53 protein-coding genes, 1 tRNA gene and 1 pseudogene (2 of these 55 running past the window's edge) are annotated in these 56,535 nt (G+C 72.2%); 20 read left to right on the top strand and 35 right to left on the bottom strand.

The window, feature by feature from the left end; all coding sequences use genetic code 11:
* Together DB32_RS28625 and DB32_RS28620 are read right to left on the bottom strand one after the other, a co-directional pair.
* Window positions 1-2,343 carry the 5' portion of a 3-hydroxyacyl-CoA dehydrogenase/enoyl-CoA hydratase family protein gene (locus DB32_RS28625; RefSeq protein ID WP_053235816.1) on the bottom strand. It extends 99 nt beyond the left edge of the window, so the window shows 2,343 of its 2,442 coding nt (coding positions 1-2,343); the start codon lies at window positions 2,341-2,343; its stop codon lies beyond the left edge, outside the window.
* 230 nt (window positions 2,344-2,573) lie between these two features.
* Window positions 2,574-3,446: an NmrA family NAD(P)-binding protein gene (locus tag DB32_RS28620; protein ID WP_053235815.1), complete on the bottom strand. Its 873-nt coding sequence runs from the start codon at window positions 3,444-3,446 to the stop codon at window positions 2,574-2,576.
* A gap of 97 nt (window positions 3,447-3,543) precedes the next feature.
* On the opposite strand from DB32_RS28620, the gene DB32_RS44495 reads away from it, so the two are divergent.
* Complete coding sequence (locus DB32_RS44495; protein WP_169791591.1) at window positions 3,544-4,518, top strand: LysR family transcriptional regulator; 975 nt, start codon at window positions 3,544-3,546, stop codon at window positions 4,516-4,518.
* 1,174 nt (window positions 4,519-5,692) lie between these two features.
* Here the strand turns inward: DB32_RS44495 and DB32_RS49700 are convergent.
* The 4 genes and pseudogenes from DB32_RS49700 to DB32_RS28595 all read right to left on the bottom strand — a co-directional run.
* A pseudogene (locus DB32_RS49700) lies at window positions 5,693-6,880 on the bottom strand (sulfatase-like hydrolase/transferase); the annotation flags it as partial.
* 87 nt (window positions 6,881-6,967) lie between these two features.
* The gene (locus DB32_RS28605) at window positions 6,968-7,867 is read right to left on the bottom strand and encodes a formylglycine-generating enzyme family protein (protein WP_075097655.1); all 900 of its coding nucleotides are present in this window, start codon (window positions 7,865-7,867) and stop codon (window positions 6,968-6,970) included.
* Between the two features lie 21 nt (window positions 7,868-7,888).
* Window positions 7,889-9,523, bottom strand: a complete 1,635-nt coding sequence (locus DB32_RS28600; protein WP_053235811.1) for a serine/threonine-protein kinase — start codon at window positions 9,521-9,523, stop codon at window positions 7,889-7,891.
* Between the two features lie 17 nt (window positions 9,524-9,540).
* The gene (locus tag DB32_RS28595) at window positions 9,541-10,347 is read right to left on the bottom strand and encodes a hypothetical protein (protein ID WP_157069501.1); all 807 of its coding nucleotides are present in this window, start codon (window positions 10,345-10,347) and stop codon (window positions 9,541-9,543) included.
* 88 nt (window positions 10,348-10,435) lie between these two features.
* On the opposite strand from DB32_RS28595, the gene DB32_RS50050 reads away from it, so the two are divergent.
* Window positions 10,436-12,028 carry a hypothetical protein gene (locus tag DB32_RS50050; RefSeq protein WP_053235809.1) on the top strand — a complete coding sequence of 531 codons (1,593 nt, stop codon included), beginning with the start codon at window positions 10,436-10,438 and terminating at the stop codon, window positions 12,026-12,028.
* A gap of 4 nt (window positions 12,029-12,032) precedes the next feature.
* Here the strand turns inward: DB32_RS50050 and DB32_RS28585 are convergent, their stop codons facing one another.
* A complete protein-coding gene (locus tag DB32_RS28585; RefSeq protein WP_053235808.1) occupies window positions 12,033-12,953 on the bottom strand; it encodes an alpha/beta hydrolase family protein in 921 nt (306 codons plus the stop codon).
* A 112-nt stretch (window positions 12,954-13,065) separates the two neighbouring features.
* On the opposite strand from DB32_RS28585, the gene DB32_RS28580 reads away from it, so the two are divergent.
* On the top strand, window positions 13,066-13,725 hold the full coding sequence (locus DB32_RS28580) for a nitroreductase family protein (protein WP_075098051.1): 660 nt from the start codon (window positions 13,066-13,068) through the stop codon (window positions 13,723-13,725).
* On the opposite strand, the gene DB32_RS28575 is transcribed toward DB32_RS28580, so the two are convergent.
* Both DB32_RS28575 and DB32_RS28570 read right to left on the bottom strand, forming a co-directional pair.
* Window positions 13,726-14,511 carry a hypothetical protein gene (locus DB32_RS28575; protein ID WP_157069500.1) on the bottom strand — a complete coding sequence of 262 codons (786 nt, stop codon included), beginning with the start codon at window positions 14,509-14,511 and terminating at the stop codon, window positions 13,726-13,728.
* Between the two features lie 82 nt (window positions 14,512-14,593).
* On the bottom strand, window positions 14,594-19,810 hold the full coding sequence (locus DB32_RS28570) for a hypothetical protein (protein ID WP_053235805.1): 5,217 nt from the start codon (window positions 19,808-19,810) through the stop codon (window positions 14,594-14,596).
* Between the two features lie 159 nt (window positions 19,811-19,969).
* On the opposite strand from DB32_RS28570, the gene pdxH reads away from it, so the two are divergent.
* A complete protein-coding gene (gene pdxH / locus DB32_RS28565) occupies window positions 19,970-20,560 on the top strand; it encodes a pyridoxamine 5'-phosphate oxidase (protein WP_053235804.1) in 591 nt (196 codons plus the stop codon).
* A gap of 15 nt (window positions 20,561-20,575) precedes the next feature.
* Here the strand turns inward: pdxH and DB32_RS28560 are convergent, their stop codons facing one another.
* Entirely contained in the window at window positions 20,576-21,661 is a 1,086-nt protein-coding gene (locus DB32_RS28560; RefSeq protein ID WP_157069499.1) for a hypothetical protein, read from the bottom strand.
* Between the two features lie 11 nt (window positions 21,662-21,672).
* On the bottom strand, window positions 21,673-22,518 hold the full coding sequence (locus DB32_RS28555) for a 3'-5' exonuclease (protein ID WP_157069498.1): 846 nt from the start codon (window positions 22,516-22,518) through the stop codon (window positions 21,673-21,675).
* A 57-nt stretch (window positions 22,519-22,575) separates the two neighbouring features.
* Here DB32_RS28555 and DB32_RS28550 point away from each other — a divergent pair, with 57 nt between their 5' ends.
* Together DB32_RS28550 and DB32_RS28545 are read left to right on the top strand one after the other, a co-directional pair.
* A complete protein-coding gene (locus DB32_RS28550) occupies window positions 22,576-24,519 on the top strand; it encodes a hypothetical protein (protein ID WP_053235801.1) in 1,944 nt (647 codons plus the stop codon).
* A gap of 194 nt (window positions 24,520-24,713) precedes the next feature.
* A complete protein-coding gene (locus DB32_RS28545) occupies window positions 24,714-24,917 on the top strand; it encodes a cold-shock protein (RefSeq protein WP_053238992.1) in 204 nt (67 codons plus the stop codon).
* Between the two features lie 166 nt (window positions 24,918-25,083).
* Here DB32_RS28545 and DB32_RS28540 read toward each other — a convergent pair whose 3' ends face one another.
* Window positions 25,084-25,515 carry a hypothetical protein gene (locus tag DB32_RS28540; protein ID WP_053235800.1) on the bottom strand — a complete coding sequence of 144 codons (432 nt, stop codon included), beginning with the start codon at window positions 25,513-25,515 and terminating at the stop codon, window positions 25,084-25,086.
* A gap of 332 nt (window positions 25,516-25,847) precedes the next feature.
* Here DB32_RS28540 and DB32_RS28535 point away from each other — a divergent pair, with 332 nt between their 5' ends.
* Both DB32_RS28535 and DB32_RS28530 read left to right on the top strand, forming a co-directional pair.
* The gene (locus DB32_RS28535) at window positions 25,848-27,224 is read left to right on the top strand and encodes a patatin-like phospholipase family protein (protein WP_053235799.1); all 1,377 of its coding nucleotides are present in this window, start codon (window positions 25,848-25,850) and stop codon (window positions 27,222-27,224) included.
* A gap of 54 nt (window positions 27,225-27,278) precedes the next feature.
* Window positions 27,279-28,121: a helical backbone metal receptor gene (locus DB32_RS28530; protein ID WP_075098050.1), complete on the top strand. Its 843-nt coding sequence runs from the start codon at window positions 27,279-27,281 to the stop codon at window positions 28,119-28,121.
* 4 nt (window positions 28,122-28,125) lie between these two features.
* Here the strand turns inward: DB32_RS28530 and DB32_RS28525 are convergent, their stop codons facing one another.
* Together DB32_RS28525 and DB32_RS28520 are read right to left on the bottom strand one after the other, a co-directional pair.
* Window positions 28,126-31,809, bottom strand: coding sequence for an amidohydrolase family protein (locus DB32_RS28525; RefSeq protein ID WP_053235797.1), 3,684 nt, complete (start codon window positions 31,807-31,809; stop codon window positions 28,126-28,128).
* A gap of 151 nt (window positions 31,810-31,960) precedes the next feature.
* A complete protein-coding gene (locus DB32_RS28520) occupies window positions 31,961-32,206 on the bottom strand; it encodes a hypothetical protein (protein WP_053235796.1) in 246 nt (81 codons plus the stop codon).
* Between the two features lie 160 nt (window positions 32,207-32,366).
* Between DB32_RS28520 and panD the strand changes: the two genes are divergently transcribed.
* The 3 genes from panD to DB32_RS47225 all read left to right on the top strand — a co-directional run bounded on the left by panD (window position 32,367) and on the right by DB32_RS47225 (window position 33,444).
* Window positions 32,367-32,783, top strand: a complete 417-nt coding sequence (panD, locus tag DB32_RS28515; protein ID WP_053235795.1) for an aspartate 1-decarboxylase — start codon at window positions 32,367-32,369, stop codon at window positions 32,781-32,783.
* A gap of 91 nt (window positions 32,784-32,874) precedes the next feature.
* Window positions 32,875-32,959: transfer RNA gene (locus DB32_RS28510), tRNA-Leu, on the top strand.
* Between the two features lie 191 nt (window positions 32,960-33,150).
* The gene (locus DB32_RS47225) at window positions 33,151-33,444 is read left to right on the top strand and encodes a hypothetical protein (RefSeq protein ID WP_157069497.1); all 294 of its coding nucleotides are present in this window, start codon (window positions 33,151-33,153) and stop codon (window positions 33,442-33,444) included.
* Window positions 33,445-33,731: 287 nt separating this feature from the next.
* Here DB32_RS47225 and DB32_RS28500 read toward each other — a convergent pair whose 3' ends face one another.
* On the bottom strand, window positions 33,732-33,923 hold the full coding sequence (locus DB32_RS28500) for a hypothetical protein (protein WP_053235793.1): 192 nt from the start codon (window positions 33,921-33,923) through the stop codon (window positions 33,732-33,734).
* Between the two features lie 57 nt (window positions 33,924-33,980).
* Between DB32_RS28500 and DB32_RS28495 the strand changes: the two genes are divergently transcribed.
* Window positions 33,981-34,946, top strand: a complete 966-nt coding sequence (locus tag DB32_RS28495) for a DUF2971 domain-containing protein (RefSeq protein ID WP_053235792.1) — start codon at window positions 33,981-33,983, stop codon at window positions 34,944-34,946.
* Here DB32_RS28495 and DB32_RS28490 read toward each other — a convergent pair.
* From DB32_RS28490 to DB32_RS50045, 11 genes are all read right to left on the bottom strand, one after another.
* Window positions 34,943-35,155, bottom strand: coding sequence for a hypothetical protein (locus tag DB32_RS28490; protein ID WP_053235791.1), 213 nt, complete (start codon window positions 35,153-35,155; stop codon window positions 34,943-34,945). The genes DB32_RS28495 and DB32_RS28490 overlap by 4 nt on opposite strands.
* A complete protein-coding gene (locus tag DB32_RS28485; RefSeq protein ID WP_157069496.1) occupies window positions 35,152-35,901 on the bottom strand; it encodes a hypothetical protein in 750 nt (249 codons plus the stop codon). The genes DB32_RS28490 and DB32_RS28485 overlap by 4 nt, the downstream gene beginning before the upstream one ends.
* Window positions 35,902-35,908: 7 nt before the next feature.
* Entirely contained in the window at window positions 35,909-36,640 is a 732-nt protein-coding gene (locus DB32_RS28480; RefSeq protein WP_157069495.1) for a DUF2213 domain-containing protein, read from the bottom strand.
* Window positions 36,565-36,993, bottom strand: a complete 429-nt coding sequence (locus DB32_RS28475) for a hypothetical protein (protein WP_053235788.1) — start codon at window positions 36,991-36,993, stop codon at window positions 36,565-36,567. Before DB32_RS28475 ends, DB32_RS28480 begins: the two co-directional genes overlap by 76 nt.
* Window positions 36,990-37,337: a hypothetical protein gene (locus DB32_RS28470; RefSeq protein ID WP_053235787.1), complete on the bottom strand. Its 348-nt coding sequence runs from the start codon at window positions 37,335-37,337 to the stop codon at window positions 36,990-36,992. The genes DB32_RS28475 and DB32_RS28470 overlap by 4 nt, the downstream gene beginning before the upstream one ends.
* Window positions 37,338-37,345: 8 nt before the next feature.
* Window positions 37,346-37,642 (bottom strand): hypothetical protein, encoded by a 297-nt coding sequence (locus DB32_RS28465; RefSeq protein ID WP_053235786.1) that lies wholly within the window; start codon window positions 37,640-37,642, stop codon window positions 37,346-37,348.
* A gap of 308 nt (window positions 37,643-37,950) precedes the next feature.
* The gene (locus DB32_RS28460; RefSeq protein ID WP_053235785.1) at window positions 37,951-38,640 is read right to left on the bottom strand and encodes a hypothetical protein; all 690 of its coding nucleotides are present in this window, start codon (window positions 38,638-38,640) and stop codon (window positions 37,951-37,953) included.
* 47 nt (window positions 38,641-38,687) lie between these two features.
* Window positions 38,688-39,107, bottom strand: coding sequence for a hypothetical protein (locus tag DB32_RS28455; RefSeq protein ID WP_157069494.1), 420 nt, complete (start codon window positions 39,105-39,107; stop codon window positions 38,688-38,690).
* 466 nt (window positions 39,108-39,573) lie between these two features.
* Window positions 39,574-42,444, bottom strand: coding sequence for a hypothetical protein (locus DB32_RS28450; protein WP_157069493.1), 2,871 nt, complete (start codon window positions 42,442-42,444; stop codon window positions 39,574-39,576).
* Between the two features lie 240 nt (window positions 42,445-42,684).
* Window positions 42,685-43,038, bottom strand: a complete 354-nt coding sequence (locus DB32_RS28445) for a MerR family transcriptional regulator (RefSeq protein ID WP_053235782.1) — start codon at window positions 43,036-43,038, stop codon at window positions 42,685-42,687.
* 88 nt (window positions 43,039-43,126) lie between these two features.
* Entirely contained in the window at window positions 43,127-43,375 is a 249-nt protein-coding gene (locus DB32_RS50045; protein WP_083457881.1) for a helix-turn-helix domain-containing protein, read from the bottom strand.
* A gap of 233 nt (window positions 43,376-43,608) precedes the next feature.
* On the opposite strand from DB32_RS50045, the gene DB32_RS28435 reads away from it, so the two are divergent.
* Together DB32_RS28435 and DB32_RS28430 are read left to right on the top strand one after the other, a co-directional pair.
* Entirely contained in the window at window positions 43,609-44,754 is a 1,146-nt protein-coding gene (locus DB32_RS28435; RefSeq protein ID WP_053235781.1) for a tyrosine-type recombinase/integrase, read from the top strand.
* Between the two features lie 251 nt (window positions 44,755-45,005).
* Window positions 45,006-45,413: a hypothetical protein gene (locus tag DB32_RS28430; RefSeq protein WP_157069491.1), complete on the top strand. Its 408-nt coding sequence runs from the start codon at window positions 45,006-45,008 to the stop codon at window positions 45,411-45,413.
* On the opposite strand, the gene DB32_RS28425 is transcribed toward DB32_RS28430, so the two are convergent.
* Complete coding sequence (locus DB32_RS28425) at window positions 45,410-45,685, bottom strand: hypothetical protein (protein WP_053235779.1); 276 nt, start codon at window positions 45,683-45,685, stop codon at window positions 45,410-45,412. The genes DB32_RS28430 and DB32_RS28425 overlap by 4 nt on opposite strands.
* A gap of 121 nt (window positions 45,686-45,806) precedes the next feature.
* Between DB32_RS28425 and DB32_RS47220 the strand changes: the two genes are divergently transcribed.
* Window positions 45,807-46,094, top strand: a complete 288-nt coding sequence (locus DB32_RS47220) for a hypothetical protein (protein ID WP_157069490.1) — start codon at window positions 45,807-45,809, stop codon at window positions 46,092-46,094.
* Window positions 46,095-46,144: 50 nt separating this feature from the next.
* Here DB32_RS47220 and DB32_RS28420 read toward each other — a convergent pair whose 3' ends face one another.
* A complete protein-coding gene (locus DB32_RS28420) occupies window positions 46,145-46,546 on the bottom strand; it encodes a response regulator (protein ID WP_053235778.1) in 402 nt (133 codons plus the stop codon).
* A gap of 141 nt (window positions 46,547-46,687) precedes the next feature.
* Here DB32_RS28420 and DB32_RS28415 point away from each other — a divergent pair, with 141 nt between their 5' ends.
* Together DB32_RS28415 and DB32_RS47215 are read left to right on the top strand one after the other, a co-directional pair.
* Window positions 46,688-47,185 carry a response regulator gene (locus tag DB32_RS28415; RefSeq protein ID WP_169791590.1) on the top strand — a complete coding sequence of 166 codons (498 nt, stop codon included), beginning with the start codon at window positions 46,688-46,690 and terminating at the stop codon, window positions 47,183-47,185.
* 139 nt (window positions 47,186-47,324) lie between these two features.
* Window positions 47,325-47,597 (top strand): hypothetical protein, encoded by a 273-nt coding sequence (locus DB32_RS47215; protein ID WP_157069489.1) that lies wholly within the window; start codon window positions 47,325-47,327, stop codon window positions 47,595-47,597.
* Window positions 47,598-47,881: 284 nt separating this feature from the next.
* Here DB32_RS47215 and DB32_RS28405 read toward each other — a convergent pair whose 3' ends face one another.
* Window positions 47,882-48,118 carry a hypothetical protein gene (locus tag DB32_RS28405; RefSeq protein WP_157069488.1) on the bottom strand — a complete coding sequence of 79 codons (237 nt, stop codon included), beginning with the start codon at window positions 48,116-48,118 and terminating at the stop codon, window positions 47,882-47,884.
* 122 nt (window positions 48,119-48,240) lie between these two features.
* Here DB32_RS28405 and DB32_RS28400 point away from each other — a divergent pair, with 122 nt between their 5' ends.
* Window positions 48,241-48,753 (top strand): GNAT family N-acetyltransferase, encoded by a 513-nt coding sequence (locus DB32_RS28400; RefSeq protein ID WP_083457878.1) that lies wholly within the window; start codon window positions 48,241-48,243, stop codon window positions 48,751-48,753.
* A 25-nt stretch (window positions 48,754-48,778) separates the two neighbouring features.
* Here DB32_RS28400 and DB32_RS28395 read toward each other — a convergent pair whose 3' ends face one another.
* On the bottom strand, window positions 48,779-49,612 hold the full coding sequence (locus DB32_RS28395) for a bestrophin-like domain (protein WP_157069487.1): 834 nt from the start codon (window positions 49,610-49,612) through the stop codon (window positions 48,779-48,781).
* Window positions 49,613-49,821: 209 nt separating this feature from the next.
* Here DB32_RS28395 and DB32_RS28390 point away from each other — a divergent pair, with 209 nt between their 5' ends.
* Window positions 49,822-50,589, top strand: coding sequence for a hypothetical protein (locus DB32_RS28390; protein WP_053235772.1), 768 nt, complete (start codon window positions 49,822-49,824; stop codon window positions 50,587-50,589).
* Between the two features lie 22 nt (window positions 50,590-50,611).
* Here the strand turns inward: DB32_RS28390 and DB32_RS28385 are convergent, their stop codons facing one another.
* Entirely contained in the window at window positions 50,612-52,948 is a 2,337-nt protein-coding gene (locus DB32_RS28385) for an arylsulfatase (protein WP_053235771.1), read from the bottom strand.
* 411 nt (window positions 52,949-53,359) lie between these two features.
* On the opposite strand from DB32_RS28385, the gene DB32_RS28380 reads away from it, so the two are divergent.
* The gene (locus tag DB32_RS28380) at window positions 53,360-54,622 is read left to right on the top strand and encodes an anaerobic sulfatase maturase (protein ID WP_240481262.1); all 1,263 of its coding nucleotides are present in this window, start codon (window positions 53,360-53,362) and stop codon (window positions 54,620-54,622) included.
* 8 nt (window positions 54,623-54,630) lie between these two features.
* On the opposite strand, the gene mnhG is transcribed toward DB32_RS28380, so the two are convergent.
* The 4 genes in view from mnhG to DB32_RS28360 are tightly spaced (each overlapping or abutting the next) and all read right to left on the bottom strand, a layout consistent with a single transcriptional unit that may run on beyond the window.
* Complete coding sequence (mnhG, locus tag DB32_RS28375) at window positions 54,631-54,966, bottom strand: monovalent cation/H(+) antiporter subunit G (RefSeq protein ID WP_053235770.1); 336 nt, start codon at window positions 54,964-54,966, stop codon at window positions 54,631-54,633.
* Window positions 54,963-55,253, bottom strand: a complete 291-nt coding sequence (locus tag DB32_RS28370) for an MrpF/PhaF family protein (RefSeq protein WP_075097653.1) — start codon at window positions 55,251-55,253, stop codon at window positions 54,963-54,965. Before DB32_RS28370 ends, mnhG begins: the two co-directional genes overlap by 4 nt.
* Window positions 55,250-55,723 carry a Na+/H+ antiporter subunit E gene (locus DB32_RS28365; protein WP_053235769.1) on the bottom strand — a complete coding sequence of 158 codons (474 nt, stop codon included), beginning with the start codon at window positions 55,721-55,723 and terminating at the stop codon, window positions 55,250-55,252. Before DB32_RS28365 ends, DB32_RS28370 begins: the two co-directional genes overlap by 4 nt.
* Window positions 55,720-56,535: the 3' portion of a proton-conducting transporter transmembrane domain-containing protein gene (locus DB32_RS28360; protein ID WP_053235768.1), read on the bottom strand. Its footprint extends 693 nt past the window's final position; the window shows 816 of its 1,509 coding nt (coding positions 694-1,509); its start codon lies off the right edge, out of view; its stop codon occupies window positions 55,720-55,722. The genes DB32_RS28365 and DB32_RS28360 overlap by 4 nt, the downstream gene beginning before the upstream one ends.

Genomic DNA, 56,535 nt, shown 5'->3' with positions numbered 1-56,535 from the left:
CAGGATCTCCTGCTCCGTGACCTCGTGGGTGTGACCCGCCGCGCCGCCGCAGAGCACCTCCGCGACCTTCGTCGCGATCTTCGCGTCGTGCTCGCTCGCGTGGCCGCCCGCGACCAGCGTGTCGACCATCATGCGCAGCGTCGCGATGCCGTTCTCGCCGGGCAGCACGTACGCGCGCGGCGTCGGCGCGTGGTAGCCGCTCTCCGCGAGCCCGATCGCGCGCTGCTTCGCCTCGTGCACCTGGCGCGCACGATCGAACGACACGCCATCCGTCTTGCGGAAGTAGCCGAACTGCTGCGCCTCGACCGCGCTCGTCGCGACGCTCGCGAGCGCGATGTTCTTGAACACCTGCGTGACGATCGCGTAGGTGTCGACGTTCGCGCCCTGCACGACGCCGTCGAGCGCGCGCCACAGCATGTTCAGGTTGCCCGCGCCGCCCGGCAGCAGGCCCACGCCGACCTCGACGAGGCCCGCATAGGTCTCCGCCGCCGCCTGCACCGCGTCGCACCCGAAGCAGAGCTCGAGACCACCGCCGAGCGTCATGCCGTAGGGCGCCGCGACCACCGGCACCGCCGCGTACTTCATGCGCTGCGTCGCCTGCTGGTAGCCCTTCACCATCGTGCGCAGCTGGTCCCACGCGCCCTGCTGCGCGGCCATCACGACGCCGAAGAGGTTCGCGCCGACGCAGAAGTGCTCGCCCTGGTTGACGATCACCATCGCGCGGAAGCTCTCCTCCGCCTTCGCCGACGCCTCGTGCAGCATCGAGATCACGTCGGGATCGATGCTGTTCGCCTTCGTCTTGAACGTGACGCCGAGCACGCCGTCACCGAGGTCCCACGCCTCCGCGCCCGCGTTCTGCAGCACGGGCGAGGCCGCCTTCGGCTGCGGCTTCGCGGCGTCGCGGTAGCCGCCTCCGACGCTCGCCGCGCCGCCGCTCGCTGCGCGCCCGCGCAGCTCCGCGAGGGTGACCTCGCGCGGATCCTTCGCGCGCTCTACGTAGTGGCCCTTCGCGAGATCCCACACCGCGCCGTCCTCGCGGTAGAAGCCCTTCGCGCCCTTCGCCTTCATGTCGAGGATCGACTTCGGCAGCGCGACGCCGTCCTTCACCATGCGGTCGGTCGTCTCGACGAAGCCGAGCGCATCCCACGTCTCGAAGGGGCCGAGCTCCCAGTTGTATCCCCAGCGCATCGAGTCATCGATCGCGACCACGTCGTCCGTGATCTCGCCGATGCGGCGCGCCGAGTACGCGAGCGCGCGCGAGAGCACCTTCCACGCGAACTGACCCGCCTTGCCCTGGTCCGCGACGAGCGCGCGCACGCGCTCCTTCGGGTCCTCGATCTTCGAGATCTTCTTCGTCGCCTTCGCGATCTCCTCGTCGCCGCCCTTGAGGCGGTACTCGGTCGTCGCGGGGTCGATCGCCTCGCTCTCCGCCTTGCTCTTGCCGCGGCGGTAGAAGCCGGCCTTCGTCTTGTTGCCGAGGAGCTTCTTCTCGACCATCTGGCGGATGAAGCCGGGGACCTCGAAGACCTTGCGCTCTTCGTCCTCCGGCAGCGCCTTGAAGCAGTTGTCGGCGACGTGGACGAACGTGTCGAGGCCGACGAGATCCGCGGTGCCGAACGACGCGCTGCGCGGGTGGCCCATCGGGCTGCCCGTGATGTTGTCGACGTCCTCGGGCTTGAGGCCTTCCTCGAGCATGAGGTGGATCGTCGTCATCATGCTGTGCACGCCGATGCGGTTGCCCACGAAGTTCGGCGTGTCCTTGCCGACGACGATGCCCTTGCCGAGCACGTCGCGTCCGAAGCGCGCGATGCGCTCCATCGACGCGGGATCGGTCTCCGGGCCCGCCACGAGCTCGAGGAGCTTCATGTAGCGGACCGGGTTGAAGAAGTGCATGACCAGGAAGTTCTTCTTGAACTGCTGGCTGCGCCCTTCGACCATGTCGTGGATCCGCAGGCCCGACGTGTTCGACGCCACGATCGTGTGCGGCTGGACGACCTTCTCGAGGCGCTCGAAGAGCGCGCGCTTGATGTCGAGGCGCTCGATGATCGCCTCGACGATCAGGTCGCACTGACCGGCCTTCTCGAGGTCGTCCTCGAGGTTGCCGACGCTGACGAGCTTCGCGCTCGAGGGGTGGAAGAACGCGGCGGGCCGCGCCTTGAGGGTCGCGGCGAGGGCGCCCGCGGGGATCGCGTCGCGCTTCGCCTTGGGCGCGTCCTTGGGCGTGTCCTTCGGCACGATGTCGAGCAGCAGCACCTCGAGCCCCGCGTTCGCCATGTGCGCCGCGATGCCGCTCCCCATCACGCCGGAGCCGAGCACCGCAACCCGCCGGATCGCCTTCGCCATCGTCCGTGACCTCCTCGAAGAGCTTCGCGGCGATGAGCCCGCGAAGCAGCAAACAATCGGGGTCCCGGCTGCGCGAACGGCGCGGCCGGGGGCGAGAACATCCGCGCATTTCGAGGTGCTTGCAAGGCGGTTTCACGCAGTGCGTCAAAGACGCTTCGGTGCGCGAGGCGAGCGGCGGGGTTGGTACTCGGGGCTGTGGTTCATTGGCCGCGAGCGCGCGCGGCGTGCGCTCACCCGAGCAGCGCGCGCAGCACCTCGCGCGCTTCCACTCGGCCGCGCGCGAACCGCGCTCCGTTCCCCTCGTAGTCGACCGTCCCGTCGTCCACGCCCGCGCTCATCTCGGCGTAGAGGCCCGCGAGATCCGGCGTCATCCCCGCCTGCTGCAGCGCGCCCGCGACCGCCTCGCGCGGCACGCGCACCGTGTGGATCTCACGACCGAGCAGCGCGCTCAGCTCCTTCGCGACGTCGTCGAACGACACGTCGCGGGGCCCCGCGAGCTCGATGACCGCGCCGCGTCCTTCCGCCGGTCCCTCGAGCAGCGCCTTCGCGCCCGCCTCGCCGATGTCGCGGGTCGCGATCATCGGGATGCGCTTGCTCGGATCGAACGTGCTCGGCAGCACGCCCTGGCCCTTCACCGCGCCGATCAGGCTTCCGACGTTCTCGACGAAGTACGCCGGGCGCAGCCACGTGAAGCGCGTCGTCGCGATGCGGCCGAGCTCGCGCTCCGCGTGGTGCACGGTGCGGATCGGCCCCGTGCCCTTCGCGTGCTGCGCGCCGATCGACGAGAGGAACACGACGTGCGGTACCTTCGCGCGCTCGATCGCGCGGCCGAGCGCCGCGGTCATCTGCGCCTTCTCCGCGAGGTTGTCGTTCGACGCGTAGTCGGGCGGGAGCAGCAGGAACGCGCCCTCCGCGCCCTCGAGCGCCTTCGCGAGCGCGGCGTCGTCGCCGAGCGACGCGACCGCGACCTCCGCGCCCTTCGCGCGCCACGGCGCGCCCTTGTCCTCGCTGCGCACGACGACGCGCACCTTCCGCCCTGCCGCGAGCAGCGTCTCCGCGATGACCCCGCCCACGTGACCGGTGACTCCTGCGACGACGAACATGGCTGCTTCCTCCTCGGGCGCGCTCTCTCTCGCGCCGACGGAGCTCGTTGTGCGGCCCGCGCCGTCATTCGTCGCATCGATGCTATGGATGAACATCATGCACGAGACGAATCTCGCCGCGATCGACCTGAACCTCCTCGTCGCGCTCGACGCGCTGCTCGAGGAGCGCAGCGTCACGCGCGCCGCGCGACGCCTCGGGCTGAGCCAACCCGCGACCAGCCACGCGCTCGCGAGGCTGCGCGAGCTGGCGCGCGATCCCTTGCTCGTGCGCAGCGGCGCGGCGCTGGTGCCGACGCCGCGCGCCGAAGCGCTCGGGCCCGCGGTGCGCGCGATCCTCGGAGACATCCGCCGCACGCTCGAGGGCGAGCGCTTCGATCCCGCGACCGCTCGGCGCGCGTTCACGATCGGCACCGCGGACTACGGCGAGCTCGTGCTGCTGCCGTCGCTCCTGCGCCTGCTCGCGCGCGAGGCGCCGGGGATCGACATCGTGGTGCGCCCGGTGCCGGAGGACTCCGGCGAGGCGCTCGCGTCGGGGAAGCTCGACCTCGTGATCGTCGCGAGCTCGAGCGCCGGCGTGCCGTCGACGCTCGAGCAGCGGCGCCTCTTCGACGACGGGTTCTCGTGCCTCGTGCGCGCGGATCACCCGGTGCTCGACGAGCCGTGGACGGTCGAGCGCTTCGCCGCGATGGGCCACGTGTTTATCGCGCCGCACGGCACGCGCGGAGGTGTGGTCGACGACGCGCTCGCGCGCATCGGGCTCGCCCGGCGCGTGGTCGTGATGGTGCCGAGCTTCCTCGGCGCGCCCGCGATCGTCGCGGAGAGCGACCTCGTCGTGACGCTCCCCTCGCGGCTCGCCGCGCGCATCGCCGATGCGTTCGCGCTGCAGGTGATCGCGCCGCCGGTGCCGCTGCCTCGCTTCACGCTCGTCGCGCTGTGGCACGACCGCTCGCATCGCGATGTCGCGCACACGTGGATGCGCAACGCGGTCGCCGCCGCCGCGCGCGAGCTCTCGCCGCCGCGAGCGCCGCAAGCAGCACGAGGGCGGGCACGCCACCGCGCGACGAGCGACTGATCGCACAGCTCGCGACGCGTGGCGCGTCGTCCACCCCGCCGTCGAGCGCGCGCTGGGGCACGACCTCGCCGCGGATGCGCAGCACGAGCGGTGAGCGCCGCGCCGGCGTGCCGATGCGCGCGACGGTCGCGACGATCGTGACCCGCTGATCGTGAAGCGCGCCCACGTGATCGGGGCGCAGCGTCACCACGATCTCGCCGCGGCCCGCGCCGTTCACGAGGCCCGAGAAGCGCGGCGCGTGCACATCGAGGCGCGGATCGGCGACGCGCGTCGGCTCGACGTGGCCCTCCATCGCGCGCGACCGCTCGCTCGACGCGTCGACGATGCGCACGCGGCGCGTGATCGTCGGGCCGCCGACCACCACGCGCCCGAGATCGAGCACCGCCTCCGCGAGCTCGTCGCGCGCCGGCTCGCCCACGCCGCGCGAGATGCGCAGCTCGTCGAGCTCGCCCTCGAGCGCGCCGTCGAGCGCGCCGTGATCGCCGGGGTGCGCGCCGACGTGGAGCAGCCCTTCGCCGACGACGTGACGGCGCGCGGGGATCGCGACGTCCTCGTGGCGATCGTCGAGCTCGAAGCGCACGCGTCGCGCGGTGTGATCGACGCGCACCGCGACGCGATGGGTGCGCGCGTCGTCGATCACGAGCGTGCTGCGGACGCCCCACGCGCCGCGCCGGGGCGTGCGATCGCCGAACACGATCGCGATGCCGTGCTCGGCGCCGGCGTCGTCCATCCAGCGCACGCCGTCGAGCGATCCGGCGCGCGCGAGGACGCCGAAGTCGACGAAGCGATCGTCGCGCCCCGCGGGCTTCGCGACGACGAGCCAGCGCGCGCCCTCGGGCGCATCGTGGAGCCGCAGCGTGGCCTCGACGGTCAGGCTCGACGCGCCGAACGCGAGCGCGGCGTGCGGTCCCGCGACGAGGTGCGCGCCCCGCGAGAAGCGCCCGTCGCGCGCCGGGCCACGCAGCGGGATGCGGGGCGCGTCGAGCGATGCGGGCTGGCCGTCGAAGCGCGCCCAGAGGACCGGGCGGGCGCGTGACGCGGCGGCCGCGCCCTCGTCGCGCACGCCCTCGCCGACCACGCGCAGCACGGGATCGACACGCTGCGTGGCGCCGACGGTCTCGGCCTCGGCGACGTCGTGGAGCGCGCGCACCGTGGTGGGGCGCGCGTCCGCGAGATCCTCGCGCTCGCCGGGATCGCTCGCGAGGTCGTAGAGCTCGAGCGCTCCGTCGACGCGCTCGATCAGCTTCATCGAGCCGCGGCGCACCGCGACGCGCGACGCGATCTCACCGGGCCCGCCGCTCGCTTCGTCGCAGGTCCAGATCAGATCGCGTGGGTCGATCGCCGCGTCGTGTCCGACGAGCACGCGCGCGATCGACGCTCCGTCGACGACGGCGGGCGCGCCGACGCCCGCGAGCTCACCGAGCGTGGGGAGCAGATCCACGAGCCCGACCGGCACGTCGCGCACCGCGCCGGCCGGCACGACGCCGGGCCAGCGCGCGATCAAGGGCACGCGGATGCCGCCCTCGGTGAGGTCGCGCTTGCCGCCGCGGAACGGGCCGCTCGACGCGAAGAACGCCGCGTGGTGCCCGTCGGTCGTCGCGGGGCCGTTGTCGCTCGCGACGAGGATCAGCGTGCGCGACGCGAGGCCGAGCGCGTCGACGTGATCGACGATGCGCCCGACGTGGTCGTCGAAGCGCGTGACCAGCGCGGCGTACGCGCGGTCGACGTCGGGCCACGGCGCGTCGGCGTAGGGGCCGTCGTCGGGCGCGACGAGCTCGCGATGCGGGAGCGTGGTCGCGAGCACGACGAAGAAGGGCTGGCCCCGCCGTGCGGCGCGATCGATCTCGCGCGTCGTCTCCTCGACGAAGAGCTCGGGCGCCCAGCGCGCGCGTCCGTCCTCGACGTTGCCCTCGAGCGGGATTCGCTCGCCGTCGACCCAGATCCACTCGGGCCAGTGATCGGCCGCGAGGAACTGGTCGAGCACGACCATCGAGCGATCGAAGCCCATCGCCCACGGACCGACGAGCGCCTGGTGCGCGGTGCCGTCCGCGAGCTCGCCGCCGAGGCCCCACTTGCCGGCGATCGCGGTGTGATAGCCCGCGCCGCGCAGCAGATCGGCGATCGTCACCTCGTCGATCCGCAGCGTGCCGTTGGGGTACTGGTTCGCGCCGACCGGACAGTGCCCCGCGTGCAGGCCCGTCATCAGCACGCAGCGCGACGGCGCGCAGACCGGCGCGCCCGCGTACGCGGCGGTGAAGCGCATGCCTTCGCGCGCGAGCGCGTCGATGCGCGGCGTGTGGATGCGCGTCTGTCCGTGCACGCCGAGATCGCCCCAGCCGAGATCGTCGCCGAGGATCAGCACGACGTTCGGGCGCTCGACCGGCTGCGCGCGCGCGACCGGGACGACGAGGAGCGAGAGCACGAGCAGCGAGACGAGGCGCACCGTGCGTCACTCCTCGTCGCGCGCGCAGCGGAAGCCGACGTGCTCGAGCGCGCTCTCGGGCGTGGCGCCCATGCGCGCGGAGACGCGATGTCCGTGGCACGCGTCCTCGGCGCAGAGGAACGAGCCGCCGCGCATCACGCGCTGCGATCCCGGGCCGGGCACGAACGGCGCGTCGTCGTCGCGCAGCGGGTACGGGACGAGCCAGCTCGACGTCCACTCCCACACGTTGCCGAGCAGATCCGCGAGGCCGAGCGCGTCGCGCGTGAACGATCCCACCGGCGCGTGCAGCGCGAAGCCGTCCTCGACGTCGTTGCGCGCAGGGAAGGAGCCCTGCCACACGTTCGCGCGCCACGCGCCGTCACGCGCGCGCACGTCGAGCGATGCACGACGCGCGGCGTGCTCCCACTCGACCTCCGTCGGCAGCCGCGCGCCCGACCAGCGACAGAACGCGTCGGCGTCGGTCCACGACACCTGCGTGACCGGATGATCGGGCGACGCGCCGGGCGCGGACGGACCGAGCGGCGCGCGCCAGGTCGCGCCGGGCTCGAGGCGCCAGGTGCCGCGCGCGAGATCGAACACGCTGGCGTCGCCGTGGCGCTCCGCGTTGGTCACGTGGTGCGTCTCGTCGACGAAGCGCGTGAAACGCGCGACGCTCACCTCGTCGGCGTCGAGGTAGAAGGGCGCGACCTCCGCGACGAACGTCGGCGCTTCGAGCGCGAGCGCGTCGTCGCTCCCGACGCGGACGTGCCCGCCCGGGATCGCGACCATCCCGACCGGCACCGGGCCGCGCGGCATCGCGGGGCGCTCGCGATCGACGCTCGCGGCGGTGCGCGACGGACCGCAGGCCGCGAGCGACACGCACACGAGCACGAACCCGACGCGAACTGCAGCGCTCCCTCCGCTCACGGCGCGCGGATGGTATCGCGATCACTCGGACGAGAGCTCGACTCGAACGCGCGCGGTCTCGCCGGCACGGACGACGACCGGCACGCGACGGTTGCCGCTCCCGAGCGGCCTCAGCTCGAGCGTCTGTCGGCCCGCGGGCAGCGAGAACGTGCCCGGCGTCTGTCCGAGCCGCTCGCCGCGGAAGTACACGTCGGCCCACGCGCCGGTGGTGACGACCGCGACCCTGCCGGGGGCGCTCACGCTCGTCGCGATGCGCGCGAGGCGCGCTTGCGCGGCGCGCGGCACCACGGGCGCGGCGGCGACCGGCTCGGGCTCGGGCGGCGGCGGTGCGATGACCGGCTCGGGCGGAGGTGCCGCGGGCGGCGGCAGCGAGGGTGCCAATCGGGCCGCGGACGGACTGGCACGCTCTTCACGCGATGAGTCACGCAACGTCGTGACTGCGATGATCACGAGCCCGAGCACGATCGCGGCGAGCGCGCCCGCGGCGATCGGACGCGCCCTCGACTGCGCGCCTCGCGGCGCGAGATCGATCGCCGTCATCTCCGGCACCGAGAGCACGCGCAGTGACGCGCTCTCCTGATCGAGCTCGTCGTGCAGCGGCGCGGCGGGCACCGGCGCATCCGTCTGCGCGGCGAGCTGCACGAGCTGCGTCTTGCGCGTCATCGCCTTCGCGAAGAGCGCGTGCATCCACGACGATGCGTCGGCGATCGCGAACGGGCCCCCGTGCTTCGCGATGAAGTGCTCGAGATCCTGGGCCATCGCGCGCGCAGTCGGATAGCGCTCGTCGACCTCGCGCGAGAGCGCGCGCTGCACGATGCGATCGAGGGCGACGGGCGTCCCGGGCCGCACCTCGGTGAGGCGCGGCACCGGATCCTGCGCGACCGCGAAGACGGTCTCGGGATCCGAGCCGCGACGAAACAGCCGACGCAGCGCGATCGTCTCCCAGAGCAACACGCCGAGCGCCCAGACGTCGGCGCGGCGATCCACCGATTGCCCGCGCATCTGCTCCGGCGCCATGTAGGCGAATTTGCCCTTCACGGTGCCAGTCGCGGTGTGGTGGATTCGATTCTCCGCGCGCGCGATCCCGAAATCGACGACGCGCACCGCGCCGTCGTAGGTGACGAACACGTTCGAGGGCGACACGTCGCGGTGGATCACCCCGAGCGGTCTGCCGGTGACGTCGACCAGCTCGTGCGCGGCGTGGAGCCCCTCGGCCGCGTCCGCGACCAGCCGCGCCGCGAAGAGCGGCAGTGCCTCGATCGGCGCCTGCTCGTTGCGCTTGAGCGCGCGATGGACACGCGCGAGCGGCTCGCCCTGCAGGTACTCCATCGCCATGTAGTACGTGCCGTCCGCTTCGCCGAAGTCGATGACGCCGCAGACGTTCGGGTGGTTGATCGTCGCGGCGAGGCGCGCCTCGTCGAGGAACATCTCGACGAACTCCTGCTCGCGCGCGAGGTGCGGGTGGATGACCTTGATCGCGACGACCTTGCCGACGCCCATCGGCCCGCGCGTGTGCGCGAGATAGACGGTCGCCATTCCGCCCTGCGCGAGCTCGAACCGGAGTCGATATCGGCCCAGCGAGCGACGCGCCTCGCGCGGTGGATTCGTGATCTCCCCGGTCGGCTCTTCTCGGAAGAGCGGGACGACGACCGCCATCGATGTCTCCCCGTTCCTCAAGGTCGCAACGTCGGACCGGTGAACGCGGTCTGATCGGAGCCGGACTGCGATGCCGCGATCCCGATCCCGAGCGCGACGGCGAGCACCACCGCGCCGCCTGCGCCGAGGCCGATGCCCCAGTGCAGCCACGTGTCGTCGGAGTGCGAGGTCGGCTCGGCGCGCGCGATCTCCGGCGACACCGCGCCCGCGACGCGTCGCGGCGACGCTCGCGTTCCGTCGCTCGCGACGATTGCGCCGCCCGCGCCGTGCGCGACGACGAAGAGCGAGATCTCCGCCGCCGCGGGCGCCTCGATCACCAGCTCTTCTCCGTGCGCCGACTGCCACGCTCCCGCCGCGCCGAGCCGATACGCGATCGTCACGTCGCGCACGAGCCCGACGGGCGCTCGGAGCAGCGTCGCACGGACCCGCGCCGCGCCTTCGCTCCGAGAGACGTCGACGACGAGCTCGACGCGCCCTCCGAGCGACGCGCGGGCGCGCTCGAACACCGCGCGCAGTCGCGGAGGCGCGCGGCCGTCGAGCACACGATTGGGCTCGAGCGCCGCCAGCAGCGTCAGATCGTGCTCTGCGCCGCGCGCATCGCCGAGCGCGAAGCGCACGAGCGCGCGCTGCTCGTAGAGCGTCGCGAGCTCGTCACGCGCGAGCTCTTCGCCCTGCTCCGCGCGGTCGAGCGCGCTCAGCGCACGCTCGAATTCGGCTTCGTTCGCGGCGTCGATCCCGGCGCGCAGCGACTCGCTCGCGCGCGCGGAGGAGGGCAGTCCGATCAGGCACAATGTCGCGAGCGCGAGGCTTCTCCAATGCGCCATGCGCTCACCGTAGGGCACGGCGCGCGCACCGTGTGTCCGGGCGATCCCCGATTGCTCGCATCGCACGAGAGGACGACAGATCGAGCACATGCTGCGTCGCTCTGCGCTCGTGCTCGGGGGTGCCGTGCTCGCGTGTTGCGCGGCCGATCCGCACGAGGGCAGTTGGGAGCTCCAGATGGCGTCTCCCGATCTCGCGGCGCGTGTGGCGTCGATCGAAGCGAGCGTGCACGAGGGCGGGTGCAGCGGCGACGTGCTCTATCGCGCCGTGCTGCGCGACGGTCAGGCAGGGATGGCGCTGCCGCTGCTCGGGCGCGGAACCTACGGGTTCCGCGCGCATGCGCTCGACGCGGAGTGCGTGATCTTCGCGGAAGGCTGCGTGCAGGTGAGCCTTCCTGCGGGCGATCCGCACGTGCTCGTGGTGCTCGACGAGCGCACGCCGAGCCCGGCGTGCGACTCGAGCGCGTGCGGCGGAGGAGGGTGCCAGTCGGCGGACTCCGGTGCTCCAGTGACGGACTCCGGTGCTCCCGATGCGTCGGAGTCGGCGGACTCCGGTGCTCCCGACGCGAGTCCCACCATCGACGCGAGCGCCCCTCCGCTCGTGCCGTCGAACATCCCCGGCGACACGTTGCTCGCGGGCACGGTCGATCTCGTGCTGCGCGAGGCCGACGGCACGATCGTCATCGACACCGACGCCGCGACGATCGTGCGGGCTTCGGACTCCGCGGATCGGCGCCCCGACGGGCTCGAGGACCGGCTCGTGCCGCAGCTCGGGACCGCGCCCGATCTGCGTGTCTTCGTCCTGCGCTCGCTGCACGTCGAGGAGGGCGCCGACGTGCGCGTGATCGGCGCGGCGGCGCTCGTCTTCGCGGTCGCCGGCGAGGCGATCGTGGACGGAGTGATCGACGTGCGCGGTGGACGCACGACGCCCGAAGCCGCCGGCGCGGGCGGGTTCGCGGGCGGCACCGCGCTCACCCGCAGCGGTGGCGGGCCGGGCGGCGGGCTCGCCGACATCGCGCGCGAGGACGTCGGAGGCGGCGGCGGCGCGCACGCGGGCCGTGGTGGCGCGGGCGGCGCGCGCGGCGGCGTCGTGGGCGGCGCGGCAGGACGCGCGTTCGGCGAGCGCGCGCTCGTGCCGCTGGTCGGCGGATCGGGCGGCGGCTTCGGCGGTGGCGGGGACGCAGGCGGTGTGGGCGGAGGAGGCGGCGGCGCCGTGCAGATCTCCGCGGCGCGCATCCGCATCGGCAGCCGCGGTGGCATCAACGCGGGCGGCGGCGGCGGACGCGGCGGACGAAGCGACGACGGCGGAGGAGGCGGCGGCGCGGGCGGCGCGATCCTGCTCGAGGCGCTCGCGATCGACGTCGACGGCGCGCTCGCCGCGAACGGCGGCGGCGGTGGCGCGGGCGCGAACGTGAGCGTCGAAGGTCGCGCCGGTCAGTCCGGCCGCCTCGGCTCCACGGAGGCGAACGGCGGAGACGGCGCGGGCGAGGGCACGTCGGGCGGCGACGGCGCGGCGGGCGATCGCATCGACGGCGAGGCGGGCGCGAGCGCGTCCTCCTCCGGACTCGACAACAGCGGCGGCGGCGGTGGTGGCGGTGGTCGCATCCACCTCCGCGCCGCGTCGATCGATCGTGACGGCGCGACGCTCTCGCCCGCGGCCGGCGTGACCACCGCCTCGCTGTGAAGCGTCAGGATCCGTCGGCGAGATATCGCCCGGCGTCCTCCCAGAGGCTCGCCGCGAAGCGCGATCGGAAGAACCCGAAGTGTCCGATCTCGCGCGCGCCGAGCTCGCGCGGACGGACCACGCGGACCTCGCGCTCGGCGTTGCGATACACGTCGACCAGCGCGCGCACCGCGCGCTCCGGCGCGTAGCCGTCGTCGCTGATCGCATACGCGCGCAGCCGTCCGCGCCAGAGCGAGAACCACGCGCCATCGCGCTCGCGCGCGCTCACGCCGAGATACTCGGGGTCGCGACCCCACGTCGCCCACTGTCGCGCGACGCCCCCCGGCACGTCCTCACCGCCGCCGAGCGCCTTTCCCGGCAAGTACCCGAGCGTCGCGAGGCTCGCCGGGATCACCGCGTGCCAGAGCATCGCCATGCCCGCGCGGTGCATGCCGTCCCAGTGGCCCCAGTAGCCGCTCTGGCTGCCGACGAAGAGCGCACGCTCGAAGGGCGCGTCGGGCACGAAGCCCATGAGCTGACCGCCGACGCTGTGACCGACGTAGTGCGTCGGCAGACCGCCGAAGCGACGCGCGAGCTCGTCCGTGCCCGCGGCGAGATCGAGCTCGCCCCAGTCGGTGAGCGCGGCGCGCGTCGCGTGCAGCGGCGTCGCGCGCGAGCCGCCGATCCCGCGGTAGTCGATCGTGATCGACGCGAGGCCGTGGTGCGACGCGAGGTGCTTCGCGAACCCGGCGTAGTAGCGGCGCTTCACGCCCATCGCGGGCGCGACGAGCAGCGCGCCGCGCGGCTCTTCGATCGGCATCACGAGATCGGCGGCGATCGGTGCGCCGTCGGGCGCGCTCAGCGTGATCGCGTAGCTGCGCGCGGTGCTCTCGTCGCGCGCGTCGGGACGAACGTTCGAGCTCGAGTCGAGGGTAGGCGCCGGCACGGGTCACCTCCAGCGGTGAGCGGTCATGTCACCAGTGGTGACATTGGCGCGCGGCGCGCTCGGCGTCAAGCGCCTGGACGCGAGCGCACGTCGTCTCCACGCTGCGCACACGATGCAGCTCGACACCGCGCTCTCTCTTCGTCGCAGCGTCCGCGCCTTCCTTCCGCGCGAGGTTCCGCGCGAGACGCTCGCCTCGATCTTCGCGCGCGCCCAGCAGTCGCCCTCGTGGTGCAACATCCAGCCGTGGCGCGTCTGGGTCGCGTCGGGCGAGGCCCGCGTGCGGCTCGTCGCAGGCCTCGTCGAGGGGGCGAAGGCGCGGATGCCCGAGCCCGACGTGGCGTTCCCCGGCGACTATCCCGAGCCCTACGGCACGCACCGCAAGCAGTGCGGCAAGGCGCTCTACGAGGCGATGGGCGTCGCGCGCGACGACATGGTCGGGCGCCACCACGCGTGGATGCGGAACTTCGTCGCGTTCGACGCGCCGCACGTCGCGATCGTCGGGATCGATCGCCGCTTCGGGCTCTACGCCGCGCTCGACGTCGGATGTTGGCTGCAGTCCGTGCTGCTGCTCGCGACGTCGGAGGGGGTCTCGACGTGCGCGCAGGCCGCGCTCGCGACGTACCCCGACGTCGCGCGGAAGGAGCTCGGCGTCGGCGACGACGTGCAGATCCTGTTCGGGATCGCGATGGGCTACGAGGACGAGCGCGCCGCCGCGAACGAGTGCCGCACCACGCGCGGGCCGCTCGACGCGAACGTCACGTTCGTCGGCTGATCACCAGCCGCCGAGCTCCATCACGTCCTCGACGTTCTCGTCGTCGAGCCAGCCGCCGCGCGCGAGCTCGATCGCCTCGGTGACGCTCGTGGCGATGTAGACCTCGCGATCGTCGTCGCTGCTCAGCGCGACGAGCCGGTCGCGCACGCCGTGTCGATCGAGGAGCACGTTCACCGCGCGCACGAGGCCGCGCACCGTGACCATCGTCGTGTGACCGCGGCGGCGTCGCTCCTCGAGCTCGCGCAGATCGATCTCGTCGGTGTCGAGCGACTCCTCGTAGTCGTCGAGCAGCGCGACGAAGTGCTCGCCCGCGCGCAGCACGAGCGGCGCGTCCGCGCTCGATCCGATGCGCTCCATCTTCACCGCGCCGAGCTCGGGCGCGATCGAGGAGAGGCGCGCGACGAGGGCACCCGCGGTGACCGGATCGTTCGCGCGCTGCACGAAGAGCCGGTCCGCGAGCTTCCGCGCGCGCGCCGTCCGCTCGTCGCCGCCCGCCGCGTAGTAGGCCTCGAGCAGATCGACGCGGCGCGCGATCGGATCGCCGTCGCCGATCGCCGTCGCGACGCGCAGGAGCTCGTCGCCCTGGAGATCCTTCGCGACGCCCGCGTTGCGGAGCGCGCGCACGAACTCGAGCTCGTCGGGATCGAGCAGGCGCGACGCGAGGCGCTCGGCGCCTTCCGCGGGTGGGAGCTCGGAGAGTCGGGTGGCGCTCTCCGGCGGGCGCGAGGCGACCGGACGGGAGTCGGTGTCGGAGCTCGGTGCGGGAGGGGCTTGCTCGGAGCTCATCGTCGCTTCTCGTGTCATGGCGCGAGGGGCGAGGGAAGGGGGATGTTGCCCGGGATCGGTCCCGAGCCGGGGAAACCGTGAGTCAGCTCCGGCGCGGCGGCGGAGGCGGCGGGACCGAGGGCTTGCCTGCGTGCGGTGGCGGCGGCGGCACGCTGGTCGGGCGCGGCGGGAACGGCGGAGGCGCGCTCGGGACGCTCGGACGAGGAGGGATCGCGGCGAGGGGCAGCGGGACCTCGGCGAGCGGCGCTTCCTCGGACGAGAGCTCCTCGATCTCGTCTTCGTCGTAGGCCTCGACCTCGGCGGAGACCGCGTCGTCGTCGATCGCTTCCGCGAGCGCGTCGGCGTGCATCGCCTCGTCGTCGTCGAGCTCGTCGATCTCGTCGTCGATCGGCTCGGCTTCGATCGCGTCGTCGTGGTCGTGCGCGAACGCCGCGGCGTCCTCGAAGTCGCCGTCGTCGTCGTCGGGCGGGCCGGCGATCGCGTGCGTGACCTCGGCGGGCTCGCGCGCGGGCGGCTCCGAGGGCGGTCGCCAGCCGCGCTCCTCGTCGGCGATCACCTGCGTCGACACGCGCGGCAGCGGCGCGCCGTCGACCTCGACGCGACCGGAGCGCACAGTCGGCGGCAGCGCGCCGAACGACGCCGGCTTCGGCTCGTCGAGCTGCTCCGGCGTGGCCTCGACGGAATCGGTCGGGAGCAGCGCGGACGAGGGCGGCAGCTCGAGCGCGTCGGAGTGATCGAGGCCCGGCTCGGGCGGTGCGTCGATGCCGGGATCGGTGTTCTCCGCGGCGGCGCGCGAGCTCGCGAGGTCGCGCTGCTCGGTCTCCGCGAGCGCGACGTCGACCGCGCTCGCCTCGACCGAGTCGTCGTCCAGCGCGCCGCGCGCACCTCCCTCGATGCGCGCGAGCGCAGCGACGACGTCGGCGTCGTCGGGCGCGAGCTTCTGCACCTTCTGCCACGCCTCGAGCGCTTCCCAGCGGTTGCGCAGGCCGCGCTCCCACGTCAGCGCGATCTCCTTGCGCAGCGCGATCTCCTGCTCGCGATCGCCGCGCGCCTTCACGAGGTCGCTGTCGAGCGCGAGGAGCAGATCCTGGTGGCGCGCCGCGCGCCGCAGCGACTGCCGGAGCGCGACGCGCGCTTCGGGATCGTTCGGCGCGACCGCCTTGAGATGACCGAGCACGTCCGCCGCGTCGCCGGGGCGACCGAGGTGCTCGAGCACGCTCGCGCGCCGGCGCAGCAGCGCGGCCGCGGTCTTCGAGTCGAGCGCGTCCTCGACGAGCTTCGCGAGGTGCTGATCGAGCATCGGCAGGCGCCCGTTGCGCGCGCCGAGGCTCTCGAGCGCGTCGAGCGGGCCCGGCTCGGAGGGTGCGAACGTGCTCGCGCGGAGCAGCGCGCCCCACGCGCCGTCGGGCTCGTCGAGCTCGCTCTCGAGCAGGCGCGACGCACGGAGCAGCAGCGCGGCGCCCCCCTTCGGGTCGGCCTCCATGTCCTCGGCGATCGCCGCGTAGACGTCGACCAGCGCGCGCAGGAGGCCGCTCGCCGCGTCCTTCTCGCGCTCGCGATCGAGCTCGCGCGCCGCTTCCTCGACGCGCGGCGCGAGCTCGCGCGAGCGCACCGCCAGCGACACCGCCTGCGCGAGGTACTCGAGCGCGCGCTCGCGATCCTCGAGACCGTCCTCGCAGAGTCGCACCGCGCGGAGCAGCGCCTCGATGCGCGCCGCGTCGTCCTTCGCGCTCCCGCGGCGGCGGTCGTACACGACGAGCAGCTCGTCGGCGCGGCCCGCGCGCGGCGCGAGATCCTCGGCGACCGCGAGCACCTCGTCGTCGTTCGGCGCGAGCGAGCACGCGCGCAGCGCACGATCGAGCGCGCCCGAGGGATCCTCCGCCTCCTGATCGAGCAGCGACGCGTGGCGCAGGAGGAGCTCGATCTTGCGCTCCTTCTCCTCGGCACGACGGATCAGCGTCTCGTACACCTGCGCGAGCCGCGGCCAAGCGCTCGCGCGCACTGCGAGCCGATCGACCTCGTCGTGCACCGCGCGATCGTCGCCGCGCACCACCGCGTCGAGGTCGATCGCGAGCGCTTTCAGCGTCGACTCGAGCGCGCCGCTCGCGTCACCGAGCTCTTCCTGCACGCGCGCCGCGTCGAGCCAGCGCGTGCGCTTGATCGTCGCGTCGTCGCTGCTCTCCGCGATCGAGACGAAGTGCTCGACGAGCCGCGGCGCGATCCCCGCCGCGCGCGCGAGCTCGCGCAGCTGCGCTTCCGCGTCGGCATCGCCCTCGCGCGCTCGCTCCGCGAGCTTCTCCCACGCGCCGTCCACGTCGCCGAGACGACGGAACGCGATCTCCGCGCTCCGACGCACGAGCGCGCTGACCGCGGTCGGGTCGTCTCCGAGATCCGCGAGCGAGTCGAGCGCGATGACGAGGTCCTTCCAGCGCTCCGCCGGCTCGAGCAGCGCGATCAGCCGCCGCAGCGGCTCGGCCTCGGCGAGGTCCGCGTCCGCCCACGCGTAGAGCGCGTCGATCGCGCGCGCGGGATCGCGCAGCTCGTCCTCGTAGAGATCGGCGAGACGCTTGGCGACCGGGACGCGCAGCCCGGGATCTTCGAGCACCTGCAGCGTGCGCTCGAGCGCGTCGGCGACGCCGTGGCGATCCTCGATGCGATCGTTCCACGTCGCGAGCAGCTCGAGCGCGGGGAGGCACGTCGGATCGAGCGTGCGCACCACGACGTTGAGCAGCTCGATCGCGTCGCGCGGACGATCGAGGCGCTCGGCGAGCAGCGCGGCGCGCTCGAGGAGCAGCTCGCGCTTGTCGCTCGGCGCCTCGGCCACGTTCGCGAGCCGCTCGAGCGCCTCGTCGAGCGCCGCGACGTCGTCCTGCGCGCGCGCACGATCGCGCAGGAACGAGAGCGCCTCGACGTCCTCGCCCGCGTCGAGCACTTCGCGATACGCCTCCGCCGCGGCGGCCTCGTTGCCCACGCGCTCGCTCAGCGTGCGCGCGATGCGCCGGTAGAGCGCCGCGCGCATCGCGGGGTCTTCCTCGAGCCGCGCGCGCTCGCGCAGGAGCACCACGAGATCCTTGAAGCGCTCGCTGCGATCGTAGACGTCGCACAGCGCGTCGAGGATCGCCTCGTCGCGCGGCGCGAGCTCGTGGGCGCGCGCGTAGAACTCACCGGCCTGCGCGAGATCGCGCAGCGTCTCCGCGGCGATGCGCCCCATGCGCGTGTACGTCGCGGCGCGCTCGGGCCCGTCCTCCACGTCCGTGCGATACGAGAGCGTCGTGAGCAGTCGATCGGCGTTGCCCGCGCGCTCGTCGATCGCCTCCATGCGCGCGAGCGCCTCGGGATCACCCGGCTCGTCCTCGAGCACGCGCGCCCACGCGGCGAACGCGCCCTCCTCGTCGCTCATGCGCTCTTCGAGCACGCGCGCGAGCGAGCGACACAGCGCGGCGCGGTGCGCTCCGTCGGCCTGCTCGATGCGCGCCTTGAGCATCGGGATCGCCTCGGAGAACGCGCCGGACGCGAGCAGCACGTCGCAGAGCGCGTCGCGCCCCGCGGCATCGGTCGGGACGAGATCGCGCAGGTTGCGCAGCGCGGAGATCGCCTCCTCGAGATCCCCGCGTCGATCGCGATGGATCGCGGCGAGGCGCCGGTAGACCTCGGCTTTCTGCTGCGGCTCGAGCGTCGAGAGCGCCTCGCGCTCGAGCACCTGCACGAGGTCGTCCCAGCGCTCCGTCGCTTCGAGCAGCCGCACCAGCGCCGCGCGCGCTTCGCGATCCGAGGGATCGAGCGCCGCGACGCCCTTCCACGCGCCGATCGCGCCCTCGGAGTCCCCGAGCCGCCGCTCGCTGAGCGCCGCGACCTCGCGCAGGCGCTGGGTGCGCGCCTCCACCGAGAGCCCGGGCATCCGCGCCGCGCCGAGCAGCAGCTCGCGCAGCGCGGCCCACTCGCCGCGCTTGCGCAGGTGCTCCTCGACGAGCGCGAGCGCCTCCGCGTCCGACGGATCGAGCTCGAGGATCTGGCGCGCGGACGCGACCGCGCCTTCTTCGTCACCGCGCGCGCGCAGCGCGCCGACCATCTCGCGCAGCCGCGGGATGCGCTCGTGGGGCGGCAGGCCCTGCGACGCGACGGTCAGCGCGCGCAGCGCGTCCTCGTCGCGCCCGGCGCGCCGATAGAGCTCGACGAGCTGCGACGCGGCCTCGGCGTCGCGCTCCTCGAGCAGCCACTCGAGGCACGTGATCGCGTACTCGACCTGGCCCGCGTCGAGGTACGCCTTCGCGAGACGGCGGCGACGCTCGGCCGCGCCCGGCGCCTCGGGGGCGCGCGCGAGGAACGCCACCCAGCGCCGCGGGAGCAGATCGAAGTGCCCGACGCGCTCCGCGATCCGCTCGAGCAGCGCGAGCGATCCGTCGTGATCGGGCGCGCCGTCGAGCGCCGTCTCGAGGTGCCCGACGGCGTCGGCGGGGGGCAGCTTCTGCGCGAGCTGGAACAGCACGTCCGCGGCGCGCCGGCGATCGGCGTCCGCGATCATCGCGTCGCCGCTCTGATCGGCGCGCGTGAGGTACACGCGCGCGAGGTCCTGCATCGCCTCGACGTCGCCCGGCGCGACGCCGAGCGCGCGCTTGAGCGCGACGACCGCGCCCTCGGTGTCCCCGAGGTCGTGTGCGCGGACGTGCGCGAGCTCGCGCAGCAGCGCGACCTTGCGCTCGGGATCGGGCTCGGCCTTCGACTCGAGCTCGCACAGCGTCGCCGCGGCCTTGAGGTTGCCGGCCTGTCGATAGATCTCGCGCGCCGCGTAGATCGCCGGCACGAGCGTCGGGTCGAGCTCGAACGCCTTGCGATAGTGGGTGATCGCCTTGTCGGCGCGCTTGAACGAGTGCTCCCAGACCTCGCCGAGCCGGTGCTGGAGCGCGGCGACGTCGCGTGGCTCGCCGCCCGCGTGCGCGAGCGCATCGGCGCGTCGCTCGAGCAGCTCCGCGAGCCTGCGGTGATCGCCCGCTTCCTCGTAGATCGCGGTGAGCCTCAGGCCCGCGTCGCCGTGCGCCGCGTTGCGCTCGAGCGCGCGCTCGTAGAGACGCATGCTGCGCGCGCGGTCGCCGAGGGCGCTCCACGCGAGCTCGCCCGCTTCGAAGAACGCGTGCGATGCCGCGCCGTGGTCGGTGCTTCGTCCCGCCCATCCCTCGAGGAGATTGGCGAGCGACGCGTAGTCGCCGATGCGCTGGTAGTGCGCCCGGAGCGCTGCGTACGCCGACGCATCGTCCGGGTTGCGGCGCAGGCGTGCGATGAGCTCCTCGGCCGTCGCGTCCATCTCTCTCGCGGGGCTCGCTGTCCAGGGTCCGGCGGTGGGAGGAGCAGGCTACCATACGTCGTCTCCGTCTCGCGAATGCCTCTTCGTTTGGTCTCCGGGCCTCGGGAGCGAATGACCCTGGGCGGATCCGCGGCGCGGGCGTACGTATCGCGCACGACGATGAGCTCGCCCGTGCCCGATCCGATCGCCCTCTTCCTCGAGACCCGCTCGCGCGCCGAGCCGAACGAGCCGTGGGACGCCGTCGCGTGCGCGCTCGCGACCGCCGACGCGAAGGGCCGCCCCAGCGCGCGCTTCGTGCTCGTGAAGGAGGTCGATGCGGACGGCTTCTGGTTCTACACGAACGAGCAGAGCCAGAAGGGCAAGGACCTCGACGCGAACCCGTGGGCCTCGCTCTGTTTCTTCTGGCCGAGCGTGCACACCCAGTTCCGCATCGAGGGCCCGGTCGAGAAGGCGAGCGCGGCGCGCAGCGACGCGTACTTCGCGTCGCGCCCGCGGATCTCGCAGGTGGGCGCGTGGGCGAGCGATCAGAGCCGCCCGATCGCGTCGCGCGAGACGCTCACGGATCGCGTGCGGCAGCTCGAGGCGCAGTTCGAGGGCAAGCCGGTGCCGCGCCCGCCGCACTGGGGCGGTTATCGCGTGATCCCGCAGATCGTCGAGCACTGGGTCGAGGGCGACTATCGCCTCCACGATCGCTTCCGCTACGAGCGCCAGGAGGACGGCACCTGGCGCGCGACGCGCCTCGCTCCTTGAGACCCAGCCCCGTGATCACTCCGCGCTGATCGCGACGTGCCCGGGCCCGAGCTCGACGACGAGCGACGCGAGCAGGGCCCACCCGAGCGCACCGTCGATCGCGCTCTGGACGTGCTCTTCGAGCGCATCGTCCATCACGTCGCGCGAGATCGGCACGTCGGTGATCGCGACGTCACCGAGGCGCACCGTCGCGGTGTCCGCATCGAGCCCGATCCGCTCGGCGCCGCTCGGCGTGATCGCCAGCGCGTAGGCGCCGGCGCTGTCCACGAGCATGCGCGCGGTGCGCCCGTCGATCTCCATGCGCGCGACGACGATAGTCCCCTCGAACGTCGCGTGCGCGATCCCCTCGCGCGACGCGTCCTCGCCGAGCGTCAGTCGCGATCCCTGCTCGATGCGCGCGCCGAGCCGCGCGAGCAGATCGAGCCCGATCACCGCGCCGAGCTCCACGCCGAGCGCCGCGCTCTCCGCGTCGAGCTCGCGCACCACGAACGGGACGCCCCGCACCCGCATCGCGCCGAGCGCGATCTCGTCCGCGACGCCGTGCTCGGCGCGCAGCGAGGGCGCGAGCACCGTGAGGTGCACCGACGTCGCGATCAGCGCGAGCGTCGCGCGCCCCTCGACGTGGATCGCGATCACGGGCAGCGCGGAGTCCTCGCGCAGCGCGATCGTGCTCGACGTCGCGCCCTCGCGATCGTGCAACGAGCGACCACGCGCGCGCTCCGCGATCGCGGTGATCGCGCTCGCCCACGGATCGTCCTCGAGCCGCTCGAGCACACGCGCCGCGGCGTCGTACTCGTCGCGCGCGAGGAACGCAGCCGCGCGCAGCCGGACCAGCGGCTCTTCGTACGCGCCCTCGGTCGCAGCGAGCGCCACCTCGGGCCGCCGCATCGCGAGCGCCGCGCGCGCCGCGATCTCGCGCGGCAAGGGATCGCCGGGCAACGTCGCGCGCGCGTCTTCACTGCGCGCGAGCGCGGTCTCGAGCTCACCCGCGCGATACGCGCGCACCGCGTCGTCGATCGCGCGCGCATCGCTCGTCCGCGCCGCCGCGCCTCCACACGCCGCGAGGCACACCACCCACGAGAGCACCGCCAGACGTCGCACGGCGCGCGAGTCTACACATCGCGGCGCGGGATCGTCGGCGTCCATCCCGCCGGCGCGGTGCGCGCGACGGGCTCGTCGGTCGCCTCGACCCAGAGCAGCCGATCGCCGCGCAGCGCGCGCTGCACCTGTTTGTCGTGGAGCCAGCCCTCGACGCGCGGCGGCTCGAGCGCCCACACGTCGAAGAGATCCTCGATCGCGCGTCGCCCCGGCACCCGATAACACACGCGCACCGCGCGACCCTGCGCGTGCGCGTCGCGCAGCGTCGCCTCCACGTCGCCGCGCAGCGTCGCGCGCCCGCCGACGTCCTGCGCGAGCAAGAGATGCCGCGCGGTCTCGGGCCGGAGCACCTCGCAGATCGCGTCGAAGAGCGCGCGCGTCGCGAGCACGTCGGGCTCGGCGCGATGCGTCGGTCGAGGCAGCGCGAGATCCTGTGCGAGCGCCGCGAGCGACGCGCTCCCGACGCGCAGCGCGCGCTGCGCGAGGCCCCGCGTGTCGATCGCGACCTCGGGCGCCCACGCGAGCTCACCGCGCGCGACCGCTGCACGCAGGAACGCGAGATCGAACGCGATCGCGTGCCCGATCACGACCGCGCCCTCGAGCACCTCGCCGATGCGCGCCGAGAGCGCCTCGAGCAGGGGCGCGCCCGCGAGCATCGCGTCGGTGATCCCGTGGACCTCCACCGACGCGCCGACGCTCACGCCGGGATCGATCAGCGACACCACGCGATCCACGACCTCGCCGCCGACGACGCGATGGATCGCGACCTCGCAGATCCGATCGTTCGCGGGATCGCACCCCGTCATCTCGAGGTCGAGGAACGCGAGCGCCACCCGCGACAGCGGCTCGTCCCAGCTCACCCGCAAATCCTTCGAGCTGCGCGGCGCCCTTGCAAGCACGTGCTAGAGCACCGCGCCATGCGCCTCGCGGATGCGCTCGCGGCGATGCCGCCCGCGGCGTTCGAGCGCCTGCTCGCGCGGCGGGGCGTCACGCTCGATCCCGGCAAGCGGCTCCCACCCACGGAGCAGGCCGCGCGCGCCCTCGCGGTGCTGCCGGTGAAGCGTCTCGCGTCGCTGCCCGCGTCCGCGCAGGAGGCGATGCGCGCGCTGACCGCGCGTCCCGGGCACGCGCCGCGCGCCGCGCTCGGCGGCGGTGCGCTCCCGCTCGTCGAGCTCGGCCTCGTGTTCCCGCGCTCCGACGCCGCGGACGTGCTCGAGATGCCCGCCGCGTATCGCCTGCAGCTCCCCGCGCCTCCGCCCGAGGACCCTCGCGCGGCGCGCGCGCTCCTCGCGGCCGTCGACGCCGAGACCTACCGCGCGATGGCGATCGCGCTGCTCGGGCGCCCTCCGGTCGCGCCGCGACCCCTGGTGCTCGGCGACGTGCTCTCGATGCTCGAGGCCACGTCCGAGCTCGAGCGCGCCCTCGCCGGCCTCCCGCGCACCCAGCAGCGCCTGCTCGCCGCGATCGAAGCGCGAGGAGGCGAGGTCTCCGCGGACGAGCTGCTCGAGCTCGCGAAGGAGCCCGCGCGCTGGGGCCCGAGCACGACGATCCCGAAGTCGGGCGCGCTCGCGATGCTCGTCTCGCGCGCGTTCCTGCTCCCAGTCGCCGCCGGTGCGTTCGCGCTGCCCGCGGAGGTCGCGACCATCGTGGGCCGAGAGCGCCGTCGCGCCGCGCTGCGCGTCCGCGAGGACCTCGCGCGCCGCATCGCCCGCGCCGACGACGACCCGGCGCGCGCTCGCCTCGCCGACGATCCTGGTCCCCTCGCGGCTGCGCTGCTCGCCGAGCTCACCGCGCGTCGCGAGCTCGAGGGAGGCGCGGCGGTGCGTCGCTCCGCGCTGCGCGCAGCCGCGAAGGAGGCCGACATCGACCCCGAGCGCGCCGAGCTCCTCGTCGCGCTCGCGCGTGCGGTGCGCGGAGGCCCGATCGCCGATCTCCACGCCCAGCTGATCGGCACCTGGCGCGCCGGCGGCGCGTGGGACGAAGCGCGCCTCGAGCCCGACCGGATGCGCGCGACCGAGCCCGCGCTCCGCGCGCTCACACCGACGAGCGCGGTCCGCGAGGCCCTGCTCGAGCTGCTCGCCTCACTGCCCGAAGGCCGCTTCGCGCCGGCGGATGCCGTCCTGCGCGCGACCCGCTCCGACCTGCGCTGCGACGCCGCCGCCTCGATGCTCGAGCGCGCGTCGCGGCGCGCGACGGGCGTGCTCGTCCCCTCCGTCGACGCGATCCTGAAGGCGATCCTCGAGCGCTCGCTGCCGGGGCTCGGCGCCCTCGATCGCACCGAGCGCGGCGAGCTCGTCCGCCTGGCCGCGCCGGTCCGCGCGATGTTGCGTGGCGTCCCGGGCCGCACGCCCTCACGCCCCGAGCCCGTCGCGCGCTGGGAGAGCGGAGGGCGCCTGCGCCTCTCTTCACGCGTCGAGCTCGCGCGCCTGCTCGCGGTCGCGGCGATCGGACGCGTCGTTCCCCGCGAGCACGACCTCGTCCTGCGCCTCGACCGCGAGCGCATCGAGCAGCTCGCGACGCGCGGCGAGCTCGACTCGATCCGCGGCGCGCTCGACGCGCTCGCCTCGCCCGATGCCGACGCCGCGCGCCTGCTCGAGGTCGAGGCGCGCGACCTCGTCCCGTGCGAGCTCGTCCCCGCGAGCGCGTACCTCGACGTGCCCGACGACGCACTGCGTCAGACGATCACTCGCGATGACGCGTTCGCGCCGTGGATCGTCCGCGTGCTCTCCGGGGGCGTCCTCCTGCGAGACGGAGCCCCCATCGCGCGTCTCGAGCGGCGTCTACGCCGGCTCGGGGGCAGCCTGGAGCGGGCGCGCGTCGACGGTGTGAACGCCCCGGAGAGCCCCGGGGAGGCGACTTGACTGGGGCATTGCCCCGCGTACTCTCGGGCCACCGTAGGGGGGCAGTTCCGCACACATGGTGACGTACAACCCGCGCGGCCCGCGTGTCTCACACGCGGGCTGGTCGGGCGGCGGCGACGTGTGTCCGGGTCTCGCTCCCGAGGAGTGAGGTGGGGTCGGTTGGGCCCGCCTCTCCGGTCTGGAGGAAGAGCAGAATGGCAAGCGGTACTGTCAAGTGGTTCAACAATGCCAAAGGCTGGGGCTTCATCCGTCAGGACGAGGGCCCGGACGTGTTCGTCCACTACTCGCAGATCACCGGTGACGGGTTCCGCACGCTGCGCGAGGGCCAGATCGTTCAGTTCGAGCTGAAGCAGGGTCCTAAAGGACCCCTCGCCGAGGGTGTGAAGCGCGTCGACTGATCTCGTTCGGGGGGAAGAGATAGACGAAGGGCCGCTCTCGACTCACGAGGCGGCCCTTCACGTTCCGTCGACCCGATCGGGGATACAGCCGCCGGCATCGGGGGACACAGCCGCCGACATCGGGGGATACAGCCGCCGGCATCGGGGGATACAGCCCCCGGCGTGCTCACCGCACCGGCGGGACGTAGCGCTCGAGGCCCAGCGCCCAGCGCACTTCGTCGATCGCCGACTCGGTGTCGCTCGCGGGCTTCGTCCACGTCACTTCGTGCCAGACGTCGAGCACCTTCGCGGCGTCGATCGGGTCGTGCACCTGCGTCGTGCCCGACCAGGTCTCCGCGTAGCCGCGCTCCTTCGCGCCGGGCCCGATCACCTCGCGCACCCGCGCGAAGAGCTCGTCCTCGGTCGCGCCCTCCGGGAAGTCCGAGCGCTGCGAGCGCGCCGTGAAGGAGACCCGCATCTCCTCCCCGAGGAGCAGCCGCACGCCCGAGTCCATGATGTGGAGGCGAACGCGCTCGGCGACGTGGATCTCGGTCGGACGGGTCCGGTAGACCTCGATGCCCGCCGAGACGAGCTGCTCCTTCACCTTCTTGACGTCCATCCTGCTCGGTGGGAGCGCGTCATACCGCGCCGCCGCGCCGCAGCGTACCACCGCCAGCTCCGCGGGAGCAACGCACGAGCGAGGTGCGCTCGCCCCTCTTACGACGCAGTGCGTCACCTTGCGGCATGACCGACGGACCCGTACCGTGTCGCCGTCGGATGGACAGGGTCGTCGTCGTTCGCAGCCACGCGCTTCCACCCCTGCCTCTGCTGGGGATCCCAGGCGCGCGAGCCCAGACGGGCGGAGCCGTCGCGCTCGAGCGGGAGGGGCCCGGCGGGGCTCGTCGCATCGTCCGCGTCATCCCCGCCGCCAGCGCGGACGGGGCGGTCGCGGTGGTCGGGCGCGGCGCCGACGTCCTGGTGCTCGACGCGCGGGGCGACGGGCTCCCGCTTTGCCGCGACGCGCACGAGCGGCTGTTCGGGCGCGGCGCGCTCTCGGGCCCGGTGCTGCCGGATCGCACGATCGCGGTCGTGGATCCCGGGGCGGATGGGGCGAGCGCGGCGTTCGAGCTCGGACGGCGCGGGGTGGGGCAGGTGCTCGTCGCGCCCGAGCTGCACGATCTCTTCGCGCGCGTCGACGCGATCCTCGCGGGGCGCGGCCGCGGGCGCATCGCGCTCTGCCTCGCGGGCGGGGGCATCGAGGGGCTGCTCTGGGAGCTCGGCGTGCTGCGCGCGCTCGAGACGTGCCTCGTCGATCGCTCGCTGGTCGACCTCGACTTCTTCTGCGGGATCAGCGCGGGGTCGATCCTCGGCGCGCTGCTGGCGAACGGGATCGGGCCGGACGAGATCCTCCGCGCGCTCACCGGGCAGGGCAGCGCGCGTCTCGAGCCGATCCGGCGCTACGAGCTCTTCGATCCCGACATCGGCGAGGTCGCGCGCCGGCTCGCCGGGCTCGTCCGCGAGCTGCTGCGCGGCGGCGCGGGGCCGCGCGGGGCGGTCTCGTCGCTCGCGCGCGCGGTGCCGCCGGCGGTGTTCGCGGGCAAGCGCCTCGAGCGATGGCTCGAGCGGCAGCTGACGTCGCCGGGCATGTCGAACCGCTTCTCCGGCCTGCGCCGTCCGCTCTACGTGGGCGCGACCGATCAGGACACGTCGGAGGCCATGCTCTTCGGCGCGAAGACGACGCCCGAGGTGCCGGTGCACCTCGCGGCGCGCGCGAGCTCGGCGCTCGTGCCGTTCTACGCGCCGGTGCGCATCGGGAACCGCTGGTACGTCGACGGAGCGTTCTCGCGCACGACGAACATGCGCGTCGCGGTGGACGAGGGCGCGACGCTGGTGATCCTCGTCGACCCGCTCGTCCCGGTCCGTGCGCCGACGCCCGGCCACGTGCGCGCGCGGGGCGGCATCTACGGCACGATGCAGGGCCTCAAGGCGCTCATCAACGGGCGCTTCGACAAGGCAGTGCACGCGATCCGCGCGATGTATCCCGACGTCGCGTTCCACCTCTTCCGGCCCGAGCAGGACGACATGCGCGTGCTCGCGGGCTCGCCGATGAAGGTGTTCTACCGGCGCGAGATCGAGGAGATCGCGTACCGCACGACGCTCGAGCAGATCGCGACGCAGCACCCGACGCTCTCGCGCGACTTCGCGCTGCACGGCGTGCGCTTCCGCCTGCCCGCGTCGGCGCCGCGGCAGGTCGTGCCGCAGGACGAGGAGGAGCGCGCGCTCTTCGATCTCGAGGCGCTCGGCATCGAGCCGGGTCACGTCGGCTGAGCTGCTCCAAACGGCTCGCGCGGTCCCGCCGGGCTGCGCTATCGCTCCGGCGTGGTGATCGAGATCGACGCGCTGGGGCGCGAGGTCGTCGTCGCGCGCGAGCCGCGGCGCGTGGTGTCGCTGGTGCCGAGCGAGACCGAGTCCGTCGTCGCGATGGTCGGGCTCGAGCGGCTCGTCGCGCGCACCGAGTACTGCGAGGAGCCGCGGGGCTGCATCGAGTCCATCGCGACGATCGGCGGGACGAAGAACGTCGACGTCGACGCGGTGTGCGCGCTCGCGCCCGACCTCGTGCTCGCGAACCAGGAAGAGAATTCGCAGCGCGACGTCGAGGCGCTGATCGCGCGCGGCGTGAACGTGTTCGTCTCGTTCCCGTGCACGGTCGCGGCGGCGCTCGCGCATCTCGAGACGACGGCGCGTCTGCTCTACGTCGAGCCCTCGCGCGTGCCCGAGATCGATGCGCTGCGTGTCGCGCTCTCGCGCGCCGAGGCGAACGTGAGGGCGCGGCCGGTGCGCGTGTTCGCGCCGATCTGGAAGGACCCGTGGATGACGTTCGACGGGCGCACGTACGCGAGCGATCTCGTGCGGCTCGCGGGCGGCGTGAACGTGTTCGCCGATCGCGCGCGTCGTTATCCGCTCGCTGCGGATCTCGGGCGCGCGGAGGCGAAGCCCACGACGCGCGACACGCGCTATCCGCGCTTCGAGCTCGCCGAGGTCGAGACGCGCGCGCCCGAGCGCGTCTTGTTGCCCGACGAGCCGTACCGCTTCGGCGAGACGGAAAAGAGAGAGCTCGAGGCGCCCGGAAGGCGCGTCGAGCTCATCTGCGGAAAGGACCTCTTCTGGTACGGCGTGCGCGCCGCGGGAGCGCTCGAGCGTCTCGCGGCGCGCCTTTCGTCCTAGCGGGTCACATGTCGGGATCGGCGACGTTCGGCGCGCCGGGCGTGACCATCGCGGTCGTCGCCCAGTCCGTCGCCGCGTCGTTCGTGTCGCGACCGTTCGGGATGCGGCTGATCGACGCGGTCGAGCCCACGTCCTGTGCGGTCGACGCGGTGCCCTCGACGAGGTTGTAAGTGGTCCCGCTGATCGTCACCGCGGTGACCGGGCCCTCGTACGTGAGCGCGTCGAGCAGCTCGGTGCCGCGTAGGATCGCGATGCCGTCGTTCGGCCCGTTCTGCAGGTTGTCGGTCGCGGCCGTCCCGGGGAACGGCACGCGAACGACACTGCTCGGGATCGTCACGGTGTCGCGCGCGATGACCAGATACTCACCCGCGTCGAGCGAGCCGCTCAGCGCGATGCGGCCGTACTCGACCGGCCCGCTCATCGCGCCCCCGTTCACCAGCACGACGATCACGCCGGTGAGATCGAACGCGGTCGAGCCCGGATTGTAGAGCTCGATGAACTCTACGTTGTCGCCCGCGCCCGGCATGTCGTAGTCGACCTCGTTGATCACGACCGTGCCGGCGCCACCCGCGCTGACCTCGACGTCCGCGGTGCGCGTGACCGCGCCCATCGTCGCGGTGAGCGTGCCCTCTGCGGCGCTCGCGCCCGCGGTGAACGCGAACGTCGCCGTGGTCTCGCCCGCCGGTACCGTCACGCTCGGCGGCACCGCCCCGCCCGCGTCGACCGCGAGCGTGATGGTCGTACCGCCCGGAGGCGCGGGGATGTCGGTTGTCACCGTGAACGCCTGCATCTCTCCGACGCGCACGACCGCGGTGCCCGGCGTGAGCGTGAACGCGCCCGGCGTCTCGGCCGCGCCGAGCACGCGCACCTGCGCGTTGCGCATCGCGCCGCCGAGCGTCGCGGTGACGGTCACCGGCGTGCTCGACGCCGCCGCGCCCACCACGGGCACCTCCGCGCTCGCGGCGTTCGCCGGGATGATCACGTCGGCGACGGTCAGGCCCGTGCCGGCGGTGATCGTCACCGTCGTCGCCGTCGGAACCGCCCGCGCGAGGCGGACCGTGAGCGGCGTCGGGAACGTCGCGGTCGGGCTCGCGCCCGCTTCGCGCACGTACGAGAGCGGAGGCCCGAGCTCGAGCAGCTGCGCCGTACCCGCGACCACGTCGTCAGCATCGCGCGGATGCAGCTTGCTGTTCTCCCGGCGCCACGAGAGCACGCCGGTGATGGAGGTGAACGTCTCGCCCGCCGTCGCGAACGGCGTCAGGCGGAAGAAGAGGTCGTCGATGCGCAGGCCACCCGTCACCTCGAACTCGTAGGTCGGCGCGGTCTCTCCGCCCGCGGGAGCGGGCGCGACGTTGGTCACCGACACGTTCATCACGCGCACGAGCACGCCCTCGAGCGCCTCGGCGCGTGCGCCACCGGTCGTGACGTCCGCGGGAGTGACATCGACCGGGGCGGGCACCGTGCCAGTGCCGGTCACCATCACGCTCGCAGCGGACGAGGAGATCTGCGTCTCGGCGAAGAACTCCTGGACCGTTCCGTCGATCGTGACCTCGTCGCCGATCGATTGCGTCGGTCCATCGCCGCCGACGAAGACGAACACGCCCGACTGGTCCTCGCCGTCGTAGTCCTCGTCGTCCTCAGCGACCTGCGCGTAGAAGCCGTTGCTCGCGACCGCGGTCACGACCCCGCGCACCACGACGCGCGTATCGGCCGCAAACGTGCCGTCCTGGACTTCGTAGATCGTGCCGGGACAGCCCGCCGCGCCGGGGTTCGACCGCGTGGGGCACACGTCGCACGCGTCGCCCTTGGCGTCGTCGTCCATGTCCATCTGATCGGGGTTCGACCGACCGGGGCAGTTGTCGGTCGTGTCGGGGACGTCGTCGCGATCTTGATCGTTCGGATCGAACGCCTCGCACGTCGTCGCGTCCGCCTCGAGCGGGCAGGGATCGCAGATGTCGCCCTCGCCGTCGTCGTCCGCGTCCGCCTGCGCGCCCATGTCGAGGGGGCGGATCGGGTTGAACATCGACGGGCAGTTGTCCTCGGCGTTCGCGATCCCGTCGCCGTCGGAGTCGTCGGCCGTCGCGTTGCCGTCGTACTCGTTCGATCCGTCGATGCTCGGCATCGCGACGACTGCGTCGGGGTACTCGGTACGGCGCGGATGGCAGGTCGGCTCGTCCGGGGGCGTCGCGCCGTCGCAGACGAAGAGCTGGTACTTGCGGTCGTTCGCCGCCTCGAGCGCTGCGAGGCTCATCCCGGTCTCGCGCATCACGCACGCGCGACGCGGGCTGCCGCAGACGTCCATCGTGTCGCACGCATCGCCGTTGGGAAGCGCCGCGACGACGGCCGCCTCACCATAGAGCACTTCTCCGCCACGCAGCACGAGCGCGACGTTCTCCGGCTGCGCGTCGATCACCGCGCGGTGCAGCGCGTTCACCGAGCCGTCGAAGATCACGAGGTCCGCGACGCGGCCCGGCGCGATCGATCCGATCACGTCGTCAGTCGCGGTGGCGATCGCGCCGTTGAGCGTCGCCATGCGCCAGAGATCGAGATCGGAGAAGTAACCGTCCCAGTACTGCGCGTTGAGCTCGTCGGCGCACTGGAGCTCGCGGAGCATGTTCATCGAGCCGCTGTAGATCCAGTCGGTGCCCATCGCGATCGGCACGCCGAGACGGTCGTACTCGGGGGTGCGCGCAGTGTCGCCGTAGAGCGAGATGTTCGAGCGCGGCGACCAGACCAGCATCGTGCCCTCGGCCGCGGCGTGCTCGATGTCGCTCGGCAGCAGGCCGATGCCGTGGATCATCGCGGTCTGCGGCTCGATGAGGTCGTTCGCGCCCTCCATGCGCATGCAGAGGAACTCGTTGCGCGCCTCGGCGTCGATGCCCTCGGAGACGTGCGGGGTGTACGCGTCCTCGCCGGCGATGCGCTCGGCGCTGTCTTCCCACGAGTAGCTACAGCCGCTCTCGCGCAGCGTTCCGCCGCTGTCGCCCAGAGGGAACGTTTGGTAGTAGGTCTCTGCCTGGCCGAGGCCTTCCATGTTGGCGCCTGCGCTGTCGAGGTTCCGCATGAGCCCCGAGCTGCCGCCCGATCCGTTCACCGCCGTCGCGCCGCCGATGATCATGCGGAGCTCGGCCCACTGCATCTCGGCCTGCGACGCGCGGCCCGGCGGCCGGAAGTCGTCCGAGTGATCGCGCAGGCCGCGGCGCCAGTCGTGCCGGTGCTCGAAGCGCTCGTTGGTGCCGGCGAACGTCGGTTCCGTCGGAAGGCCCTGATACGTCATGTGCTCGTGCGCGTTGACGAGGCCGGGCGAGAGCACGCCGTCGGGGCACGAGACGCGCGTCGCGCCGCTCGCGCCTTCGGCGCTCGCGCAGTCGCAGTCGGCGCACACGATCGAGCCCGTCGCGTTGACGAGCACCTGGCCGCCCGCGAGCACGCGGCCGTCGGCCATCAGCACGTCGGCGGTGATCAGCAGGTTCGCGTCACCCGCGGTGGTCTCGCAGATCGCGCCGCCGGGCAGCGAAGGTGCGTCGGCGGCGGGGCACTCGACGATCATCACGTCGTCGCCGCCACCGCCGTCGGGCATGCCGCCGTCGGGCACCTGCGCATCGACGTCTGGGGTCTCGCCGTCGGGGCGCGGTCCGCCGTCGACGGTGCCGCCGTCGTCGTCGTCGCCGCAGCCGGTCGCGAGCATCGCGGGGACGAGAGAGATGGAGAGGAGAGCTGCGACCCGAAGCAGCCGTGCAACGTCCATGAGGCTCCGTGGGGGATCGAAAAAAATGGAAGCCCCCACGATTCGAGACGCGCGCGGCGAGGTCAAGCCGCTTCTCTGGATCATTCCGCGATCAGAGATGCTCGACCGACTTGAGCATCTCCGGGACGAAATGGGTGCGCGGGTGGATCAGCGTGCGGCGCGCGCGGCCGCGGACACTGAAGATGCGATCGAGCTCGTCCTCGTAGCGGCCGCCTTGGACGAGATCGCCGTCGATGAAGTCGTAGGTGGTGACCTCCCCGGATCGCGTGTCCTGAGCTGCCGCGGGAGCGGCGAGGGCGGCGATCAGAGCGGCCGAGAGAGCGATCGTGAGACGCATGGCGGACCTCCTCCGCGCTGCGACGGGCGAGCTGTCCAGAAGGTCTGGCCAGTGTCGCGAAACGCGCCGTTTTCACACTGGACGCGGCTTGTTCGTTGCTGCACAGTCCCCCGCACGACGGGTGGACCGCCCTCGCGGCGGCCGCCACGGAGGTAGTCAGATGCGGCGACGGATGTTCCTGGGGAAGGTCCACCGGGCGGTGATCACGCACGCCGACCTCGAGTACGAGGGCAGCTGCACCATCGACGCCGACCTGATGGACGCGGCGGGGATGATCGAGCACGAGGAGCTGCACATCTGGAACGTCACGCGCGGGACGCGCCTCGTGACGTACACGCTGGCAGGTCCGCGCGGCTCGGGCGTCATCTGCATCAACGGCGCGGCGGCGCACCTCAACAAGCCGGGCGACCTCGTGATCCTCGCGACGTTCGGCGAGATGGACGACGACGAAGCGCGCCGTCACGTGCCGAAGGTCGTCCGCGTCGACGAGAAGAACCGCATCATCGGCGACGAGGCCGAGCGCGCGGGCCCGCAGATGCCGCTGCACCACGAGCGCGGCGTCCCGCAGCCGAGCTGAAGCGCGCGCGAGCGCGTCGCGCACGAAGAAGGCAGCTCCGAGCCCGGTGCTCGCGAGCTGCCTTCGCGCGTGTAGGATGCGCGTCGGACGCGCCGGGATGGCGGAACGGCAGACGCAGGGGATTTAAAATCCCACGCCTCGGAAGAGGCATGAGGGTTCGAGTCCCTCTCCCGGCAATACGAACCGCGACGAACGAGGGGCGAAATCGAGCGATCGGCGGCAATCGAGGGCAACGGTCGTTCACGGTAGATCCCGGTCGATCCGGGTCGTTTTGCCCCCGCATTGCCCCCGGGGTCAGCCCCCCTTGTTGACGGCGTGTCGGTCCTCCAGAGTCGACCCCTGGCCGCACCCACACGGACGGAGGAGCATGGAACCGATCTCGTCGTTCAGGGACAGGAAAGAAGACCTGCTCAAGGACATCTCCGACGATCTTCACGATATCAAGGTCGCGCTGACGCCCGGTGAGCCTCCGCCCCCTGAGGTGGCGCGGTTGCACTTCGCAGGGATCGGCGCCGCCGAGGTGAAGCTCGTCGCGGTGCAGGCTTGGGCCGCCACGGGCGACGGCGAGGCGACGATCATGATCGGCGGGCAGTGGCACCGCGTGACCGGCGACGCGAATCAGCTCGTGGACGCGCACGCACGCTGGAGTGAGATCGACTAAGGGGCAGGCCCCGTGCGCACGAACCGGCCGCGCGGGGCCGCATCGCCCACGACCCGCAGCTAGAGTTGCCGAATGAGTCAACTCCAGCCCGAGAAGATCGAACCTCGCCCGCGAGTGGGGCGCTCCGCTGACAAGACGATCGCGAGCGAGCAGGCCCGGCGGCCTGGTTTCGTCGCGAGCGGCCCCGACGCCCTCGGGGTCGTTTTCGAGGCGTTCGGTGAGACCGAGCACGAGGCGCGGGAGCACTGGATCGCCGAAGCCGAGCGACGCGCCGCCGGGAGCCGTCGCTAGGCCTCGCCCCAGGTCACCATCAGCACCGGCCTCGCGCGCATGAACCACCGCGCGAGGCGCGGCGTGCGGGCTGCGACGACGAGCGCGACCGAACCCCACGCGAGCATCACCTCGGAGTGATCCTCCATGACGAGCGGGGGCGCGTCCTGCGCGGCGACACAGGCGACGAGACCGGCGCGGGTGAACATGCCCGCGTGTCGGTCGGGGTCGCGCGCGGTTGCGCGTCGGGCGTACCATCGAGGTCGATGGAGCTGGAAGAGTACGAGCGGATCACCGACGCCGCGGTGAGTGCGTTCCTCGAAGAGCACTTCCGTAGCCTCGAACACGCGCCGCCAATCCTCTGGCAGTACACGGATCTCGCGGGGCTCCAGGGCATCCTGACGAACCGGCGCATCTGGGCGACGCACATCCGGTTTCTCAACGATCCGAACGAGGGGCTGCACACGCTCGACCTGCTCCGCGAACGCTTCGAGCGAGAGGACCAGCCGGCCGGTGTGCGGTTCCTTAGTCATGCGATCGAGGTGACTCGTGCTGGCACCTACCTCGCGTGCTTCTCCAGCGACTCGGACCGCTTGAGTCAGTGGCGCGCGTACGCACGTGACGGCGAGGGTTTCGCGATCGGCATGGACCTGCGCGCGGTGCCTTCGCATGAGGACGTCGGCGTGCCGCAGAACGTCTGCGGCGGGCCGTTTGTGGTCCGGGTCGAGTACGACGCGCGCGCGAAAGATCGCGCGTTCGACGCCCTGTTCGACATCGGCGGTATGCGCATGCTCCCTGAGCCCCTGCGACGTGATCCGAAGTTCCAGGCCATCGCCGCCGGTGCTGTGCTGCGCATGGCGCACTTCTGCGCGGTGACGTTCAAACACCAGGCGTACGAAGAAGAGCAGGAGTGGCGGCTCGTGTGGCTTGGGCCGTGCGTGGACAAGGCACCGCCTGGGGCGAAGCCGACGTTCGCTCAACAGAGCTACTCTAAGGGTCATCCCGACCTGCCCCTGCGGTTCCGTCCGACGAAGTACGGACTCGCGCCGTATCTCGACTGGCGTCTTGAGCCGCCTTCGGTTGCCCCGAGCGGCAACCCGCCGGGTCCGGTGATCAAGCAGGTCGTTCTCGGGCCGAAAAGCACCGCCGAGACCGCGTTCGCGATCCCTGCGTTTCTCGACTGCACCGGACACGACGTCGAGATCCGGAAGTCCGAGGCGTCCTACCGCTAAGCCGCGCCGCGTGCCCGCGCGCGCTCCTGAGCCCGCGCGACCTTGCGCTGGTACGTGGCGCGTACGACCGCCGCGGCGGGCCCCTCCTCGGCGCGCAGCTCGCGGGACGCGGCGGCGTTCGCCTCCGCCGCGAGCGCGCACGCGGCGCACGGCCCCGTGCCCACGTGCAGCCCGCAATCGCTCTCGACGTCGTGATCGAGCTCGATCACAGGATCGCGGTGGTGTAGCGGACCTCGCAGACGTAGACCGAATCCGGGCTCGCGTCGGCGCCGGGATCTACGCGCACGAGCAGCCCCAGATTCGTGTGGCCGTACACGCTCGAATCGGTGTCAGCGAGCGTGATCGAAAGACCCGTGGCCGAGACCGTCTGTAGGTTCGACGTCGCGTCACTCCGCACGTCCGCGATGGAGACCGGCACGAGGCCGGACGCGGGCACGCGGTACACCTGCACGCGTGTGCGATTGCTGCTCGTCGCGCGAGCCGCGCCGGGCTTGAGGAACACGCGCACGGCCGTGATCTCGCAGACCGAGGGCAGCACGCCGCCGCCCATGAGGCTCCAGTGAAACGGCGACTTGGCGGCGCCCTGCGAGGTCGCCCCGAGGACGCTCACGGCCCACCCGGGCATCGTGTCGGTGGAGTCCCAGCCCGACGAGCCCTGGAGCGCGTGCAGGTAGGTGCCGCGGCTCGCCGCGAGGTCGGGGCGGGTGAACGCATGCAGCTCGGCGCGCGAGGTCTCGATCCGGGCGCGCTCCTCCTCCAACCACGCGAGCCAATCGCCGTGGTTCCCGAACACGAAGTTCAGCGCCTCGGCGTCGAGAACCTGTCCCGGTTCGAAGCCCTCCGTTCGGCGCGGCGCGCCCGGATCGACGCGCGTGGGCGTGCCGCCGTGAGGGTCGCCGTCCACGGTGTACAGGGCCTGCGTGGCGAATCCGGGCGAGGTTGAGGGTGCGGGCATGGTTCTCTCAGGTCTCCAGGTGAATCGAGGGGCGCGCGCGCATGGCGGCGCGTGCGCGTTCGGACGGGCTCTCGCCGTCGGCGGCGAGGCGCGCAGCGAGATCGTTTGAGGTCAAACGATTGTCCGCGCGCACGACCGGCGCGGCGGCCGCGAGGGCGCGGCCCGCGATCATCTCGGTACGCGCGATCTCGCTCGGGCTCAGGCCCTCCGCCGCGAGGCGCGCGTCGGCGCGCTGGCCATCCGCGACGCGCGTGACGGAGCACGTCGAACCGCACCGGCCGTGAGGCACGAGCGCGACCTCGTGAAACCGAGGCCGGCGCTGCGTACCGTCCGCGTCGACGTCGACGACGTACCCGCAGCTGAACTCACGCGTCGAACCGGCGTGGATCTCCGCGAGCGCGCCCGCATCGTCGATGCGCATGTCCGCGTGGAGAGCCCCGCCCTCCGCGCGCGCGTCGATCACCGTGCCGATGGTCTTGCCACCGTGCCCGAGACGCACCGGCAGACCGACCAGCGTGCGCGGCTCACCGAGACTCGATGGGTGCGCGTCGACCCGGTTCGCGCCGTCGGGATACCAGAGCCACCCCGCCGCGCGCACGACGCCGCTCACGGTCGAGGAATCGCAGCGCGAGCCCGAGGCCGCGCACGGTGCGCAGCACGCGATCATACGCGTCGGCCGTACTGGGCTCGGCGCATCTCGATCACCGCGTCGACGGTGAGCATCGCGGCCTGCTCGCAACCGAGCACGTTCGACGGCGCCTCGGGCTTTTCGATGATCTGGAGTCGCAGCTCGCGGAGATCGGCCGGAGGCGACCAGCCCACGGGGACCCAGCACGGCGTGACCCAGACGCCGCGATCGCCCTCGTAACAGAGCCACCGCTGATCACGCGCCTTCGACGGCGGCGACGCGCCGAGCACGAACACGATCCGCTCGTCGGAGAGCGGCTTGCCGTCCTCGGACCACGAGCAGGGGCAGCTCGCGAGGAACGAGATCGGAACGTCCGGGGGGATCCGCCCGCGCGAACGCGGCTTCGGTTCGAGGGCAGCGATCCGCGCCTCCAGGGCTGCGATGCGATCGTCGATCGAGATCACTTCGCACCTCGGCTCAGGCTCGCGATCTGATCACGCAGGTGCTGGTGCGCCTCCGCTCCCGTCGGGAGCTTCCGGCGCGCGGGCTCGGCGCCCACGCTCGCGCTCCGCTGCTCGCTCGGGGCAACGCTCTCTCGCGCGACCTCGGGGCGCACAACCGCGCCGCCCTGGCCCGGCGGAGGGAGGATCTCGTGCGCGCCGTCGTCCTCGGGCTCGTGCTCGGGCGCGCAGGTGCACGGCTTCGCGTCGCGCCGCGCGTCACCCAGGGGCGTGCCGGCCACAGAGCGGCCGCTCGCGTCGATGCGTCCGAGCACGAACGCGGTGTCGCTGGTTTTCGTCTCACTCATGGCGGGGTTCAGTCCTCCCAGGCCGGCGCGACGATGCGCGGGCCGATGCTTACGGGTTCCTTCGCGGTCGCGACGATCACGACCGACACCGCACCGGGTTCGCGCTCGACGAACCGCACGCGCGAGACCTCGCGCGGGGTCGGGAACGTGCGCCCGGGGCGCTGGCGCGAGACCTCGTGTCCCTCGGCGTCGAGGAAGATCGCGACGGTCGCGCCGAGCGCTTGCGCGCTCGTGATCCCGGCGGGGTGCTCCAGGTCGATGTACGGGCCCTGGTCGTCGCGATCGGGCGTGCCCTGGATGATCATCGCTCGCTCTCTTCCGTGAGCAGGGAGCGCAGCCCGCGCTCGATCGCCGCGCGGACGATCTGCGAGCGCGAGGGTCGCACCCCGGTCGCCTCGTACACGCGATCGCGTGCGCGCTCGACCTCACCAACGAGGCGCGAATCGCAGCGGGCGTGCACCGTGTCTTCCATCGATCGTCATTGTAACACGGCGGCGCGAGCACATTCTCCGCGCAAGTCAAGCGCACATATGCACACCTCGGATTGCTGACCGACGGACGTCAAGTCCGCGGCGGTCGCACGCGATCTGGGCTCGGCGCGCGTGCCGCGCCGCTACGCCGGGCGCCCGGCGAGCAAGGCCTCCAGGCCGCGCACGCGAGAGCGCTCCTGATCGAGCTCGATGCGCGTCGCCGCGAGGTCCGCGCGCGCGTGCTCGACCTCGGTGCGAGCTGCGGCGAGGTCGTGTTCTGCGGCGGTCGCGCGCGCGGTCGCGGCGTCGACCTCGGTGCGCGTCGTCGCGGCCTCTGCGTCGCCCTCGGGCGCGAGCGCGGCACGGACGCGCGCGAGGGCAGCGTCGTGGATCGTCGCGTCGCCGTACTGCGCGGCGCGCGCGAGGTCCGAGACCGCTCGCACCAGCTGATCGAGGACCGCGGCGTGCGGCCCGCTCCACGCGCCGTGCTCGGCGTCGGTCACGACCTCGATCAGGTCGAGCCGGTGATCGGGCAGATTGCCGAAGTCGAGCGCGGCCCGGGACGCGGCTTCCTGCTCGGCGTGCTCCTGCTCGCGCGCCCACGCGTGGAGCACGACGAGATCGCGCGCCGGAGTCTTCCCGGTCGCGAGTGCGCCGCGGATCTGCTGCGCAACCTCATGCGAGAGCAGCGTGCCGCTCGGCGGTACCTGGGCGCGCACCTCGGCGGGCGGCGTGTCCGCGAGCCAGCGCCCTTTCGCGCACGCCTTCTTGACGACGTCGACCGAGAGATCGACCGCGCGCGCCGCGTCTGCGATCGGAACGCCCGCGCGCACGAGATCACGCGCACGAGCGAGGGCGCGTTCACGTGCAGGATCGCGGCTCACGAGAGGACCTCGAACGCGTCCACGTGCGGGATCCCGATCGGCGCCGACGAGATCCACACGTGCTCGTTGCCGCGCCCCTCGGGCGCCCACGGACCCGGCGCGCGGTCGACCCACGCGCCGCCCTCGGCCTCGCCGCGCGCGAGGTAGACCCACGAGCCATCGCGGAGAGCCCAGCGCCACGTCGCGATCACGAGCGGCTCACGCACACGCGCGACCGCGAGGCCACCGCCGGCCTGGACCTCGCCGCGTCCGACGACGCGCTCGAACCACGCGCGCGCCTGGTACTGCCAGGGCAGGAGGTGTTGCCCCTCGGTGCGAGGCAGCAAGGGCAGCGTCCACGGCGTGGACAGGAGCGGGTGCGCGTCGTGGGGCGACTGGACGGGGCCGACGGGCGCGCCGTCCGCGAGCGCTACCACCGCGGCCTCGTGCCGGGCCGGAACCTCGCCGCGGCTCGCCCACGCGCGCACCGTGCCGGGGGCAACGCCCCCGAGGGCGAGGCCGAGGGCGCGGGCGCTCCCGAGGCGTTGGAGGGCGCGGTGTAGGGCGTCGTGCTGCACCTACGAGGGTACCATGGGGCGTTGCGTACCCGTTGGGCCGGAGGGCTCGGGGAAGGCGCGCAGCACGGGCGGGGCGGCGCACCCGCACCGGACCGGCACCGGGGGCACGGGCTCGATAGGCCGCCGGGGCGGCGTGCGCGGGATGCGCAATCCCAAGCGCAAGCGCGGGATCTGCCGCCGAATCTTGCGCAGCGCGTTGCCCTCGGGGGCAGTGCGGGACCCCGGTCGTGATCTGGCGCGGGTTGGCGCAGGGCACCGGCACACGACGCGGACCGGCGCGACCGGGGCTCGGAGGTATGCGGATCCGACCGCCGCCCGGCTCCGGTCACGCCGCGTCCGTGTCCGCGTCCCCTTCCGCCGCGGCGATCTCGTCGTCGCTCGGTTCCATCTCCGCGGCGCGTAGCGTGATCTCCTCGTATCGGTCTGGCGGGATCGCGCCCTTTTCCCACTTGCGCAGCGCGGTGTCGGTCACGCCCAGGGCAGCCGCGGCGCGGCGCTTCGATCCCGCCAACGCGATGATCCGGGCAAGTGCGAACCTGACCCTGTGATGGCTATACAGGGTCAGGTTCGCACTGTTTTCCCACGAAAACGCGACACCGACGGGCAGCCCCGCCCAGTCCGCCGGCAGCACCTTGCCGATGCAGACCATCCGCACCGCGTCCGGCTCGCCCGGGCGTCGCTCGGACCGCGTCCGCGCCCGGCCGAAGAGCTGCGCCAGCTCGTTCCGCCCGACGCGCCGCGTCCAGTCCTGATCGTCGATCTGCGCCTCCACGTGCGAGCCCCGCCCGAACGCCGGATCGCGGGGGATCATCCCGCCGAACGCGATGATCACGTCGCAGTCACGCCAGCGGTTCACGCCCTCGATCTGGCCCATGTTCACGACGTCCACGCCCTCGCCCAAGATCGCGCGCGCGGCCTCCGCCTGGGCTTTCGTCGACACGCCCACGAGCGCGCGCCGCGCCCGCTGCACCTCGGGCACGACGTGCTTGCGGAACGACGCCTCCCATTCGGCCGGCTTGCGCGAGAACACGCCCGACATGCTCTGACCGTTGGGGATCCAGACCCGCAACACCTGGACCGTGTCCGCGACCCGGATTCGCTCCCGGCGCACGTTCGCGAGCACGTGATCGACCGCCGGGTGCGGCGTCGCGGTCGCGAGCACGTCCGCCTTGCGGATTAGCGGGTTCCAGGCGCACGCCCGGAGCTCTCCCACGGCCGGGATCGCGATGCCTGCCCAGCGGGCGCGCAGGAGCTTCTGCCACGTGCGCCACAGGGCAACGATCTCGCGTTGCCCCTGGATCTGCACGTAGGTGAACGGCGGTCGCGCGTCTCCCGCCGCGCCCGCGAGGAGCGCCCGGGCTCGAGCCGCGGTCGACGTGAACGGCGCGACATCGCCGGAGCGCCGGGTCGGCCCCGCCGCGACACCATCGAGGACGTCGATCTCCTCCTCGACCTCCGGATCGGACTCGGGCACCGTCGTCGCGCGGCGCCGCTGCACCTTCGTATCGCGCCCCCACACCTCGAAGAGCCCGCCCGGGGCCGCGGCAGCACGGAACGCGTCCAGCTCGGCGGCCTCGACCTCGACCGCCACGATCGCCTCGCGCGGGTTCTCGTCCACGTAGAGGAAGCGGATCGAGCCGCGGCGGTGCGGGCGGAACAAGATCGCGCGCTCGTCCACGTTCTCCGCCCAGTCGATCATTGCGTGCGTGAGCACCGCGACCGCGCCGCGTCCACCGGAGATCGCGTCCTCGGCGGCCGTGACGCGCATCTCGCGCTCACACGTCGCGCGGTGCTCGCACGAAAAGCACGCTCCGAACGAGCGCGGGGCGAGTCCGAGCGTTGCGGCCTCGTCCGCGACCGTCGGGAGCTTGCACACCTCGCGGCTCGACCGGGGGCGCAGGAGAGCGACGCCCGAGGCAGCGGCGTGCTCGGTGTGATCGCGCTCGACGTCGTCCGCGCTCGCGTTCGTCGGCAACGCGATCACGCCAAGCCCCGGACCGCGCGAGAGTCGGTCGATGAGGTCGCGCGTCATCGCGAACGACTTGCCCGCGCCCGCGTCCACGTGGACCAGGAGACGATCGCTCTCGTCGCGGTCGCGGAGGACCTGGACGAGCCGCGCGCGCGCCGCGTCGGGCGCCATGAGCGGTACCTCATCCTCGTCGGTCTCCTCCGCGAGCAGCGAGACGTCCGCGCGCTCCTCCTCCGCTTCGAGGCGGAGGCGACTCGCGTTCTTCGTCCAGCGCACGTACGCGCCCGGGTTCGCGGCGCGCAATCGCTCCTGGAACCGCTCGGCGCCCTCGCGCGTCGAGTGCGCCGAGCCCCAACACCGGACCCCGCGATCGTCGATCATCACGTAGGCGTCCCCGCGCCCGTCGTGATCGTCGCGGAACGGGCAATCGCCCCGCCCAGGGCCACGCAGGACGCCACCGAGCGCCACGAACCACTCTTCGGCCGCGGTCGCCGCAGCGACGACTTCCTGGGGGCACGCCGTGCGCGCGCGGTGTCTGGCCGCGGCGCGCCTCGCTCGACCGCGAGCGGCGGGCACGCCGCGAAGATCGAGCGCGAGCCCGTCCGAACACGCTGAGACGGTCTCGACGGGGCGCGTCTCGTCCGCGACCTGCGCGTAGGCGTAGACGAGCTGCGACCAGCGCGCGGGCGCCGGGTCGATCGCGGTGCCGCTCTCGCGCTCCAGCCACTCTAGGAACCGCTCCGCGCGCTTCTGGAACGTCTCGCGATCGGTGTCGATCGCGAGGGGGATCAGGATGCGCGCACGGACCTCGCCCGAGAGCTTGTCCCGACGCTGCGCGAGGTGCGCGAGCCCGACTCGCCGCACGGCATCGATCGCGCGCTCGAAGGGCCTGGGGTCGGCCCCGAGCGCGTCGAAATCGACCATGAGGAGCGAACGCTCCGCGACGTGCTCGTCGGTCTTCCAGCCCTCGGGCGAGAGCCCGCCCACGGTGCAGCGCACGAGGTGCTTATCAGTGACGATCTCGCGCGCCTTGTTCACGAACGCGCGGACCCACTCGGCCCACGTCGTTTCGCGCTGGTGGTGGACGGGGGGCGTGGGGTAGACACGCGGCCCGCCCGGGCGCCCGTTCGCGCCGTGCCAGATCGTGAAGCGGAGTAGCTCCGGGAGCGGCGCGGTTGCTGGCGAAAATTCGTTGCCCTCGACGGGCGTCGTGGTACTCTGGTTCACTGCGGGTTCCTATGCGCCTCCGGCCTGGCAGGGCTGGGGCGCGCTCGTTTGAGCGGTCCCCCGGGCGCGTTCGTGGTGTTCAGGCCTTGCGGTCGCGCTTCACGCGCCTTGCTGCGGAGGCATCCGCGCGCCGGGTCTTCCGGTTCGGCGCGGCGTCGGACTGGCCGACGAACATCCCGCGTCGTGCCTCGTGCGAGCCCCAGAGCGGTGCCTCGCGGAGATTCGGGGTCGCGTGCCGCCTCATCGCGCACCCGTCGGAAGCATCTTCTCCAGCTGCGCGAGCATCCCGCGGATCACGATCACTCGGAGATCGGCGGCCTCGGGCAGGCCGAGATCCCGCCGCAGGCGATCGACCGTCGCCCGTTCCTCGGGGGTCAGACTCGCGAGGGCTCGCGCCTCCGCGGCGCGGCCACGAGCCTGCGAGGGGGGTGTGAACGCGACCACGTCCGCACGGTTGAACCGGAAGCCGTTGCCGCGTCCTCGACGCCCCTGCCGGGAGGGAACTAGCAGCCCCTTCCGCACCCACGCGCGAACGGACAACTCGGTCACGTTGTGAAACTGCGCCACCTCGGCAACATTCATTTCGTCTTGCACGGCTCGACCTCCCGAGTAACAATACCACGCCCACGGAATGGCCATACATGAATGGTCATTCCGTGTCAGTCCCCGGCGGCGGCGCGCGTCAGATCTCGATCTCGTCCTCGGTGCAGCCGAGCCACGCCGCGAGATCCCGTCTGCGCACCAGCACGCGACGGCCGGGGCGCTGCGCTCGGAGGTCGCCTCGGGCGATCCAGTCACGGACGCTACCCACGGGCGCGCGGGCGGCGCTCGCGACTTCCTCGATCGTCAACAGCGCTGGGGCGCGACGACGGGGACCGAGGGCGGCGATCTCGGAACGGATCAGGGCGCGAACGTCATCGGGAGAGAGCACGGCGCCTCCGCGTAGCGGAAGGGTCTTTGCGCTCTCTGCTCCGGTCCGGGCCGCACGCGCGAAATCGCGGCCGTCACCACCCCGTCGGGCTCGTTACGCCCCCGAGAGGATCCCGGGGGCCCCGGGCGCGTCCGCCCTGGGGTTCATGCCGCAAACCTGGATCGGGGGCGCGTTCTGGTCAACGCGGAAAGTTCCTGGTTGCTCTCGGTCGATTGCCCCCGTATATCCCATGCATGCCGCTGCCGTCGAGAACAGGGGTCCGGGGTCTGATCAAGGGCAAGGACGGGCGCTACCGGATCGATCTCCGGTACGGCGCCAAGGACGGCTCGAAACAGCGCCACAAGGAGGCGCTCCCCGTCGGGGTGAACAAGGCGACTGCGACGCGCCGCGCCCAGGAGGTTCTCACGGCCGCGATGGCCGGCGGTCCGATCCCCGCGCCGGGCGGCGGCGAGGTCCGGGACGACGCGCCCGCACGGCTCACGCTACGCGCGGCGTTCGATCAGTACCTCGCGCACCTCAAGGCGCGCGGCTTACGCTCGATCGCGAATCGTCGATCGCACGCTGCCGCGTGGTGCGCGTCGCTGGGGCAGGGCACGGCACCCGAGAAGATCACGATCACGGCTCTCGATGCGTTCGAGGCGGAGCCCGGCCGCGCGCCCGCGACGATCAACCGACACCTCGCGACGCTCAAACACGCGGCGTCCTGGTGGGAAGAGCGCGGCATCATCTCGATCGAGACCGCCGCGCGGATTCGAAAGCGCAAGCTCCTGCCCGAACCTCAGGAGCGGATCCGCCACGTGCGCGCCGACGAGCAGCGGCGCCTACTCGACGCGATCGATCGGCTCGATCCCGAGCTGCGCGTGCTCGTCGTGCTCGCGATGCTCACCGGCGCCCGACGGAGCGAGCTGACGAAGCTCCGCCGAGCCGACGTGGACCTCGCGCGCGGCGCGATCACGATCGAGCACACCAAGACGGGCACCCCGCGCACCGTGCCGATGCATCCCGACGTTCGCTCGATCGTCGCGTCGCTGCTCGCGCAGGAGGGCGAACCTACGGCGTTCCTGATCCCGCTGACGCTCGGCCCCGGACGCGGGCGGAGCGAGGCTGCGAGGCGCGCCGAGCGCGCGACGCGCGCCTTCCGCGAGGTCGCGGACGCGGCGCAGATCGACGATCTGAGGCTGCACGATCTCCGGCATACGTTCGCGACTCGAACGCGCGAGGCCGGCATCGGGCTCGACGTGATCCAACGACTGCTCGGGCACACCACGATCGCGACGACTCGGCGGTACGCGCACCTCGCGGACGACCACATGCGCGACGCGGTCAACGCGCTCGCATCTATTGCCCCCGCACTGCCCCCGCACGACGCGAAAGTCTGACATTCGCGCCGAAATTGTGCGCGGCATGAGGATTTAAAATCCCACGCCTCGGAAGAGGCATGAGGGTTCGAATCCCTCTCCCGGCATCGACGAGTAGAGTGCGACGACGCGCGCTCCCCCCGGCGCGAGGCCTTCGCTCGCGCACCACGTTCGGTGCGTCGACGCGCGCTCGATTGCGTCGCTCGCGTCGGTGTCCATGACGGGGCGCGATGATGACTTGCGCCGCCCCGCTGCACGGGCGGGTTCTCGTCGTGGACGAAGAGCCGTCGCGTCTGCATGCCGTGCTCGAGTGGCTCGCCGAGGCCGGGCACATGGCGATCGGCGCTCCGCCGGCTCGGGCTGGCGGGCTCCTCGCGGTGTCGTCGTTCGACGTGATCGTGCTCATCGTGAGCGACGGCGCCTGGGCGAGGCCGCTCGCGCACGCCGCTGCTCGATGCGCCGACGCACCGCGCGTGTGTTGGCTCGAGACCCGCCGACTGACGAGCAGCAACGCGCGCTTGCTCTCCGTCGTCGACGAGCTCCTCGGCTGGCCGATCGTGCGCGTCGACCTCGTCGCGGCGATCGCTGCGCAGGTCGGGAGCGCTCGCCGGGGCGTACGTCGCGCGCCGTCGACGATCGAGCCCGACCTCCTCGCGCCCCTCGACTGGGCGCTGGGTTAGCTCGCCTCGCGCGCGCGCGCCGCGATCTCGACCGCGCGCTCGAGCGCGTTCGCGGCGCGCTCTGCTTCACGCGCGTGCCGCAGCGCATCGCGCACGTGGAACGCGCCGGACCACGCGCGCCATTGGGCATCGCCGAGCGCGACCAACGCCGCCGTGAAGAGCGGCGCGAGCTCGTCGCGAACGTGGGGCGACTCGTCCCCGACGGCGTGCGCATGGGAGAGGAGCCTCGCGGCTCGCTCGAGCAGCACTCTCACCTCGTCTTCGGCGCTCATGCGACGAGACACAGAATGTGGTCGCGGGACGAGAGCTCGCCATCGCGGGATGATCTGGATCAGCCGCGCGGCTCGGCTGCGATTGCGACCTCCGGGAGCGCACCTACCTCCGGAGCCTGAGATGGGGGACGAAGAGCGTGCCCAGAAGTGGGCTGCGACGTACGCGTTGCTCGCCGGTGCGCTCGTGGGCGCCGACGCGGCACCGCCACCACACGCCTGGGCCGAACGCTGTGCAGCGGCGCGACAGCTGGTGGGTCTGCTGGCAGAGGAGCTCGAGCTCAGCCACGACGCCGAGCGGAGAGCGGAGCTCGCGTCGATGCAGATCAAGGCGATCGCCCTCTCCGTCGAGGCGCGGAAGCACGCGCTCGTCGAGGAGCTCGCGCGCGGATCGACGCGCCGAAGCGCGTGATCGCGATCCCCGCGCGTCGATGCACCGCGAGGACGTCTCGAGCGGCGGCGTCAGCGGCTCGTCGATGCGCGGCGCATGAGCGCCTCGAGCTCCGCGAGCACGACTGGCTTCGGAAGGAACGCGTCGAAGAACCGCAGCATGGCGGGGCTCGGCTCGAGCGAGCCGCTCATGCCCACGATCGCGACCCCGCGTGTCGAAGGATCGAGGCGCAGCTCGCGCGCGAGCGCGGGTCCGCTGAGCGTGCCGGTGTTGAAGTCCGTGACGACGACGTCGGGTAGCTCACTGCGCACCGAGAGCAGCGCCGCATCGGCGCTCGCGTACGCGCGCACCACCCACCCTGCGCTCTCCAGCCACTCGGTGATCGCATCGCGGAGATCGTCGTGATCTTCGACCAGCACGGCCCTGCCGGCGCGCGAGACGACGGGATAGGTCGCCGACGAAGCGGCGGGCATGCGCTCCGAACGAGGCCTCCGGGCCCCACGCGGTCTCGCCATCCGACGAGTCTACTCGCGAGATCCTCCAGAGCGAGCGGGTTCGCGTATTGAGACCTCGATGCGCGGACCGAGATGACACCGTCGCCCGATCCGACGTCCATGTCGTCCTTCCAGACTCGCTTCTGTCCCAGCGTCGTCGCCCCCGCGGTGCTGATCGTCGAGCAGCGCCCAGGCGCATCGCTCGCGCTCTCGGCGCACCTGCGCGACGCGGGCACGCGCCCGATCACGGTGTCGAGCACGTCGGAGGCGATCGCGGTGCTGGGCAGCTTCCACGTCGACGTCGTGCTCACGGGGTTCGGGATGGCGCTGCACGATGCGCTCGCGTTCGTGCGACGCATCCGCACGCTCGCCGATCAACGCGACGTGCCGGCGGTGATCGCGACGTCGGCCGACAGCCGCGCGGGCGACGAGCGGACCGCGCGAATCGCGGGCGCTCGCATCGTCGCGATGGGAGCGGGTCTCGACGCGATCGTGGAGGCCGTGCGCGCGGCGATCGCGGGAGAGATCGTCGCGCTCGATCGCGGAGGGGCGCGAAGCGCGACGAGCGTGATCGAGACGGGGCACCCGCGAACGCGTCGCGATCCGCGCGCCGAGTGATCCGCGCGACTTCCACGCCCGGCGCTCTACGAACGTCGCCGCTCTCGCGCGTGCGGCTCAACGCGCCGGAGGACACGCTCCGTTGCACACGGCGACACCGTCGCCGCACTCGACGACATCGCCCGAGCAGCGGTCGAGCGTGCACACCGCGCCCGCCGGGCAGCGCACGATGCACTCGCCGCTCCCGGGACAATCGACCGCGCAGTCGCCCTCGCAGAGCACGTCGCATCCGCCCGAGCCGGGGCACGCGACGCTGCTCAGCGGACCGACCGTGACGACGCACGCGCCCGATCCCGTGCACGCAGTGTCGCAGCCGTCGACGCATCGGAAGTCGCAGCTGCCGGATCCATTGCAGGTCAGATCGCAATCACCGATGCAGTCGACGAGGCAGTCGCCCGACGACGGGCACTGACACTCGGTGCCGCGACACGCGCACGCACCTTCGCACCCGGAGCTGCTGCAGCCGGAGGCGAGCGCCGCAGCCGAGAAACGCGCCGAGTCCCGCCCGGCGCGGTGCTGATCGGTCGATGACCTCGCGGCGAAGCTCGCGCGAGCGCGACGCGGTCGAATGACGCGCGCGCTGCGGTGACGCCACGAAGCTCGACGCGCGCTTCGAGCGCATGAAGCGCTCGGGCTGGCGCTCGACGGCGTGTCGGCAGGGCGCACGACGTCGCTTCGCGCGTGGAGCCGCACGCGTCAGCGACGCGGCACGGGACCGTCCGGAGCGCGGCGCTGCTCGTCGATCTCCGGCTGCTCACCCGGCGGGGCGGGCGGCATCTCGGGCTCGTCGGGATCGGGCGTCTCGATGATCTCCGGCTCGCGCCGGGGGCGCTCGTCGATCTCGGGCTCGTCTTTCTTCTTCTCGGGATCGACGGGGATCTCGGGGCGCTCGCGACGGCGTTCGGGCGGGTCCTGCGCGATGAGGATGTGCACACGCGTCATGTAGGCGCGGACGAGCGCGACTCGGGCGCTCGTTCCGCGGTCGCGGGCCGCGTCGCGCCGGACCTCACGAATCGTGCTCTGGACGCGGCCGCGGTCGCTAGAGTCTGCGACCGATGAACGGACCCCACGACTTCCTAGCCACGGTTCGTTTCCACATTCGCCCCTGCCGCGAGGCCGATCTCGAGCCGCTCGAGTGGATGGGCACCTTCACCGCACATCGCGACACGTTCCGTCGCGTCTGGCGCGATCATCAGCGCGGAACGGCGTCGATGTTGGTCGCGGAAGCCGACGCGTTCCCGGTGGGGCAGCTGTGGGTCGATCTCGCGGACGAGCGACACGGGCTGCTCTGGGCGCTGCGCGTGTTGCCCGGGCTGCGCGGCGCCGGCATCGGCCGCGCGCTGCTGCGCGCCGGGGAGCGCGTCATCGCGCGCGCGGGGCGCCCGATCGCGCAGCTCTCGGTCGCGATCGACAACGAGCGCGCGGCACGTCTGTATCGCGCGCTCGGCTACCGCCAGGTCGGCGAGCGCGTCGCCGAGGTCGAGCACCGAGCGCACGACGGCGCGCGCGCGGTGGCGCGCGAGAAGCAGCTCGTGATGGAGAAGATGCTCGACGCGCCGCGCGAGTGACGCGGCGCCGACTCGCCGGAGAGAGTCACTTCGTCGTCGGCGCGCCGCCACCGCTCGTCACGCGCTCACGCGCGACCTCGGCGTCGCGACGCATCGCGTCGCGCGTGTCGAGCATCGCCGACTGGCTCACGCGGAAGATGCCGCCGGGCCGATCGAGCTCGACGATCACGACCATCACCGTCGCGACGGCGACGGCGAACGCGACGATCGGCAGCGTGGCGCGGGCGTTCGTCACGCCGGCACCGTAGCCGAGCACCGACATCCCGAGCAGCGCCACGCCGATCAGCGTGAGGAAGACCGGCGCGGGCAGTCGCTGCCGCAGCGCGACGGTGACGCGCTCCTCGTGGAGATCGATGACGTCGTTCAGCGCGGTGACGAACAGCGCCGTGGGCTCGGATCGCGGATCGAGCCGCGCCGCCGTGACCGCTTCGGCCCAGAGCCGGCGATGCAGCGCCCCGGAGCGGCGCATCGCGGCGTCGACGTCTTCGAGCGCGCGCGGCGTGCGGGTGTCGACGTACTCGCGGAGCAGCTCCTGCACGTGCTCGCGATGGGGATCCGGCAGCATCGCGGCGCGCAGGTACGCGGTGCCGATCGCGTTCGCCTCGTCGAGCACGAGCTGCTTTCGCATCGCGAAGCGGCCCTCGACGATGCCGAAGCTGAACGCGAGCAGCAGGCCGAGCATGCCGAGCAGCGCGGCGAGCGTCGCGGCGGACTGCCCCGCGATCGCGCCCTGCTGCGCGCTGCGCGATCGCCGCTCGCCGATGCGGAACCCGAGCTCCGTCGCGGCGAGGAGCACCACGATCCCGAGCAACAGCGAGACCCACCAGCTCGGCGCGCCATCGACGATCCGATCGCTCATCGGGTGCGGCATCGGGACCGCAACGCGCGTTCCAGCGTGGCGCTCGAGGCGACGCGCCCAACCGTTCGACCGCGGCGACTCGATGCCTCGCGGTTCGCCGTCGAGTCGACCCGGCGAGCTTATGGTGCTCCGACGTGCAGCTCCGACGACATCGTGCGCGACGCGATCGTCCGCGAGGATGCGGTGCGCGAGGAGGTCGTGCGCTCGTCGTGGCGCTCGCGATCGGCGTCGCGCCCGTCGTCGCCGTTCACGCGCAGCGAGACGAAGAGCCCGAGCCGACGATCGAAGAAGACCTCGCGCGCGTGGTCGTCGATCCGATCGCGCCGCTCGCGCAGCTGAGCGTGCTCGTCGAGCACGACGCGACGTACCACGGTCCGCGCGATCTCGACGCCACGACGCTGATCATCCGCCCCGCGATCCCGTTCTCGACGTGGGATGTCCAGCAGCTCGCGCGGCTGTCGATCGAGTACGAGATCGATCGCCCGGAGGGCGGGTCGGGGCTCGGTGTCACGGAGATCTTCGATCTCGTGCTCGTTCCCCTCGGTCCGGGGCGGCTCGCGGTGGGCCCGGTGCTCGAGCTCCGACCCGACGTCGCGGCGAATCCCGACGGCGGCGAGGACGGCGACAACGTGCTCGCCGGGCCCGCCGTCGGTTACGTCGCGCGCGTCGGGCCGGTGACGCTCGGCGCGCTCACCCGGACGTTCCTCGCACCGTCCGAGCAGCGCACGTCGATCCAGCCCGTCGTCGCGGTGACGCTGGCGCCGTGGATCAGCGTCGGTGTCGGCGACCTGGAGCTCGACTGGGACTGGGAGGAAGGGCACTGGGGCGCGCTGCCGATCGGCCTCGCGGTCGACGTCGTCGGAGACGTTTTCGGACAGTGGATCCGAGTCGGTGTGGAGGGCCGGTACGACCTCCACGACGTCGATGGGCTCTACGAGACGCGGGTCGCCGGGCGTTTCGCGCTGCTCGTCCGCTGAATTGCGCGCGGTGAGGCGACGCTCAGTCGCGAGAGAGCATCGCCGCGAACTCGCGCGCGAGGTCGCGCTCCGACTCGCCCGACGTGTCGATCGCGACGAACTCGATCACACCGTTCCGGAACGCGAACGGGGCGCGATACGACGGGGACACCGGATCACCGCGATCCCGCCCGACGTTGAGGCCCTCGCCGGAGAGCGAGAGCGCGCCGGGCTGCGTGCGCATCGTTCCCTTCGCCACGACCTTCTTGTTGATCCGCAGCTCGAGCGCGCCGTTCGCCACGAACTTCGGGTTCTCGCCCTTCTTCTCGAAGTGCACAGCGACGGTCACACGACCGGTCGGGAGCGGATCGCTCGACTCGAATCGGAACTGCTCGATCCCGAGGAAGTTGTACAGATAGACGAGCTTCCCGTTCTGCACGAAGAGCGTGTATCCGCCGAAGCGCGAGCCCTGGGAGAGAATGACTCCCTCGCATCCCTTCTGGACGTCGCGCAGCGACGCACCGATCACGAACGATCGATTGCGCAGCTTGATCGCGACTTCCTCGGGGACCTCGCTCATGCCCGGGTAGTACACGGCGCGCGTCGAGACCTTCGCGATCGACGGACGCTCGGTCGTGAGGATCTCGGCCGCAGTGCGATCCTCGAGCGGGAGCGCGTCGTTCCTTCCGGCCTCCGCGAACCACAACGACACGAGCGCGCGCAGCCGTTCGGGATGCTCCGCGGCGAGGTTCGTCGACTCCGAGCGATCCGACGCGACGTGATAGAGCTCCCACTCGTCGGCGTGGAAGTTCCCCTTGCCGGAGATCGCGCCGTGCTTGGCGACTGCCTTCCATCCGTCGTGGTACAGCGCCCGCGTCCCGAGCATCGAGTACATCTGCGTGGTCCGCGGGGAGGTGATCTTCGCGTCGCGCAGCGCCGGCACGAGGCTCACGCCATCGAGCGCGCTCTGCGTCGCGCCCTTGATCACGCTCGGCGGCTCGATCCCAGCGAGGTCCAGGATCGTCGGCACCACGTCGACGGCATGGCAGTACTGATCGCGCACGTGCCCGCCGTACGTCTTCGGATCGAGCCCCTTGGGCCACGCGATCATGAACGGATCGGCGGTGCCGCCCTCGAACGAATAGCGCTTGAACATCTTGTAGGGCGTGTTGAACGCCCAGGCCCAGCCGGTGGGATAGTGGTTGTACGTGGCGGGGCTCCCGAGCTGGTCGAGCGCGCGGAGATTGTCCTCGAGCGAGTCGGGCCAGTTGTTGAAGAAGCGATTCTCGTTCACCGACCCGTTCGGGCTGCCTTCGCCGCTCGCGCCGTTGTCCGAGACGACCACGACGATGGTGTTCTCGAGCTGTCCGGTGGACTCGAGGAAGTCGAGCACTCGGCCGAGCTGATGGTCGGTGTACGACGAGAACCCGGCATACGTCTCGGCCATACGACAGAAGAGCTTCTTCTCGTCGGGGCCGAGCGATTCCCACGGTCGCACGACGTCCGCTTCGGAGATGACGTCCGGCGCGGGCCACGGGTTGATCGGCGAGAGCTGCGTGTTCTCCGGGACGATCCCGAGCTTCTTCATGTTCGCGAGCACGATCTCGCGATACTTCTCGTAGCCCATGTCGAACACGCCGGCGTACTGCTCGACCCACTCCTTCGGCGCATGGTGGGGCGCGTGATTGGCGCCGAACGACAGATAACAGAGCCACGGCTTGTCGGGCGCGACGGTCACCGTGTCCCCGATGAATTGGATGGCTCGATCGCAGAGATCGGAGGAGAGGTGATATCCGTCCTCCGGCGTGCCGGGCGGGTCGACGATGCCCTGATCGAGCACGAGGTCCGGGTAGTACTGGTTCGTCTCTCCGCCGAGGAACCCGTAGAAGCGCTCGAATCCGCGGCCGAGCGGCCACGTGCGACGAGGCGCGGCGAGCATTTCCTCGGTCGACGGTGTGAGATGCCATTTGCCGACGCAGAACGTCGAATACCCGTTCTCGACGAGGATCTCGGAGAGAAATCCGTTCTCCGGCGGGATGACGCCGCTCAGGCCCGGGAACCCCTGCGCGCCTTCGGTGATGCACGCCATATTGTTCCGGGTCGCGTTGCGCCCGGTGAGCAGACACGAGCGCGTCGGAGAGCAGAGCGCGGTCGTGTGCCAGTTCGAGAATCGCACTCCCGCGCGCGCGATGCGCTGGAGATTGGGCATCCGTATGAGGCCGCCGTACACGTCCCACGCGCCGATCCCGGTGTCGTCCCACACGACGTAGAGCACGTTGGGCGCGCCCGGCTTCGCCGAGGTCGGGAGGAACGGCCCCCAATCGGGCGTCGACTGGCGAATGTCGATGTCGATCTTGCCGCGAAATACCTTCGTCGTCATGGACTGGGCTCCTGGGTGGCGCGCGCGAGCCGGGATCGAGGGCCGGCGCCGATCGCGCGCGTGCTGGCGTCGGGACGAGGCACCGGCGCGAAGTGCCCCGTCGCAATCGAAGCGCGTGATGAAGCGCCGCGGTGCGACTGCGCCCCTCCGACGTGCTCGGGTCGCGCGCTGCGCGCCGCGTCGTCGCGCTCTCTCGAAGGGGCCGCATCGTCGGAGGCATTGTCAGCCGCCGTGCCATCCACGATCGCGGCGCTGCAGCGCGCGACGTGCCTCGGCGCGCGCAGGCGTGGGACGCGGGGCGGCGCTGACCGCGAGCCGCGAAGGCGCAATGCCGCGTTTGGGAGCACGGCGAGAGGGGCCGAAGAGACACGGAGTGCGAGGCGCGCTCGGCTTCGCGAGAGGAGTCGAGACATGAAGCAGCCGTCGACGCGCCCCGACGACCTGGTCCCGGCGTCGGACCTCCTGTTCGAGAGGCGAGCTCGTCCGCCGATGACGGCGTATCACCTGCTCGCGAAGCCGACTGGCGCGATCTGCAATCTCGACTGCGACTACTGCTTCTTCCTCTCGAAGGAGGAGCTCTATCCGGGCAGCACGTTCCGGATGTCGGAAGAGACGCTCTCCGAATACCTGCGCCAGTATCTCGAGTCGCAGATCGGGCCCGACATCCAGATCGCGTGGCAGGGCGGAGAGCCGACGCTCATGGGGCTCGAGTTCTTCCGGAGGTCCGTGGCGCTGGCCGAGAAGCACCGACGGGTGGGCACGCGCGTGACCTACTCGATCCAGACGAACGGCACTCTGCTCGACGACGAGTGGTGCCGTTTCCTGCGGCAGCATCGGGTGCTCGTGGGGCTCTCGCTCGACGGACCGCGCGATCTCCACGACGCATATCGCCATGACAAAGGCGGACACCCTACGTTCGACAAGGTCATGCGCGCGCTGCGCCTGTTGCAAGCGCACGAGGTCGACGTGAACGTCCTGACGTCGGTGCACGCCGCGAACGCCGAGCACCCGCTCGAGGTCTATCGCTTCCTCCGAGACGAGGCGGGAGTGCGCTTCATCCAGACGATTCCGATCGTCGAGCGCGACGACTCCGCACCGCACGACGGCAGTCGCGTGACGTCTCGGTCCGTGACCGGCGCGCAATACGGCGAGTTCCTCACTGCCATCTTCGACGAGTGGGTCGAGCGAGACGTCGGCGAGGTGTTCGTGCAGATGTTCGACGTCGCGCTCGCGTCGTGGTTCGGCGAGCCGCACGGGCTGTGCGTGCACTCCGAGACCTGCGGCGCGGCCCTCGCGATGGAGCACAACGGCGATCTCTACTCGTGCGACCACTTCGTCGAGGCGGAGCACCTGCTCGGCAACATCCACCGGCGGCACATGTCGTCGCTCGCCAGCTCCGAGGCCCAGATGGCCTTCGGTCGCGCGAAGCGCGAGAGCCTGCCGCGGCAATGTCGGCAATGTGACGTGCGCTTCGCCTGCCACGGCGGGTGTCCGAAGGATCGGATCCTCGAGAGCGCCGACGGCGAGCCCGGGCTCAACTATCTGTGCGACGGATATCTGCGCTTCTTCCGACACGTCCGACCGGCGATGGAGCGCATGTGCGCGCTGCTCCGAGCCGGACGCGCGCCCGCGGAGATCGTGTCGGAGCGATCGCTCGGCGAGCCGCGCGAATAGCGCGGCGCTCAGGAGCGCTCGCGCGCGCGGCGAAGATCGTCGCGCCGCGTTCCCTCCCAGAGCGGCACGCCGTTGAGGTACCCGGCGCGGCCGATCGCGTGCGCGGCCACCGGCGCGGTGAGCATCACGAACGCGATGAGCAGCGCGACGAGGACCGTCGCCTCCGCGCGCTGCAGCGCGAGCGCGACCGCTCCCATCAGGAACGCGAGCCCGACCGCGCCGCCCTTCGTCGCGGCCTGCATCCGCGTGTAGAGGTCGGGCAGGCGCGCGACTCCGATCGACGCGATCAGCACGAACGCCCCGCCGACCAGGAGGAGCACCGACGCGATCCAGCTCACGATCATCCGTCGACCGCCTTTCGCTCGAGGAATCGCGCGAACGCGACCGTGCCGAGGAACGCGAGCAGCGCCGCGACGAGCGCGGGCCGAAGCGTGTGCACGTCACGCTCGGCGAGCGCGCGCACGCCGCAGTACGCGACGGCCACGTAGGTCGTCAGGTCGAGCGCGACCACGCGGTCCGCGAGGCTCGGTCCGCGCGCGAGCCGGAAGAGGCACACGAAGAAGCTCGCGACGAGCATCGCCGTCGCGACCTTCACGACGAACGGGAGCGGATCGGTCACGTCGAACGTCATCGCAGCAGCTCCAGCACGCGCCGCTCGAAGTCGCGCTTCACCTGCGCGATCGTCTCGTCGGGATCGTCGACGAACATGAAGTGGACGTAGAGCGTGCTGCGATCGGGCGTGGCCTCGAGCGAGAGGCTGCCGGGCGTGAGCGAGATCAGGTTCGCGAGCACGGCGACCTCGGTGTCGGTGCGCGTGTCGAGCGGGACCGCGAGCACCGCGGGGCGTGTGTGGTGCGTCGGGGTCACGACGTCGTAGGCGACGCGCAGCGCCGAGAGGGTGGCCTCGCGCACGAAGAAGACGGTGAAGTCGAGCAGCTGACGGAACTTCTCGAAGTACCGCGCGCGCGCGGCGCGACCGGGCGGGATGCGCAGCGCGAGGTATCCGAGCGCGAACCCGAAGAGCAGGTTCAGGCCCGTGACCTCGCCGACGATCGTCGCCCAGAGGATCGCGAACAGCATGTTGTGGACGAACGACGTCACGGCGAGGGCACCTCCGCGGTCGTCGCGAGCACCGCGTCGACGAACGAACCGCGATCGAGGAGCTGCTCGGCCCCGCCGAGGCTGAGCGCGACCGCGGGCTCCGCGAGCACGCTGAGCAAGATCGTCACGAGCACCATCCCGACGACGCCGAGGTGCATCGTGACCGGAGCGCGGCGCGGGCTCGCGACGACGGGCGTCTCCGGCGCGGGTGACCAGAAGGCGCCGATCCAGATCTTCGCCATCGAGTAGAGCGTGAGCAGGCTGACGACGAGCGCGGTCGCGACGAGCAGCCACGCGCGCGCGTCGAGCCCCGCGCGCACGAGGAGGAGCTTGCCGACGAACCCGGCGAGAGGCGGGATGCCTGCGAGCGAGAGCGCCGGCACCAGGAAGAGCATCGCGAGGCCGGGGCGCGTGCGCGCGAGCCCGCCGAGCCGCGACAGATCGCCCGTGCCCTGCTCGCGCTCGATCACGCCGGCGACGAGGAACAGCGCGGACTTCGCCGCGATGTTGTGGAGCACGAAGTAGATGGCACCGCCGACCCCGAGCACGGTGCCCAGCGCGATGCCCATGACCATGTAGCCAATCTGACTGACCACGTGGAACGACAAGATCCGCCGCACGTCGTTCTGCGCCGCCGCGCCGAGCACGCCGGTGACCATCGTGAGCGCGGCGACGACGAAGAGGACGTCGCGCAGCACGGCGAGCTCTCCTCCGTAGACGCCGACGAACACGCGCGCCATCGCGTACACGCCGACCTTCGTCAGCAGCCCCGAGAAGAGCGCGGACACCGCCGCGGGCGGCGTGTGGTAGCT

This window comes from Sandaracinus amylolyticus (assembly GCF_000737325.1).
Lineage (GTDB): Bacteria > Myxococcota_A > Polyangia > Polyangiales > Sandaracinaceae > Sandaracinus > Sandaracinus amylolyticus.
Note: the sequence above shows the minus strand (reverse complement) of the source record. Positions and strands in the feature narration are given on the sequence as shown.

Bases quoted from the DNA above. Each gene is read 5' to 3' on its own strand.
- DB32_RS47225 (WP_157069497.1), top strand. From the start codon at position 33,151: ATGGAACCGATCTCGTCGTTCAGGGACAGGAAAGAAGACCTGCTCAAG.
- mnhG (WP_053235770.1), bottom strand. From the start codon at position 54,966: ATGATCGTGAGCTGGATCGCGTCGGTGCTCCTCCTGGTCGGCGGGGCG.
- DB32_RS28595 (WP_157069501.1), bottom strand. From the start codon at position 10,347: ATGGCGCATTGGAGAAGCCTCGCGCTCGCGACATTGTGCCTGATCGGA.
- DB32_RS28435 (WP_053235781.1), top strand. From the start codon at position 43,609: ATGCCGCTGCCGTCGAGAACAGGGGTCCGGGGTCTGATCAAGGGCAAG.
- DB32_RS28570 (WP_053235805.1), bottom strand. From the start codon at position 19,810: ATGGACGCGACGGCCGAGGAGCTCATCGCACGCCTGCGCCGCAACCCG.
- DB32_RS44495 (WP_169791591.1), top strand. From the start codon at position 3,544: ATGCACGAGACGAATCTCGCCGCGATCGACCTGAACCTCCTCGTCGCG.
- DB32_RS28370 (WP_075097653.1), bottom strand. From the start codon at position 55,253: ATGACGTTCGACGTGACCGATCCGCTCCCGTTCGTCGTGAAGGTCGCG.
- DB32_RS28580 (WP_075098051.1), top strand. From the start codon at position 13,066: ATGCAGCTCGACACCGCGCTCTCTCTTCGTCGCAGCGTCCGCGCCTTC.
- DB32_RS28400 (WP_083457878.1), top strand. From the start codon at position 48,241: ATGAACGGACCCCACGACTTCCTAGCCACGGTTCGTTTCCACATTCGC.
- DB32_RS28425 (WP_053235779.1), bottom strand. From the start codon at position 45,685: ATGAGCGCCGAAGACGAGGTGAGAGTGCTGCTCGAGCGAGCCGCGAGG.
- DB32_RS28620 (WP_053235815.1), bottom strand. From the start codon at position 3,446: ATGTTCGTCGTCGCAGGAGTCACCGGTCACGTGGGCGGGGTCATCGCG.
- DB32_RS50050 (WP_053235809.1), top strand. From the start codon at position 10,436: ATGCTGCGTCGCTCTGCGCTCGTGCTCGGGGGTGCCGTGCTCGCGTGT.
- pdxH (WP_053235804.1), top strand. From the start codon at position 19,970: ATGAGCTCGCCCGTGCCCGATCCGATCGCCCTCTTCCTCGAGACCCGC.
- DB32_RS28600 (WP_053235811.1), bottom strand. From the start codon at position 9,523: ATGGCGGTCGTCGTCCCGCTCTTCCGAGAAGAGCCGACCGGGGAGATC.
- DB32_RS28545 (WP_053238992.1), top strand. From the start codon at position 24,714: ATGGCAAGCGGTACTGTCAAGTGGTTCAACAATGCCAAAGGCTGGGGC.
- DB32_RS28470 (WP_053235787.1), bottom strand. From the start codon at position 37,337: ATGAGTGAGACGAAAACCAGCGACACCGCGTTCGTGCTCGGACGCATC.
- DB32_RS28540 (WP_053235800.1), bottom strand. From the start codon at position 25,515: ATGGACGTCAAGAAGGTGAAGGAGCAGCTCGTCTCGGCGGGCATCGAG.
- DB32_RS47220 (WP_157069490.1), top strand. From the start codon at position 45,807: ATGGGGGACGAAGAGCGTGCCCAGAAGTGGGCTGCGACGTACGCGTTG.
- DB32_RS28520 (WP_053235796.1), bottom strand. From the start codon at position 32,206: ATGCGTCTCACGATCGCTCTCTCGGCCGCTCTGATCGCCGCCCTCGCC.
- DB32_RS28420 (WP_053235778.1), bottom strand. From the start codon at position 46,546: ATGCCCGCCGCTTCGTCGGCGACCTATCCCGTCGTCTCGCGCGCCGGC.
- DB32_RS28385 (WP_053235771.1), bottom strand. From the start codon at position 52,948: ATGACGACGAAGGTATTTCGCGGCAAGATCGACATCGACATTCGCCAG.
- DB32_RS28525 (WP_053235797.1), bottom strand. From the start codon at position 31,809: ATGCTCGCGACCGGCTGCGGCGACGACGACGACGGCGGCACCGTCGAC.
- DB32_RS28395 (WP_157069487.1), bottom strand. From the start codon at position 49,612: ATGAGCGATCGGATCGTCGATGGCGCGCCGAGCTGGTGGGTCTCGCTG.
- DB32_RS28575 (WP_157069500.1), bottom strand. From the start codon at position 14,511: ATGAGCTCCGAGCAAGCCCCTCCCGCACCGAGCTCCGACACCGACTCC.
- panD (WP_053235795.1), top strand. From the start codon at position 32,367: ATGCGGCGACGGATGTTCCTGGGGAAGGTCCACCGGGCGGTGATCACG.
- DB32_RS28500 (WP_053235793.1), bottom strand. From the start codon at position 33,923: ATGTTCACCCGCGCCGGTCTCGTCGCCTGTGTCGCCGCGCAGGACGCG.
- DB32_RS28380 (WP_240481262.1), top strand. From the start codon at position 53,360: ATGAAGCAGCCGTCGACGCGCCCCGACGACCTGGTCCCGGCGTCGGAC.
- DB32_RS28495 (WP_053235792.1), top strand. From the start codon at position 33,981: ATGGAGCTGGAAGAGTACGAGCGGATCACCGACGCCGCGGTGAGTGCG.
- DB32_RS28465 (WP_053235786.1), bottom strand. From the start codon at position 37,642: ATGATCATCCAGGGCACGCCCGATCGCGACGACCAGGGCCCGTACATC.
- DB32_RS28550 (WP_053235801.1), top strand. From the start codon at position 22,576: ATGCGCCTCGCGGATGCGCTCGCGGCGATGCCGCCCGCGGCGTTCGAG.
- DB32_RS28485 (WP_157069496.1), bottom strand. From the start codon at position 35,901: ATGCCCGCACCCTCAACCTCGCCCGGATTCGCCACGCAGGCCCTGTAC.
- DB32_RS28415 (WP_169791590.1), top strand. From the start codon at position 46,688: ATGTCGTCCTTCCAGACTCGCTTCTGTCCCAGCGTCGTCGCCCCCGCG.